The sequence below is a fragment of the Nocardia sp. NPDC006982 genome, assembly GCF_042869435.1.
Classification (GTDB): domain Bacteria; phylum Actinomycetota; class Actinomycetes; order Mycobacteriales; family Mycobacteriaceae; genus Nocardia.
On the sequence record NZ_JBIAFV010000007.1, the window covers coordinates 461,831 to 506,904 of the forward strand.

The window sequence follows — 45,074 nt, forward strand, 5'->3', positions numbered from 1 at the left end:
CGGCAGGTGCGGCAGCATCGCCGAAACCCGGTTGTCGAGTATGTATTTCGCGTCCGTCGGACGCATCGATACCGGCACCAGAATGCGCAGCTTATCGCCGGTGGGTTCCTCGCCGCGGCGCAAGAGCAGACTGCGGTACGCCGCGGTGACCGCGGCGAGCACGACGTCGTTGACGGTTACACCGAATGCCGAGCCGACCTCGCGTACGTCGGACAGCGACATGCGCACAGCGACATAGCGGCGCTGGAGCCCGATGGGGCCGTTGAGCGAGGAACCGGCGGCCGGACTGATGGTCGCCAGCACGACCGGTGCGAGGCTGCGCAGCGTGCCGACCACGAAGCGCGGCGCCACCAACGGCATACGCAAGCCCTTGACCGCCAACCCGAACCATTCTGCCGCAGTGCGGGTTTCGTGATTCTGCGGTGGCTTGCGGGTCGGCCGGTCCTTTGGGCTCCGATCGCAGAAGCTCTCGAGTAGCGAGATGCCCGAGACGCCGTCGACAAGGCTGTGGTGTGCCCGCACGATCAGCGCCCAGCGGTCATCGGCGACATGTTCGACCACGGTGCACTGCCACAGCGGGTGGTCCCGGTCGAGCCGCTCTGCGAGTTCGGTCGCGATGAGTTCGAACAGCGTTTGTTCATCACCCGGTTCGGGTAGTGCGGCCCACCGGATATGACGAGCCACCTCGAAATTCGGATCGTCCTCCCATACCGGTGCAACGAGATCCAGTGGTGCGCGCCGGACCCGCTGCCGTAGGCGGGTGTTGTGCGCGAGCCGCTCAGCCAGCGCCTCGATGAATTCGGCTCGCTTCGGCGCCGCACCGGAAATGATCGCGACCGCACCGATTCCGAGACTGATATGCCGGTCGGAATCCTCGAGTTCGATGAATCCCGAATCCAGCGGGCGTAATTCGGTCATGATGGGCACCTATCTCGATCGTCACGAATCCTGTCCGACCGGTCGGCTCATCCCGCGCCACTCCCGGTCCAGCGCCGCGTAGCGGCGCGCCCGCAGTAGCCCGGCGATCCCGTAGCCCAGGAGCATTGCGCAACTCCAGACGGTGACCAGAATCGTCAGGCCGATGCCGATACCGCTGCTGGCGGCATTGATCGCACGAACTGGTGGTGTGGTGAGATTGCCACCGCGGTCGAGCCACACCTGCACCGCATCGCCCGGTGCGGACTTGCCAGGAACCTCGGTCGTCGTCGTCCCGGAGTTGCCGTTGTAATCCCAACGCACGGTCGCTTCGAACCGTTCGGTAGTCGCCCCATAGGCGTCCACCGTCACAATCCGCTCCGGTTTCGTCGTGATCGTCGCGGGCACAGCGACTTTCGTCGCATTCTCGAGCCGAATCCGGCTCGCGGCCGCGGTGTAACCCGCGGTACCCGCCGCGCCCGCGACCGGCACCGCAACCAGCATGACAATGATCGCGAACAGCCACACCACTGGCTCGACCCGATCCGATACCCGCATCAGCGAACTCGTGCGCCACGGTCGGCGCCGCCACCAACGGGTCGACAAGGACGGGTACTCCGACATAGCGATCACCTCGCACCCTGTGTCGTGGTGTCCGGCTCGGTTAACGAGCCCGGGTGCGATAACTCGTGCGGCAGTGCGGCGAAGCGCGCCGCGCTCAGCTCCTGCTCGCGTAGCTGCGCGCTGCTCAGCACATAAGCGTCGGGCCCTGGAAAGGTCAGCGTGCGATGCCCGGTATCGGACCAATGCACCAGGTACGGTGGCGAGCCGTCGGGCGAATGCACCTCCTCGATGAGGCCGCGCCGAGTCGGGCCGTGGTCGCCACCGCCACCGCGCTCGACAATCAGCCAGTCTCCTGGTTGTGCGTGCATGAGCGGACCTCCGAGTAGTTCAGGCCGTCGTACGCAGGATGCGGACGAGGAAGTAGCCGGTGACGGCGGCCATTGCCGCGGCCATAAACAGGCCACCGGCGATGCCGATCAACACCACGAGCGATGTGGACTGTCCGGGCTGCCACAGTGGGCTGGTGAACGCCATGAAGACGAACAGCCCGGCCAGCCAGGCCAGGGCCGTCGCCGCGATCCAGCGGTCCGCATCGATGAGGAAGTGGCGCAACACAAACCACTGCGCGCCGAGTGACAAGAGCAAGCCGATCCCGCCTACCACCGCCGCGGGCACCAGCACCCGTGGCGACCACGCGTCGAGTCCGTCACCGGCCAGCAACGGGACCACACCTATCGACCAGGCGACCAATGCCCCGAGTGCCGTGGCGCGAATCCAGTCGCCCGGCGGCATTGCGGGTACAGCCGACCGCAACACCCTGGCCTGGAACCAGCCGAGGACACTGCCCTCAACGAGTCCGGCGATCAGCAGCGCGATGGCGGCGGCGAGTGGTGCGGCCACGCGCACCAGAGCACCGGTCACCGCTGGCGCCGCGAAGCCCAGCAATTCTCCCGCCGTGACGTTGGCGAACCAGTGTCGCCACAGTTCCCGCGGTTCGGTGGGCAGGTCCGGGACGCCAGCCATCGGCTCGCGTGTACCGGACAACTCGATCGCCACGATCGGATCGGTCGTCGGCACCTCCGTACGGGGAAATGCCGCCTGATAGATCGCTGCCGCTTCCTCGCGTTCCAGCGAATCACGTTGTGTCACATGCCCCGTTCCTCGGTACCACCGTCCATCGAGCCATATCGAAAACGGCAGGGGTGTGCGGAAGTTGCGCCACCACGTCTTCGACTCGGCGCGACCGACCCGGACGATCACCTTGTGGTCCATGCGGGCATAGGACACGGGTAAGGCGATAGAACGACCCGAACGTCGCGCCTGATATCGCAGCTCGCACAGGTTGTGTCGCAGTCCGTGAACAAGCGGGGAATGCAGTGCCGACAACATCACGGATGCGCCGAATCCTGGTGCCCGATATCGAGTCGCGCTGGTCGTCATGGGTCAATCGTCACGCCAGCGCGTGGTGCGGCGGCAGGACCGAATGGCACCAACTGCGCAGCCGTTGGCCCCTCAGAATTGCGCCGCCGGTCCCGGAACCCGGACCGCACGATCCAGGTTCTACTAGCAACGACCATCCTTGGCCCCCGGTAGTGCGGGCTGCTCCAGCACACACCACTACCCGGCGACCGGCCGGGTGGTTGCTTACACGCCGGAGATATCGCGGCGATCGAAGATAGGCAACGCGACCAGCAGGCATGCGATTCCTGCGAGCGCAAGCCACGAATACGCCAGCGGCAGACCGGCGCCGAGCGGGCCGCCCTCGATCGCCTGATGGAACGGTGACCACGGTCCGTACGGTTGCACCGCCGCGACCAGCTTGCTCGTCATGTACAGCACATAGGCGGCGACCGCGAGCACCGCCGCGGCGACCGATGCCACGATCCGCCGACCGGTTGCCGCGCCGACCGCGGCGGCGATCAACCCGAACTCGATGCCGAGCAGCGCCATCGATAGCGCCCCGGTGGCGGCGGCGCCGATCGACACTCCGAGACCGAAGATCGCCGAGGCCACCGCGATCGACCCGAATAGCACGATGGCGAGCGTTCCCACCGACGCGATTACCACGGCCGCCTGTTCGAGTGCCAGCCGTATCGGTGAAACCCCGTTCACCAGAAGTACTTCCAGCGTCCCGCGTTCTTCTTCACCGGCGATGCCACGCGCACCGCGGCCGATGGCGAACACCAGGAACAGGATCGGCAACAGCATGCTGAACAGTTCGCCGTTCAGAAATCCGGCGCCGGTGAAGAATTGGTCGAGGTTGAACAGTTTGCGCATTGGTTCCGGGTAGTTCTTCAAGAACTCTTGCACACCGGACATATTCGAAAACGATGGCCAGATAGCCGATTCCAGTACCACCAGCGCGACGATGCCGATGCTCCAGCCGAGCAGTGCGCGCCGCTGGTCGCGCAGGCACTTCGTGAACACCGTACCCAGCATGGTGACTTAATCCTGTCCGTAGTAGGCGAGGAAGACCTCTTCGAGATCCGGTTCGCGACTGATGATGTCGGTGACCTCATACGGTGCAACCGCCTGTAGCAATCGCGCGGTCGGCCCTTCGAGTTCGACGTGGACCGCCTTGGTGTTGGCGTGCACCGCCCGTATCCCATCGATGTGGCGCAATGCGTCCAGATCCGGCGGCGTGCCCGCGAATATGAGATCCAGCCGACGCAGCGGCCGGGCGGTGAGTTCGGCGATCGAGCGCACCTCCACCAGCCGCCCTTGCCGCAGGATGCCGACGGTATCGGCCACTTCCTGGACCTCCGAGAGCATATGCGAGGACAGGAAGACCGTGCGTCCTTCGTCTCTGACCTCGCGCAGCAGCGTATGGAATTCGTGCTGGACCAGCGGATCCAGGCCCGCGGTCGGTTCGTCGAGGACGAGCAGTTCGGGTTCGGCCATGAACGCTTGCACGATCCCGACCTTCTGCCGGTTGCCGTGTGACATCGCACCGATCCGTGTCGAGGTATCCAACCCGAGGCGCTCGGCGAGCCGGACACGCACCTCGAGGTCGACCCCGCCACGCAGGTTCGCGAGATAGCTCAGATACTGCTCGCCCGTGAGATCCGGGTAGGCGACGAATTCGCCAGGGAGATAGCCGATCCGGCGTTGTGCCGCGGCTCGGTTCCGTACTGTGTCCGCACCGCAGATTGCGACGGTACCGCGCGTCGGCCGCAGCAGACCCGCCAATATTCGGATGGTGGTGGTCTTCCCCGCGCCATTGGGGCCCAGGTAACCGAAGACGACTCCGGCCGGCACCTCGAGGCTCAGGTCAACCAGCGCCGATTTTTTGCCATAGCGCTTGGTCAACCCTGCCGTTCGGATGGTCGGTGGCATTGGTACCTTTTCGCTCGGGCCCGCCTACAGCGGCCGCACCACGTCATCGAGTGGGCGTCGCGGGGTGAGTGGTACCTGCGCGGCACTTGTCGAGGCCCAGCCGATTCGAACGATCAATTGTGGGAAACCACTGTCGGACAGGACGTCGGTGCGCACCAGGTCGCGAGTGCCCGGCAGTTCCAGCGGTTCGGTGAGCGGGCAGGTGGCCAACCCGAATGTGGTGGCGGCCAACAGGACCGCGCTGGTGGCCTCGCCCGCGCGCAACCGGGACAGTGGATCGTCGGCGGTGGTGTGCACCAACAGCAGCACGCCGCGGTCGTCGAGATCATGGATCACCGCCTCGGTCAGCTCGGGACTGCGGAACTCGCGGGTCAGTGGATCTGTTGCGGTGACGGCGCTGCGGGCGGGTACGCCCTCGGGCGTGACATGGCGCCCGCTCCACAGCGCGAGTTCGGTCTGGTACCTCGCGTCGTCGCGATGCAGGCGAGCGGCCTCGTGAAAGGCCTGCACCAGCCGCGTCCGGGTGCCACCGCCGGCGATCTCATGGACCAGCGCGCCCTCCGCGGCCCCCGCCTCGATGATGTGCCTGGTATGTGTGGGCGGGACCTCCCATGAGGTGAAGCGTCGCCGATCGGTACGGCGACGGGTTATGCCCCTGGCCACCGTGATGACGTCGGCGGCGGGGATCGTCGTGGTGAATTCGATGGATGCGAGGTGTTGCGGCTCGGCCGGATTCGGGAACCGATGCACCACGGCGTGCCAACCGAACGACCGCGCCGCCACCGCGAAGTGATGCAGTGCCGCCCCGCAGCTGAGCAGCAGATCGCGCCGATCCGGATCGGTCAGTGCCAGCTGCCGGCTGTCGTCGGCGTAGAGGTGCACCGTGCGGTCGCCGACGCGCCACTGCCACGGCTGGGTGTTGTGTATCGACGGTGCGCGCACGGCCAGCGCGAGCGCGGATCGCACTGTCTCGGGATCAGGATGCGTTTGGGCCATTGCCTTGTCCTTGTCCAGTGTCTATGACTTCTTGGCGGACAGATAGGTGGTCACGATGACCATCAATGCGATGACTAGGGCGACAATGACGGTCGCGGTGGGCCAGTCCATGACGGCTCCTTCGATCGGACAGCTTGTGATCCCACTCTCTGTCGCGTACCTGGTCGCCGAATAGGGGAATTAGGTCCAGCGACCAGGTCTTTCGGCCTCTCCCAGCCAACCCCGGGTCGTAGTGCCTATCGGCCCACGAGAGTGGGACGAGTGGCCCTGCCCCCGCCACGATGGAGCAAATACCGTCGGTCGACAAAGTCATCCACGCACGAGCTGGCAAGAAGGGGACGAGATGACATCGGTGAGATCGGATAGAGTCACACACGACGTCGTTGTCGCCGCTGTGATCGAGCACCTTCGACACGACTTTCCCGCTGTCGCTGCCGACGTTCTGCACGCCGCGGCTGCCCGTGCGCGACACGATCTCTGCGATGCCCCGGCCAGTTGGTTGCCCGAGCTCGCCGAGCGGTTGGCGTGGTGGCGGCTCGAATCGGCTTCGGGTGGGTTCCGCCGATGGAGTCCGCTCCATCCCGCCGCAACAACTCCCTGACTAGCGCGCGCCGGTGTCGATCCCGGCAGCCACGGCGGCGATACCAACTCGGATGCTGATCCGGTGCGCAATGCGTTCGACGGGCGTCATCGCTGTCGCGGCTGATTCCGCAATCGCGCCGGGCACGCGCAGCGGCCCGTCCCGGTGGAGGAGGAGTGAATTCGTGCAAAAATGCCCCGCCCGCGTGCGACTCGGCCGGAAACCAGCTGAAGGCGGCGGTCGGTTCGGGGAACCGGGCGATGATGGTGCCAGCCCGCCGCGATCACAGACAGCCGCTCGCCGGGACTTCCGGCCCTTGATCAAGGGGACCGATCACCCCAATCTGAAGAGGTGAGAGCAAGCGGACAGCCTGCACCGGTGATCGATGTACGCAGGCACGACGCGGTGATCTTCGATATGGACGGGGTAGTCACCGACAGCGCGTCGATGCATGCCGCCGCGTGGACCGAACTGTTCGACGCGTTTCTCGCCGAACTCCCCGCCGGGCCGGGCCAGGACCGATCACCGTTCACCGACGCGGATTACCAGCGTTACGTGGACGGTAAACCGCGCTACAGCGGTGTGGCGGATTTCCTTGCGTCGCGCGGAATTTCGCTGCCATGGGGCGATCCATCCGATCCGGAGAGCGCCGCCACCATCTGCGGTCTGGGCGATCGTAAGGATCATCTGTTCCAGGATCGGCTGGCCCGCGACGGAGTCCCGGTTTTCGAGTCCACGGTCGCGCTGGTGCGTGAGTTGCGTGACGCGGGCATCGGTACGGCGATCTTCTCGGCCAGCCGTCACTGTGCCGAAGTGCTCGAGGCGGCCGGTGTCGGCGATCTGTTCGCGGTGCGCGTCGACGGGATCGTCGCCGAGGAGTTGCGGCTGACGGGCAAACCCGATCCGGCGATGCTGGTCGAGGCTGCGCGTCGGCTGGGTGCGGATCCGCGCCGGACCGTCGTTGTCGAGGATGCCGAAGCGGGAGTCACCGCCGGTCGGCGGGGCGGGTTCGCCTTGGTGATCGGCGTCGACCGGACCGGGCACGCCGACCAGTTGCGCTCGCATGGCGCCGATGTGGTCGTCACCGATCTGGCCGAGGTCCGTGTGCGTGCCGGATTTCGGCGCATGTCGGAGGTGGCGGGTGCGCTGGAGTCCTGGCCCCGGATCTCCGCCCTGCTCGATACCGAGAACGTGGCCGTACTGATGGATTTCGACGGCACGGTCGCCGAGATCGTTCCGGACCCGGATAACGCCGCCCTGGTCGACGGAGCCGCGTCGGCGATCACCGCACTCGCCGACGAATGCCCCGTTGCGATCGTCAGCGGCCGCGATCTGACCGATCTGCGAAAGCGGGTGGGGTTGGCGGGAATCTGGTATGCGGGGAGCCACGGCTTCGAACTGGTCGCTCCCGACGGCAGCTATCACGTACACGATGCAGCACCGTCTGCTGAAAAGGCGATCGCTGCCGCGGCAGCGGAACTCGGCCGCCGGGTCGGCGATATTCCCGGAGTTCGGGTGGAGCACAAGCGATTCGCCATTGCGATGCACTATCGCAACGCCGCGCCCGAGGTCGTTGCCCGGGCGGTCGGTGCGGTGCACGCGGTCGCGCAGCAGGGCGGGCTGCGAGTGACGAACGGCCGCAAGGTCACCGAGTTGCGCCCGGATGTGGACTGGGACAAGGGCCGGGCATTGGACTGGATCCTGGGTCATCTGCCGGGCCCGGAACTGCCGATCTACCTCGGCGACGATCTGACCGACGAGGATGGCTTCGATGCCGTCGCGGCGCATGGCATCGGAATCGTGGTGCGGCACACCGAGGACGGGGACCGGCGCACGGCGGCCCGATTCGCGGTGGACGGCCCCGGTCGAGTCCGCGACCTCCTCGATCGGATGGCGGGGACCCTGGGCCGCGAATCCGATTCGGAGGCGGCCGATGCCTGGACACTCGTCTTCGACGGGTACGATCGGCACACCGAGAAACTGCGCGAAGCGCTGTGCACGGTGGGCAACGGTTACTTCGCCACGCGCGGTGCCGCACCCGAATCGCGGGCCGGTGAGCACCACTATCCGGGCACCTACGCGGCCGGAATCTACGACCGCCGCAGCGACAAGCTCGCGGGGCGAACGGTGAACAACGAGAGCCTGGTGAACCTGCCGAACTGGCTGCCGGTGTGGTTCCGGATCGATGACGGCGAATGGTTCGACATCGACACCGCCGAATTGTTGTCCTACCGACAGGAACTCGATCTGCGTCAGGCGGTGCTGACCCGCCGGTTCCGATTCCGCGACACCGCGGGCCGGATCACGCAGGTCACCCAGCGCCGGATCGCCGCCATGCATCGGCCGCACGTATGCGCTCTGGAGACGACGATCGTCGCTGAGAACTGGTCGGGACGGCTGCAGATCCGCTCGGCGCTCGACGGTGCCGTACGGAACTCGTTGGTGGGACGCTATCGGGCCCTGTCCGGTGACCATCTCACTCCGGTGCGGGCTAGGAAACTATCCGCGGATTCGGTGCTGCTGGTCGTGGCGACCAGCCGATCACGGATTCCAGTGGCGATGGCGGCCCGCAGCAGAATTCTGCGAGACGGGGAGGCGATCACCGGCACAGGACAACTCGTCGACCGGGATGGCATGATCGGACACGACTTCGACGTGCAGATGACCGCCGGGGCTGCGGCGACCTTGGAGAAGGTCGTCACCGTCTTCACCGGGCGCGACCACGCGAGCTCCACTCCGGAGGAGGAGGCTGTCCGCTGGCTGAGTTGCCAGCCCGGGTTCGCGGATCTGCAGTACGGGCACGCAGCGGCGTGGGACCACCTGTGGGACAGGGTGCGTCTCGATCTCCAAGACCGCGAGAACGCGGTGCGCATATTGCGTGTGCACCTGCTGCATCTGCTGCAGACACTCTCACCCAACACCGCCGACCTCGACGTGGGTGTCCCGGCGCGAGGCCTGCACGGGGAGGCGTATCGCGGACATGTTTTCTGGGATGAGCTGTTCGTATTCCCGGTGTTGAATCTGCGCTTTCCTGCCCTGACCCGATCGCTGTTGCGCTACCGCTACCGGCGATTGGCAGAAGCGCGCCGCGCCGCAGCTGAAAACGGTTGGGCAGGTGCGATGTTCCCGTGGCAGTCCGGCAGCGACGGCCGCGAGGAAAGCCAGCAGACCCATCTCAACCCCCGGTCCGGGCGTTGGAACCCCGACCCTAGCCAACGGGCCAGGCACATCGGCATCGCGATCGCCTACAACGTCTGGCACTACTATCAGGCGACCGGCGACCGCGAATTCCTCACCGAATACGGCACCGAGATGCTGGTGGAGATCGCCCGGTTCTGGGCGAGCATCGCGACCTACGACGCCGGCCGCGACCGTTACCGCATTCGTGGCGTGATCGGCCCGGACGAATTCCATTCCGGCTATCCGGCAGCTCCGCATGACGGCATCGATGACAATGCCTACACCAATGTCATGGCGGTATGGGTAATTCTGCGGGCGCTGGACGCGCTGGAGTTGCTCGTGCCGCGCGATCGCGCCGAACTGATGGAGACCCTCGGCGTCGCACCGTCGGAGCCGGCGCACTGGGCCGAGGTCAGCCGCCGGATGTATGTGCCGTTCCACGACGGTGTCATCAGCCAATTCGAAGGCTACGACCAACTGGGCGAACTGGATTGGGACCGCTACCGGGAGCGCTACGGTGACATCCGGCGGCTGGACCGGATCCTCGAGGCCGAGGGCGACGACGTCAACCGGTACCAGGCCGTGAAGCAGGCCGATGTGCTGATGCTGTTCTATCTGCTGTCCTCGGACGAGCTCCGGGAACTGCTGCTTCGACTGGGATACGACCTGCCCGGGGAGATGATCCCGCGCACTATCGACTATTACCTGGCCCGCACCGCACACGGGTCGACCTTGAGCAGTGTCGTACACACCTGGGTGCTGGCCCGTGCCAACCGTGACCGCGCCATGGAGTTCTTCGTCAGTGTCCTGGAATCCGATATCGGTGACATCCAGGGCGGAACGACCGCCGAAGGTATCCACCTGGGTGCGATGGCGGGCAGCATCGATCTGGTGCAGCGGTGTCTGACCGGGCTGGAAATCCGCAGCGGTCGTTTGATATTCACGCCGCATTGGCCGGAATCCCTTGGTTCGCTGGAGTTCCCGATCAGCTACCGCGGTCACCGGCTGACCATCCGGATCAGCGGCGACAGCGTGCAAGTGCGGTCCGAGCCAGGTGCGCTGGCGCCGATCGAAGTCGAATGCCGAGGCCATATCGAGCAGCTCGCGCCCGGAGGGACCTTTCGGGTGGAGCGCAGATCGGCGCGGCCCGTCATCTCCAACAGCGACAGTCGATAGTGCTGGAAACAGAGGGTCGAAGGTGACTCAGTTTCTCCCCATCAGCGGAACTCATCGCTGTAGGAGGCGTTTCAACGGTTCAGCGAGGTCTATGGGCATGGGGAACACGACGGTTGAGCGGCCGTCGGGGCCGAGTTCGCCGAGGGCTTGGAGGTAGCGGAGTTGAAGGGCACCGGGCGTGCCCGAGAGGATCTGGGCGCCCTCGCGGGTGTTTTCGGCGGCCTGGACTTCGCCGCGGGAGTGGATGACGCGGGCACGGCGTTCGCGTTCGGCCTCGGCCTGACGGGCGATGGCGCGCTGCATGGCCTCCAGGATCTCGACCTCCTTGATTTCGACGAGGCCGACCTTCACCCCCTCGGCTCGGTCTGCGTCGATGATCTTCTGCAGGTTGGTGTTGAGCTGATCGCGTTCGGACAGCAGAGTGTCGAGGTCCTCGCGGCCGAGGACCGAACGCAGTGTGGTCTGGGCGATCTGGGATGTGGCGACGGCGTGGTTCCCCACCTCCACGACGCTGCGCACCGGGTCGATCGCCCGGAAGTAGGCGACGGCATTCACCCGGACCGGCACGTTGTCGCGGGTGATCGCTTCCTGCGGCGGGATGGTGAGGGCGACGGTGCGCAGATCCACGCGCACCATGCGGTCGATGAACGGGATCAGTCCTACCAGACCCGGACCGCGCAGCGGGCACAGGCGGCCGAGCCGAAACATTACGGCGCGTTCGTATTCCCGCGGTATCCGGATCGTCGACGCCGTGATGGCGAGCGCGATGGCGGTACCAGCGACGATGACGGCGGTGGTCACCAGGAACTCCTCTCGATCGCCCGCGAATACGCCGGACACCGCGGAAAGACCAACGGCGCCACCGCCACCTACGTCAAGTCCTACCTGCAGGAGGTAGCCGCCGCACTGTCGGTCATGACCGACGAACCACATCCACTCGTGCGCGCCCACCAGCCGAGCACACACGCGCCGTCCGCACGCTGACCACCTCGCACAAGGGAACCAGTTCCATGCCCGCGCCACCACCGACAGATTGGTCGATGGCGCGGACTCTCGCTGTGGACACCTTTGGTCCACGCCGAACGAACGGCCGAAACACACGAAGGAATGCGCCATGGGTGACCACGAGCGGATCAAGCTCGGTTCGCTCCTGTTGCGGATCATCTCGACCACAACGAATCCGGATTCCTCGGGCAAGGGCGAAATTCCTTCCTGTGCCCACCCGCGGTCGACCTACTCGATAGCTGCGACGAAACCGTCAGCGTTTCCTGGCCGAATACCCGCCGACGGTTCTTCCACTCGGTTAGGAGCATGGTGCAAATTGCGGCGGCAATCAGTACGGCGGTAGAGAACGGGCTATTTGTCCGGCGCCGATGGGGCGGCTGTGCCGACCCGGTCGTGCCAGGCCGCTTTCGCGCCGCTGTCGCCGATTCGATAGACCTGTACTACCGAGCCGCCCGCCACCACCACAGCAAGCACAGCCAGCACACCAGCAACGACCTTGTTCGCGACTACCGCCTCGGTTCGTCGGGTCCGCGACCTCATCCAGCCGGTGGCTCGCTCGCTGTGCACTGCCCACCAGACGAGCGACAGCGCAAATACCGCCAGTGACCACAGCAGCATCTCATCGCCCAAATGAGCATGGATGCGCACCAGCGGATCGCGGCTGGTGTGGTGCTCCAGCCACTCCCCCGAATGGCTGGTCAGCGGCACCGACACCAATGTGACGAAGGCCGTCAGCGGGGTGAGGATGCCGAGCCGCCGCCGCGCGGAGGGCCACAGCACACACGAAACGACCAGCAGTGCGGTCACCGGCACCATCACCACGACGATGTGAACGAGCAGAACGTGGGCGGGTAGCCCGTTGATCGTTGTCGGCCCCACGGCGACTCAACTCCTCGGTAGTGGCACTCAGTCGAGCGGAGTGTATGGACCGATTCTTGGAGCATTCTTGGAACAGACACCGCGACATCTCAATTCGTCGCGGCCGGAAGATGCAGGGTGAAGGCTGCACCGCGGCCGGGTGCGCCGTCGACGGAGATGCGCCCATGATGTGCCTCGACGACCTCACGGACCAGCGCCAGACCGATCCCGTGTGGGCGGGCGCCCGCGCTGTGCCCGTCGCCATGGGCGAACCGCAAGAACAGTCGATCGACATCCTGCGGATCGAGGCCGACACCGGTGTCCGATACCGTGACGTCGATCCGGTCGGCAGCTCGAGCGACACGCAATGTGATTGTGCCACCAGGATTTTCATGGCTGAGCGCATTGTCGACCAAGGCGAGGATCGCGCGCCGCAACGCCGGGCGAGTGCCCTCGACGATCAGCTCGCCCGTCGGCGGCCCGCTGGTGACCTCGACGGCGATATCGCGGTCCGCGGCGTAGTCGCCGACACTGTCGCGCACCTCGTGACACAGCCGCAGCAGATCGATGTGCTCAGCGCGACCTGGTTCGTGCTGCGTGGAAGCCGCCAGCAGCAGATCGTCGACGATATCTGCGAGGGCACGGGTATCGGAGACCAGATCGCGCAGCTGGGCGGTCAACGTCTCGTCGAACCTGTCGCGCTCGGCACGCCGAGCGAGTAGTTGCGCACGGGTGTGCAGCACGGTCAACGGCGCCCGTAGTTCGTGGGAGGCGTCCGCGACGAAACGGCGTTGCAGCCCCAATGCGGCAGCCAGCGGGCGGATTGCACGCCGCGAGAGCAGCACGGCGACTCCTGCCGCAGCGGCCAGACCGGCCGCCTCGGCGGCCAGCAACGCCATCAGCAACCGCAGCCGACCCTCCTGCCAGGGCGTCAGATCTACCAGCACCGCGATTCTGCGACCGGAACTGTCGGCCACCAGCGCCCGGTAGTCCACACCGTCAGAACGCAGATTCCGATATCCAGCGGAAGCCGCCACAGCGGGCGCGGTCGGCGTGGGCGCGTGATCACTCACCATGACCGCACCCTTGCGGTCGCGGATGGCGATGGCCATGCCGGGCGGTGGATCGTCGACGTCATCGACATGCGCGACCACCTGCGCCAGCTGAGTGTCGATCTGATCTTGCTGAATGTTCACCTCGACGATGTACAGCACCACACCGACCAGCGCCAACACCACGCCGAGCGCCAGCGCGGTCTGCACAGCGGCCCTGCGAGTGGTACGGCGCAGCACCGTCGACTCGGTGGGTATCGCGGCGGGTCGGCCCCGGCGGCGGATCCTCACCGGGTGCCGAGCCGATAGCCGACCCCGCGCACGGTGTCGATCACGCCGCGACCGAGTTTGCGGCGCAGGTAATGCACGTAGGTGTCCACCGTCCCGACGGTATCGGCGCGGTCGAAAACGAACTCGAGCAGTTGGGACCGGGTGAACACCTGCCGCGGTGACCGGGCCAGGACCGCGAGTAGCGCGCACTCACGCGCGGACAGGACCACTTCGTCGCGCCCACCCACCACCGAGCGCGCCGAAAGATCCAACGTCCGAGCACCGATCGGCAACGACACCGTCGCCGCCCGGTGGCGACGGTGCAGTGCGCGCACTCGTGCCAGCAACTCCGGGATTTCGAACGGCTTGACCAAGTAGTCCTCGGCCCCGGCGTCGAGACCCTCGACCCGGTCGGCAAGGGCTCCGCGGGCGGTCAGCACCAATGCGGGCGTGACGACGGCGCGGTCCCGCAGCGCCCGCAGTAGGTCCAAACCCTCCACGACGGGCAGCCCTCGGTCGATGATCATCACCTCGAATTGTTGGGTAAGCCCCCAGTGCAGTCCGCTCTGACCGTCCACGGCGGTCTGCACCCGATAGCCCTCCTCGACGAGCAGCGACGCCACCATCTCGGCCAGTCGGCGGTCGTCTTCGACCAGCAGCACCCGCGGGGCGGCGGTCTCCGAAGTCGACATACCGACCAGCTTGCCAGCGAATGTCGCCGGTCGTTTGCCTCGCAGTGATTGCCCACTGAATTCCCAGAGGCTGGCACCGCGACATCCTCGATAAGCCCGATCAGTGCCTGCGCGCCGAACGCTGTAGGTGTGCGGCTGTATCGGCCAATCCCAATAGCGAGCGTTGGTTGCCGCACCGGAGATACAGTGCCCGTCGGCTGCCCAGCACGACACAGCGTGCCCAACGGCAGCGGCCATGTCGTGGCCTCACAGGGTGCGGACTCGGAACCAGGTTGATCGGCGTGGGCTGCACCGAGCGCTGAACACATCACAGCGATGACGGCTCCGATCAGCGCGATAACCCTGGTTCTGGCACGGGATTTCGCTGTGGCGCTGATCATTGTCGATGCCCGCTGTCGTCGACAAGAGCGTCGACACCCGCAGGTCGGCGCCCATACCCAGTACGCGGCGAGAATCACAACTGTCCACCAGAGGCCCACCGCGGTATCCCTTACCGGTGCCGAGATGCCGCGTTCCAGGCTCACCCCGAACGCATCCTCGGTACGGTCGAGCGACTCCGTGACGCCGAGGCTGTCCGACCCGAGTTCGTGTTCCAACTCGCTGTCGCGCATCGCGTGCGGCGAGGTCCACAGTGCCGCTCGGCTACGAGATCCCGGAAGCCCGCGGCCGTAGGCATTGGTCGACGTCAGTGATAGAGGGCGTCGATGCTGTCGGCGAGGTTCTCGACGACTATCTTGCGGCGCAGTTTCATACTCGGTGTGAGATCGCCTGCCTCGACCGACAGTTCGTGGTCGATGATGTCGAATTTCTTGATCTGTTCCCAGCGATTGAGTTGGGCGTTCAGGTGGTCGACGTAGGCGGCGATCACGTCGTGGGTCTTCTCGTGCCGCGCGATTTCGGCGAGCGGTTTGTCTGCCAGACCGTGTTTGCCGGCCCATTCGGTGACGCTCTGGGCGTCGAGGCCGACCAGTGCGACGCAATAGGGTCGTGTCTCTCCGTAGACGATGAATTCCGATGCGTACGGACATATTCCCTTGAACGTGGCGGCAATCGCGGAGGGCGCGACGTACTTGCCCTGCGAGGTCTTGAACAAGTCCTTCTTGCGGTCGGTGATGTGCAGGAATCCCTCTGCGTCGATTTCGCCGATGTCGCCGGTGCGGAACCAGCCGTCCGCGTCCAGAGCCTCGGCGGTGGCATCGGGGCGGTCGTGATAGCCACTCATCACGCCCGGACTTCTGAGCAGGATTTCGCCGTCCTCGGCGATCTCGACCTCAGTGCCGGGGAACGGCTTGCCGACGGTTCCGAACCGGTATGCACCGGGGCGGTTGATGAACGAGGCGGCGGCGGTCTCGGTCAGGCCGTAGCCTTCGAGCACGATGATGCCGATCGCGTCGAACCACTGCGCGACATCGCGGTCTAAAGGGGCCGCTGCCGAAACGAAGTACCGCAGCCGCCCACCGAAGCGTTCACGGATTTTGGAAAGCACCAGCCTGTCGGCGATTTCGTGCTGCAAGGAAACCAGCAACGACGGTTGCTTGCCGGCCTGCCTGGCACGCGAAACCTTCAGGCCGACCCCGACCGCCCAGTCGAAAAGCTTCTTCTTGATCCCACCTTCTTCGGCCACCATGCCCTCGATACGGGCATGCGCCTTTTCGAAGATGCGCGGGGCGGCCGCCACGATGGTGGGGTGCAGTATTGCCATGTTGTCCACGATCTTGTCCACCCGGCCGTCGATCGCCGTGGGAAAGCCGATCAGCGGTGACAGTGCCAGCATCACCTTGCCGAACGCGTGGGACAGCGGCAGCCACAGAAAGTTCAGGTCGTCTGGGCTGAGAACGTTCAGGGCTTCGATCGCTGCGGCGCTGTAGGTCCATGCGGAATGCGGCAGCCGAACCCCCTTCGGGGTGCCGGTCGTGCCGGAGGTGTACATGATGCTGCCTAGATGCTCGGGCCGGATGCCGCGGATGCGCTCGGCGATCGTGTCGGGGGATTCGGCGAGCAGTCCGCGTCCGCGCTCTTCGAGGTCGTCGAGAGCGATCACCCAGTTCCCGTCGCCCTGGCCGTCGAAGATCACCACCTGCTGCACGTCAGGCAAATCGGCGCGATGCTCGATCAACTTGTCGACCTGGTCCTGATTCTCGGCAACCACGATGCGGCTGCCCGAGTTGGCGATGATGAACGCGACGCCGGGGGCGTTGGTGGTGGGGTACACGGTGGTAGTGGCCGCACCGGCGCACATTACGGCGAAGTCGGCGAGCACCCATTCGTACCGCGTTGACGACACGAGCGCGACCCGGTCTTCGGCCTGGATTCCCAGTGCTATCAGCCCGGCTGCGAGGATGTCGACGCGGTCACCGAACTGCTTCCAGGACACGCTGGTCCAGCCCTCGCCGTCAGGGATTCGGAACGCCTCCGCGTCTGGAGTCGCGGCAATGCGGTCGACCAGCATCTGGGCAACCGAGGATGCCCGGTGCTCGATCTTGCTGAGATCGGGAGGTTCCTCGGATTCCCGGAGGAACGTCATCATTTGATCCTACGAACCCACGGTCGATCGCTGAGGTTTTCGGACGAGAAAGATGGCCGCGAAGACAGCCCCGGCCCGGTCCCTGGAATCAGTCCGGCGAAAGGTTGCGGCTGTCTGTTCATGAAGTGGTCGGTTGATGAAGCTTCCTGCGTCGATGTCCACGCTCAGGCTGGACTCGTCGCGGGGTCGCCGGCCTGGTTGCGCGCCAGCGTGAACAGCGCCTCGCCTCCTGCTCGAAGTTCAGGCTGAGGACCGCGCCGAGCCGTAGAGGGTGGCTCGCAGATCGTCGATGTGGTCGGTGGGGTACGTCGTCTACGTGGCGGTGGATCCGGTCGACGGGGCGTTCGATCTCGGTGGGCGACCGCGATCATCGCCGCCGGCGACGGGCCGAGGCGCACGGCCGAACAGCGCATTCCTGTAGCCGGTGATTCCTCGCCAGGCACCCGAGGATGGGGACGAAGGGCCTCGCCATAAGAGTCTTCGTGATCGGTTGCCTTCGGCCGGGACCGAGGAGGCTTAGTAGTACGGATACCGCCGAGCATGCCGCCCTTCCGGCTCGCGAGATCGAACGCAGGCTGCTCGGCATAGAGGTCTGAGAAGAGGCATGACGTACTACGGCGAAGACGGCAGCAGGTGATGGGCGCCCGCGAATCCCACATGTCGCAGTCGGATCTGTTCTCGTGGAACATGGAGCGAGATCCGGCCCTGCGTTCGACCATCGTCTCGGTTCTGATCCTCGATACCGATCCGGACTGGGATCGTTTGGTGGAGACCATCGATCGCGGCACCCGCCTGGTGCCGAGGTTGCGGCATCGGCTGGTCACCGCGCTGTTCGGTCTCGCCCCGCCCAGGTGGGCGCTCGATCAGGGCTTCGACCTGTCCTGGCACTTGCGACGGGCCGCGCTGCCGGAACCGGCGACCATGTCCGCGGTACTCGAATTCGCGCGCACCGAGGCGATGACCGCCTTCGATCCGGCTCGTCCACTGTGGCGCTCGACGTTGCTCAGCGGCTTATCAGATGGAGGGTGTGCACTGGTGATGACAGTGCACCACAGCCTCACCGATGGTATCGGCGGCATTCAGATCGCCACCGCGCTGCTCGATCTCGATCGTGCGGGCACCGATCGTGGCCATCCGCCCGAGCCGCCGTACGACCATAACGGCGCGCTGCGCGATATCGTGGCCTGGAACTGGTCGGTCGGCTCGGATCTCCTTCGCGGCAGTATCCGGGCAACGCCGCACACCGCGTGGCGAGCTGCCACTCATCCCGCGCGGGCGGTACGTGACGGCGCCGCTCTCGCGACCTCGCTGGTCCGCCTGGCCAAGCCTGTTACCGCGACGCTGTCGCCGGTGATGATCGAACGCAGTCTCGGTCGCCGACTTGCGGTGTTGGATGCACCCGTCGAGCAAATGCGTGGTGCCGCGCGGGCTGTGGGCTGCACGATGAACGATGCATTCCTGACCGCGGTGGTCATAGGACTACGCAAATATCACGAGCGGCACGGGGCGAAGGTCGACCATTTGCGGCTGACCATGCCGATCAGTCTTCGGACGGCTGATGATCCGCTCGGCGGCAACCGGATCACGCTCGCTCGTTTCGCGTTGCCGGTCGATCTCGCCGAGACCGAAGACTTGATGCGCGCCGTGGACGCCACGGTCGACGGTTGGCGCCGCGAGCCGGCCGTACCGCTGTCCGGTGCTGTCGCTGCGGCGTTCAATCGGTTGCCGGTCGGCGTGGTCACCGAGATGCTCAAGCATGTCGACTTTGTCGCCTCCAACGTCCCGGGTTCCCGGGTGCCCCTCTTTATGGCCGGGGCGTGCATCGATCGTATGTACGCGTTCGGCCCCACCATCGGCACGGCCGTCAACGTGACATTGACCTCGCACACCGGAACCTGCTACGTCGCGATCAACGCGGACACCGCCGCGATCCCCGACCTCGCGACCCTGACCGAATGCCTCGCCGAAGGCTTCGCTGCCGTGCTCCGCCTCGGCGGCGAGCGTGCACCACAAACCGCCGCCAATGCCATCGTCGAAGCATCTCGATCGACATCGGTCTGATCGGTTCCCGAGGGATCAGACCACGAGGCGTATCGAGCCAGCCGGACGGAATCTCCTGGGTACCGACGAAAGACCCTGGCAGATGCGCGAACGGGTCGGCGTGCTGGTCATCTATCTCGATATCATCCTGTACTCGGCCGGCGGTGTGAACAGATCCCCGGATTCCGTGAGCGGGTGCGGCTCGCCGGTGAGCAGGACGAGCGCGCGGGCGACTTCCTCGATGCTGGCGGCGGTGTAGATGTCGTTGGCGCTGCTGAATCGATCGGAGTGCCCGCCATAGGCTTTCGCGACCGCTTTGCCGAAGTTGCGTTCGACGATACGCAGGGTGGTGTGGCGGAACCAGTGCGCGGTGATTCCTTGCACCAGCACGGCCGGGACGTGTTCTCCGATCGCCGGAACATGCGGTCGTATCGATTTGCGTTGATCGGACTGGTGTTTCGGTTGCGGAGTAGCTGCTCGCCGGGCCGTGCGCCGCGCTCGGCGCCGTGGCGGAGCAGTTCGTGCATCAAGGTCGGTGACACCGGTTGCCACCGGCTGGTGCCCCGCTTTTCGCGCAGTCGGATCAGGCATTGGGTGGGGTCGAGGTCTTCGGGGCGCAGCGAGAGCGCCCCCTTGACCCGGCAGGCGGTTTCGATGTGCAGGCGGATGATGAGGCTGTCGAGGTCGGGGGCGTTGCCGGTCGTGTCGGCGGCCTCGATGATCCAGCGCAGCAATTGATCCGGCAAGGCCCTGCGTGATGAGGGCACCGCCGCGGACTTGTTCAACCGGGTGGTGGGGTCGTCGTCGCGTCGGATGTAGCCGTCATCGACGGCGCGTCGATACAGGAACCGCAGCACGGTGATCGCGTGATCGACTACTCCGCGCCCGCCCCTGTCGTTGCTGCGGACCTGCCGGGTCGTCCGGAAATGCTCGATCATCGTTTTCAGTTCGGTGACCGTCGGCTCATCCAGCCGTCGTTCGGACCAACCGTAAGCGAGGATCTTGTCCCAATAGGACCGGTATGTCCGAAGGGAACTGCTGCCCGGCGGCATCGAGGCCAGCACCACGGGGATGTACTCGCCGAAAGTCGGCACGCGTCGCGCAATGCTCGGTGCCCCCAGCAGATCCTCGGGAGTCAGGTTCAGCTGCGCCAACAGCACTCGCGCCGCTTCGAGGGTGCCTGTACGGGTATCGATGACATGGTCTGTCATGACAGGCGCACCCCCAGGACGGCGTCGATGCGGGGCAGAATGGCTTCGTCGACTGCCAGGAGCGGAAAGACCGCCAGGACCCCCGGTGTGTGCCCGGCGGTCAGCAGCACCCAGTCCCCGCGCTCGATGCGGGCGGCATAGCGGGTTTGCGCCGGGATGTGCAGGTACCCCTTGGCCAAGATGACCGAGGTGTCGCTGCGCGAAACCGGCGCTTCGGGTTCCAGGCGGGTGACCAGGATCAAACCACCTCGGACCTCCCACTTCAGCCGGTCGCCGCCAGCCCAACCCAGCGTCGGCATGACCCCCAGACCGTAGACAGCCGAGACGGAGTCGATGCGGCGAACCGTATAGCACGCCTCGGAGTTTCGGTGCGGACGCAGGCGCGGCAAGGGCAAACCCGGCTCTCCTGGTCGGGCTGAGCCCGACTCGCTGGGCGCCGGTCCGGTGCGAGACGACTCGCGGCTGCCGAGCTCAGGCATTGCTTCACTCACAGCGACCACCCCGCTGACACGTGAAATCGCAGGTCGGAGACCGGGGCGTGGAGATGGGTGTCAGGGTGGTGAACTAACCCGGAAATGGGGGCGAATTCGCGCCAAGAGTGGGACCGAATGGGTCAAGAACGTCACGGCCGCAGGCGGTTTCGAGCTCGAGGCCAAAGGGACCGTCGTGCTGCTCATTGATCCGGTGGTTGTGCACGATGCGTCGGCGTCGTGGGCGCCACTCGGCGTTCGGCAGGCGCTGAAGGTGCTGTCGGCGACGGATTACCTGCGGGCGCGTCCGGCGTAGCCGTCTGCTAACCATGCGGTTCGCCCGCGCACAGCTATCCGAACACGCAAAAGGCAGTGCCTGCGACATATTCGCTAGCAGGCGTCGGGATCTCTTGTGCAACAACGCCTCCGGATGCCCCTCGGGCATGTCGGGGCAGATCAGGAGGCAGACCTACAGTGAAATGCACGACCAAAGGGCGAGTTCTGTTGGGCGGAACGCGAGGGACGATAGGCAAATCCTGAGCATTAAGATCATGCGGCTTCGCGATGTGGACGTTCGAGTGTGTTCCGCGCGCGTTCCAGTACCTGTCGCGGCTCGAAGTGGTCAGCCTGCCATGAGTCGGTGCCGATGCCCACCTTCCCGCGCCAGGCCCGCACGATCTTGGCGTGCACCGGCCATCGCACGAATCGGCGCATGTCATCTTCCGATTCCCACACCGTGATGGATCCGCCGCGCCACGCGGTGGGCCTGCCCCACAGCCACAGGCCCACCGCGCCCTGCATGACCGGCCAGGTGTTCCCCAGCTCGAGTCCGATCTCGTAGATGCTGCGGACTTCCTCCTCGGACCGGGCCAGGAAGTCGGTCACGCTGACGAACACACGCCCGGAAATGTCCTGGCGCGGACCGGGCTTCCACGGCATGAGCACGATGCCGTCCGCGAACGGCTGTTCGGGAATCTCAATAGTACGCATGTGCATATAGTAAGCATGCGCGTATGAATATGGGAAGTCGGCGGTTCGAACTCGGCTGATCCGCGCGGAAGGGTCGAATCAAGGCGGCTGCCGATCCGTATGCGGGACGCCGGTTCGGGCGGCCCGGGGCTGATGATCGCACTGGCGGGTCCGATTCGGTGACCGGTTCCAACCGGGCCGGGTCTGAGCCGGAACCCGAGCGAAAGCCGTTGCAGCGCAACGGCTTTCGTGTCGAACTGTGTGTTCGGAGAGAGTTCGCTTGCTACGTGCACGCCCTGACGCCGCCGGGCATGGATCCGTGCCCATGAACCCGTGTTCATCGTCACCGCCGATGTCACTCGGGTGGCGGCCGCGCACCTGATCGTGGTGTGCGCGGAGATCGTGCTGTCCCTCGCCGAACCGGCCGCGAAGCGCCGTGGGCTTTACCGCGTGCGGGCGCTTCCCGGTGTTTTCGTGGTGGCAGGTCAGAGATCCATGAGATCGGCTGCGAGACTGGACAATTCGTTCTTGTAGGTTGCCGCGAGTCCGACCAGTGAGTGGGCTTGGGCCTCCTGTGCTTTGATCATGGTTTCGAGAACCGTTACCCTTCGTCGAAGTTTCGCGATGATCCTCGCCTGATCGCTGATGATCGCTGCATGATCACTGATTCTCGCCGCTGCACCCTCACCGGCGGATGCCGGTTTCTCGGTGGCCAGGACGACTGAACTCGAATACGTCACCAGGTCCTCTGCTCCGACCGCCACCAATCCCACTTTCTCTTCGGACTCGACGCCTGTCTCGTCGTCGGTCGCTATCGCATCTTCGGTTACGTCACTCTCGGTGGGACTGCCCGCGTCCTCAGCTTCTTGCTCGATCTCACTAGCGGTGTCGCCTTCGGCTACCTCTTCACGTTCCGCAACCCCGACCTCTGCCTCGGGTTCGGTCTCGGCCACCGGTTCAGCCTCAGCCACCGGTTCGGCCTCCGGCTCTGGTGTCTCCGCAACCGCGGGCTTTTCCTCGGTCACCGGTTCGGTCTCGGCCGCGGGTTCGGCTTCTGGTTCTGGTGTCTCCGCAACCGCGGGCTTTTCCTCGGCTATCGCGTGTACTTCGGTGGCGAATTCCACTTCGGGGGGCTGTGCCACGCTCTCTTCTTCAGCTACGTCGATGTCACCCACCTCGGCCACCGTGTGGTCCTCGGTTGGTGCGTCGGTTTCGGCAGCGACCGCCTCGGCGGAGGCATCGGTCTCGACATCCTCCTCATCGTCAGCTGCTGCGTATTCTTCGTCCGCTTCCACACCCACTGCGGCAGATTCGGCTTCGGCTTCGGCCTCGGTCACGGGTTCAGCCTCAGCCGCTGGTTCGGCCTCCGGCTCTGCTGCCTCCGCAACCGCGACCTCTGCTTCGGGTTCGGTCTCGGCCACCGGTTCGGCCTCCGGCTCTGGTGCCTCCGCAACCGCGGGTTCTTCCTCGGCCACGGGTTCGGCCTCTGGCTCTGGCGTCTCCGCAACCGCGGGCTCTTCCTCGGCTATCGCGTGTATTTCGGTGGCGAATTCCACTTCGGGGGACTGGGCAACGCCTACTTCCTCAGCTACCTCGATGCCACCACCCACCTCGGCCACCGTCGCGTCCTCGGCTGGTGCGTCGGTTTCGGCAGCGACCGCCTCGGCGGAGGCACCGGTCTCGACATCCTCCTCATCGCCAGCTGGTGCGTATTCCTCGTCCGCTTCCACGCCCACTGCGGCAGATTCCGCTTCGGCCTCGGCCGCCGCTGGTGGCTCACCCTCGGTTACTACCTGCCCCTGTTCAACCACTTCGAAGATCCCGGCCGCCTCAGCATCGGGTGACTCCGCCGCGGCTGCCTCGCCCGCCAGCTCTGTTGCGTCGGACGCTTCCGCCTCTGGGGCGGGGGCCGCATGTTCTTCGTCGGCTGCATCGCCCGCAACTGCTTCAGCCTCGGGCGCCTCCTCGCCGTGTGCGGGTGCCTCGCTTTCAGCGACGACCTCCGCCGCAGCGACCTGCTCTTCTTCGGCCTCCGCCTCCTCCGCAACGGTCGGTTCAGTCTCGGCGACTACCGCATCGCTGTCTTCTGCGGCGACGTCCACCTCGGCCGGTGTTTCGGTCGTGACGTCCGCACCGCCTTCAGCTATCTCGCCGGAGGTGCCGACCACCTCCTCGTCGGCCACCTTCACATCACCTTCGTCGGTGTCGGCGTCCTCCGTGGTCTCGACTTCGGCTTCGGCCTCAACTGCCGGTTCGACTTCCGGCACTTCACCTTCGGCCTCAGTCGCAGCCACGGTAGCGGTCTCCGCCACCGACTCCGCACCTTCACCATCAGGTTGAGCCTCGCCAGCTGTACTCTCGGCAGCGACATCGTCTTCGGCGTCCACGCCAGCCGTTTCCTCAGCCGCATCCGCGACCTCGACTCCGTCGGCCTCGACTAACCCCGCGGCTTGCGGCACTTCATTTTCGTCTGCTGTTTCGGCTTCGGTCTCGGCGGCTGCCTCACCCTCGGCTTCGGCGATCGGCGCCGCAGTTTCGGCCTCAGTATCAGGTTGAGCCTCGGCGGTGGCTTCGTCTTCGGCGGCGGTCGCTTCCGTTTCCTCGACCGAGTCGGCAACTTCGGCTTCGGCCTCGACTGTCGAGTCGGGTTGCGGCACTTCATCTTCGGCTGTCGCCGAGTCTTCGGTCGGTGTCTCATCCTCGAGTGCCACAGTTTTGGTGACCGCTTCACCCTCAGCAATCGGATCGCTCTCGGCGGCGGAGGATTCACTGGCGTCGGGTGCGTCAGCTACGGGTTCCGCCTCAGCGTCGGCGACACCCTCGGCCACCACCAGTTCAGTCTCAGCAAATGCGGATTCAGCTCGCGTCGCTTCGGTACCCTCGGTCACAGCTGTGGGCTCCCACTCGGCCGCCACATCGTGCTCAGCCACCGATACCGTAATCTCCTGGGCTGCTTCAGCTTCAGCAGCCGCCGCTTCACTCTCAGCCGCCGGTTCGCCCTCGGCGAGCGCGGTTTCGCCCGCTGCGTCCGGCACTTCGACCTCGGCCGCAATGGCCGTCTCCGGCTCGGTCACCGCCACCTCGCCGTCGGTAGCTGTCGTCTCCTCCTCGGCGTCGTCGGTGGTCCGCGCCCGGTCGTCGGTCGTTGTCATAATTGTCTGCCCTTTCGAACACTGCGATACTTCCCCGGCTTGAGCCCCGGGGGCCTACAGCGTCGCACGGGATCGAGGTTGCTGCCGCCGAATCCGACGGTGCTGGTACGCAATTCAGCAGAAGTACACAGTCGACACCAATCTGTGACCCGAAATGCCGGTGACGTCGTGCTCGCTTGTTCCGAGCGGCCGCACCTCGTCACGCGACTACACGCGCACGACTCATGTAAACCTATGATGCTGAAATGTTGCTGCGCCAGTGCAAAACCCGGTCGGCGCGAACTAGCCGCACCCGATAATGGTCAACCCTGCACGCCGCAAGGTCGCGCTCGTGACCGAATGGTCCGAGCGGCGGCGCTGCTGCTCGCCGACCGCGCCGACGATACGAATTGTCGATGTCGACCGCTCTCTCCATGAATGCGGTCCACAGACCGACACGAAACCCTGACTTCGCATTTCGCGGAACCTACGCTCCGCCATTAGTGGTTCCGAATTAGTGGTTCGGACTCCGGAAATGCATTGGGGGAACTCATGTTCACAGGACGCACACTGTGGCCGTCTGATCAGCCGATCGCCGCGCCCGCGTTGACGGTATACAACAACAAGTTGGTGTTGGTGTGGGCGACGCAGAGCGGCACCATGTATGCAGCGTCGGGGATGGAAGCCGACGGGGTTGTCAATGCGAAACCATTGCCGTCGGACTTCAGCCTGCAACGCCCAGCGTTGGCTTCGCATGCCGAGACCGGGCTGCTCTACCTCGGCTATACGCGCACCGACGGCCGGATGTGGCTCGCGTGGTCGAACAATGGCGTCGACTACCAGGATCGACGGGAGTGGCTGGAGCCACCGATCGGTGGGCCCGCGATGCAGTCCGACAACGTCTCGCTGTGGTTGAGCTATACCGCACAGCGCAACCGGTACTCAGTGCGGTCAAATCGCAGAATCCACCGTTCAGTTATTACGGGATGACCCCGGAACCCGCCGAGCAAAGCGTGGATACTCCGGAACTGGTGATCCATCCCGCCAAGGGGGTGCTCCTGGCATGGACGGGTATGGACAGCGCGAACAATCTGAACGCGCGCTACATCGGCGTCAACGTCCCGCCCGGTAGGGCCACCTTCAGCGATCGGCTCATCGGCGGCCCGAACCTGTTCACCCTCGGCGGCCGCTACGTGGCGGGCTACACCGGCAAGAACACCAATATCTACATGCTCTTCGATATCGACAACCTGAACGAGGGGCAAGCGCAGCGGTGGAAATTCGCCGATACCAGCCCGTGGCCACCCACGGTCGCGACCATCAACGGGGTCACCTACGTCGCTTGGTTCGGCACCGACGGCCAGAACAAGCTCAACTTCGTCGACCTGGGCTCCATGCCGACTATCTACCGAGGCGGCAGCGGATAGCCGCCCGTCCGTTCGGCGCCTCAGCCGTTGCCGTAGATGCGATCCGGGACGACGAGAACGACTGCGCGGCGCTCGGCAGCCATGACCCGGTCATATTCGTCCCAGTCGTCGTGGGTGCCACCTGCCGCAGTGAAAACCTCCCGCAGCAACTGCCGCAGCCGCTCGGCGTCGATGTCCGGCATCGGGTCGTCGGGACCCGCGATCCACACCGATCCCTCAACGGCCGCCCACGCCCACCCGACACGGACGACAACCGTCATCCGCGCCTGAACACGGAGGTTGTCCAATTTGCGCGTACCACCGCGGATCACCATGCCCACCACAGGCTCACCGGTCTGCGGGTGCGCCAATACTCCTGCGTTGACGAGCGAGGACTGAACAGTGCCATCGGCCCGCGAGGTCGAGACGACGCAAAGGCCATGATCGCCGGCGATCAGTCGAGCAAAGTCCGCGATATCGGTCACGGCCGAAGTCTACGGAGCGCGGGCGGAAATGCAGGCGTGCCGAAGCAAATCCGTGCAACCTCGAACACACGGCCTGGCACAGCCGATCCGGTGGGACGACTTCGCCGCGTCGCGCGGTGATCATCGCCGGACGTGGCGAAGTCGGAATTACGCGAGGACACTGAAGGCGTAGCGCCGAAGTCGACTCCAGGAGCAATGTGATGGCACCCGACAGGCCTTTTGGGTTCGATCCGGAAGAATTCGAGCGCGCGTTGCGGGAGGCGGGGATCGAATTCCGTGACCTGCTCGGAAAGGCCGGCGAATACATCGATCGCACCAGCGGGAGTACCCTGGCGTCGCTGCTGGGCCAGTTTGTTCAGCCGGAGCGCACGCGGCCACCGAAGCCGGAGGGCGAGACCACCGGCGAGACCGGCAGTGGAGTGTGGGTCATCTACAGCGTCGATGACGCCGGCGAGGCCAGGGTCGAGCAGGTTTTTCCGAGCGAGCTCGAGGCTTTGCGTGCGCATCGCGACAATACCGACGAACGCCGTCGCGTGCGGTTCCTGCCCTACGGCGTCCCCGCAACCGCGCTGGGCACCCAGGTGCGGAACTCAGATTGACGGCAGCGCAATAGGCGAGCAGGCCCACGTACTTCGCCAGCGGATGTAGCTGTAGTCGGGACCATAAGTCGGCGGGCGCGCACGGACGTTGCCCCAGTGGGGAACTCAGGCCTCAGCGCATGGCTTGATGAGGACCTCGAGAGCGGCTTACCGGAGGAGGCCGCTCATGTTCATGGAACTCTGCGGACCGGTCTGCCAGGACTCGATCGCGGGCCAAACCTGGTCAACCTTGTGGGCGGGGGCGCGCGGACGCCGCTGGGAGGGTCGCGCGTCCCGCCACGACGTGTTGCGTTTCGAACTCTCCCGGAAATTTCCGGGCCGTCCGGCGAGTTCTCCGAACGGCACGAAACCCGGTGTTCATGGAAGCCCCGCACGCACCGCGCGGAGGGCTATCTCGTTGGCAGGCAAAAGGAATCATCACAGTTCACCCAGCCGTGGCTAGTCGACACGACGAATGGACGGTTTGATTCCGGCAAATGCACTGCAATAGCGCGTACACGCCGATGTGTAGCGTAGCGGCACAAAAGAAGTCCCGGCCCCGAGAGCCGACTCGGACGAAGCGGTGGTCTACCGAGACCGAATCAGGAGGCGGGCTTGGGCTGGGTCAGGTCCCTGACGCCGGTGATCGAATTGATGATGTTGAGGATGGCAGTGGTGCCGTGGTCGATGGCGGAGCTGCCGGAGTCGAACAAGGCGGAACCGGAGGACGAGCCGGCCGAACCCGAGGATGAGCCGCCGTCGGCCGAACCCGAGGAGCCGGTGCCGGCGGAGCCGGTGGCGGCCGAGGGGGCGGAGGGAGCGGCGGAGGCCATCGCGACCGGGCCGAAGAACAGGGCGGCGGCGGAGACGGTGGTGGCGGCGACCAGGACCTTGCGAGAGAACATCTACGGAGCTTCCTTTCACAGATGGATAACGACGCCATCACGGCGCGCACCACAAATGTTATGAAGAAGAAATCCGCAAATCCACTACTCTCATTGTGTGAATAATCACCGTTAATAATCGGCTAACGGTAAATAATACCGATGTAACACATTTGATCTTCATTTCGGATGCGAATTCCATGATCAAATTCGGTTGATTTCTTCGAAAGCGCCGCGTAATAGCGTGGGGCGGACCCGATCTCGCAGCGGACCTTCGATCCCGGCACTACGCGACCTAGAACCGGCGACGCGCTCGGCGGGCCGCCACCATGAGGGCGATCCGGCGTTACCGGGCGAGGTGTCGCGCCGCGCGCCGACACGAAACACGCGGAAACCGATGTCGTCTCTCCCCTGCTGTGCTATAGGACTGCGGGCGTCGCTGCACTGCTCTGGTGTGTCGGCACGGTGGTCAGCGCTGGTTCTGCCCCGAGCTGCCGGACAGGGTGAGACCCGCACGATGTACTCGTGATCCAGCTGCGCCAGCGTCTCCGGCTCGGTGCCGCGGTTGTACGAGATCTTCACCGCGACCAGCCGTTGCATCGACCGTTGCCGCGCCAGGAATACCCTTGCGAAGGCGCCGCTGCCCAATTCGACGAGCAGGTCGAAATCGTCCACGCTCGCACCGGCGCTGATCCCGTTGAGCGCTTCCAGAGACCGCGGCGGGGCGATCAGCGTGCTGCGGTAGTTGATATCGGACCCGGTCGGCGCGGTGGTACCCACTTCGGTGGGCTGCGTACCGCGATCCGGGTCGCGTCCGGATCGGCGCCGCACATGGAATTCCTCGTAGGCGAGATCGGGTGGCGTCGGCCCGGTGCACAGTTCGGCGTATTCGGCGCAGTACTGGGCGAGCCGCTTCGGATGGTCGTAGCGCAGCCATCGGTACTCCAGATCGACCTTGATCAGCTCGATCAGACACATCCGCCGCAATCCGGGCGCATCCGGCAGATACTCCGCGAGGTCCGGTGGCGCACCGGTCTGATCCCAGGTGTCGGCGAACCGCCTGACAACCGATGCCAGCAAGGTGCGAGTTCGGTGGACAGCATCCGACTCATTCGTCGTCGGTGAGGGTGGGCACTTCGGCGTGGTGGATCCGCCGAGACGAGCGTCTGATCGCGTAGACCGGCGCGATCCGGATTCTCCACCGCTTGGCACTACACCGGATATGCCTTCTTCGGCCGCTGGACCAAGCATGAGTAATTGCTCGATCGCGGTGTCAGTGGGGGTGTCAGGTGTGTGTCAGGTCGGTGTCAGCCAGCCCGGCGACAGTGTTCACATCGAGCAAGACGACCGGCACCGACACGGTTTCAGTCGGCGCCACCACCGATTTCGAGGAGTACACGACATGTCGATCACCATCTCCCTGACCGACCAGGACAAGAGCACCCTGCGCACCGCCGCCTACGGCGCGGTGTCGCTGATGGCCGCCTCCGGTGCGCCGCACAAGGGCATCACGCAGGCCTCGGTCGTCCTGACCTCGGCAACCGGGCTGGTCGGGCACGTACTCGCCGCCAAGTCCAAAGACATCCACCTGCAAGGTAAGTCCGTTGCCGAACTCGCCGATCAGGTGCTGCCCGCCCTGACAGCGGCCGCGAGGCTGCTCGGCGAGCAGGACCCGCGCGAGGCCGACAACTTCCGCGGCACGGTCCTGATCGCCGTCGAAGCCGCCGCCGGGCCCCGCAAGGGCGAGCCCAGCCTTGCCGCGGCCGCGATGGCCCGCAAGATCACCGCAGCCCTCGACGCAGCCTGACGGATAGCGGAAAAGCCGAAATCCCCTGCAGCTGCAAGGGATTTCGGCTTTCAGGCGGGCCGTTCCTCACTGGTCCATGATGCTCTTGGCGCCCACCATGCCCACCATGCTGAGGATCGGGAGCCCGATCACCAAATGTTCGACCGCCGTGGAGATACCCACCCAGAGGTGGCTCGACAGTGCGAGTGGAATGATCACCGCCGCGGCGGTGAGGATTCCCAGGATCCAGTTGAAGAACAATTCCGGTGACGGAGTGCCCAGGCGCAGCAGGTACCAGAGCACCCCGGCCAGCAGGGTGCATATGAAGGCCACGGCCGCGAACCAGTACGCGTCCTGGGACATCGGGTTCCACACCCCGAAATTGCCGCTCTCGGTCACCCGGGTGGCGATGATCTCGATAATCCAGGCGCACAGCCAAGCCGCGAGCGCGGTCACCACCGCCGCCGCGAACACACCACCAACGAACATACCGATGTTGACGTCCGGCCCCTGCTGTGGTCGAGACTGCCGGTCCGGATAATCGGACTGCTGATACGTGCCGTATCCGTGGTCTGGGCTGTATCCGTGGTCTTGGCTATACGCGGGATCACGGTAGTTCCCCGGCTGATAACCCGCTTCGTAATGTGTGGTGTGCTGGTCGCGCGGATCCCTGGGGTTCAACCGCCGATCACCTCCGTCGAGAGCATTCATGTGCGTCGAGTGTAGGGCTGCCGTGAACAGGCTGCTGCCCGCTTGTCCATTCCGGCGCTCCGTATGCGCAATATGACCCAATCGGAACACAAACGGGTGCTTGATGGTTCGTCATGTCGCGGATGTCCTGATCTTGGGCTGATGGCCGTCCGGTCTCGACAACTCGATGGTCTGCGGATCGAGGGTGCGCATCCGGCACGCTCGTTAATGCGGATGGGTCCCGCAAACATGGCCATGGGTCTCAGCGCTCGTCTTCTCCTACGCCACCTACACGGCGGATCGGCGCGCTGGTTGCGGCCGCCATCACACTTCTTGCTTCAATGGCTTCGTTCGGTGCTGTTCTCGTGGCACGTAGCGGATCTGCTGCGGCCCAGGGGCCGGGCTTCTGGATCGGAGCCACCTATAACAACGGGCACGTTTACTCGGACCGCAGCAACATCAGCCTCGCAGACGTCGCCGATAAGGTTCAGCGAGCCTGTGGCCCCTCCTGCCCGGAGCCTCGCGCGGTAGGAAATGCGTGCATCGCACTCGCGATCAACCCGAGAGGCGCTTGGGGATCGGACTGGGGCAACACCATCGCCGAGGCCGAAAGCAAGGCGATTCGATTCGCGGAAACGGCCGTCGGAATTCCCGGTCCCTTTCACATGTGGTCGGACTGCGCCTGAGTCGCACAACGCTGAAAGCCCTTGTCCGCGTGGACAAGGGCTTTCAGCTCACGTGCGCTCGCGCGGGTCGAGCACTACCTGTGTGCCCGGAGTGGTTGCGACCTGTAGGGTGCGCAGTCGCAGCAGTGTCGGGTGTTCCTCGAGTAGTCGCGCGGTATTGGCCAGTGACCGTAGTGCGGCCGCTTCCGCCCGCGCTCGTTCGAGCTCGGCCCGGCCGCGTTCCTTGGCGAGCACGGTTTCCAGTGCGGCCTTGCGTAGTTCGCCGGGCAGCATCAGGTCGCGGGCGTTGAGTGCGTCGATGCGCATGCCGAGTCCTGTTACAGCCGTGGTGATTTCGGCGATGTCCCCGACGAGCAGCGTGCGGTCGGTGACGAGTTCGTCGAGGGAATGGCTTGCCACGGCCCGGCGGGCGGCATCCTGCACCGCCGCGTACAGCACGCTTTCCGGGTACTGCGCACCGGTGGTGAACGCCTCCGGATCGGTGACCTGCCAGTTCAGTGCGTAGCTGACCCGCAGTGAGAGTCCGTCGCGGGTGAGCAGTTCCTGGCCGCTGACATTCAGCAGCCGGGGCCGCATGTCGACGACGATCAGCGTGCAGCGCTTGGCGTCGTAGCGGTGGCGCCCTGGCTCGAGTACTCGCTCGAGTGTGCCGTCGCGGTACAGCAGCGTTCGCTGCCATTCCATGACCGTCGTGTACATGTTTCACTCCTCCCGTACCGTGTGTCGTTGGCTGCCTGGTTGTTTCGGATGTCACCCGGTTCCGGTCACGGGTCCGCAGCGGGGGCGTCCCGCGGCTGTAGCCGCGGAGCCCGCAGAGCCGTTTGCCGTATCCGCCCGGAACCGGGTGGCATCGCAGTGGGAATCGAACCCATCCAGGCTTGGAGCCCTTCGCCAGGTGCGAGACCGAGCCCGACACGGGGAACGCGGGTGCGGAGATTCCGCTGCGCCCCTTGACTCGACCTGGAACAACCATAGGGTTCGCGGTACGGGTGCGCGAATGATTTATCGCCGCTTCGGTTTCACGCCGGTTTGGGGGCGGCGTTGGCCCGGGTCGCGGCGACTTGCTTTGCCTCGGCGGCCTTTTCGGCATCGAGGCGGCGGTAGACAAAGTGCTGTTGTGCAAGCGTCCAGGCATTGTTCGTGACGAAGTACAGCAGGATCGCCACCGGCAGCAATGCGCCGCCGAGAATCGGGGCCGCCGGGAAGACCCACAGGCTTAGACCGTGTCTTACGTGGTTGCACCTAGAACGTCGGTGTCGCAGGCCAGATCGGCCAGCTCGGGCAACGCCGTGCAGGCGTGCCGCACATTGGAGTGCGCTCAGTCCGCGGGGGTGGAGTCTTCGGTGTCGGCCTTGGTGATTGAGCGGACGACTGGGCGCAGAATCTCGACTACCCGGTCCGGGTCGGCCTCGGTGAGGTGATCGAGCTTGACCAGATGGCGGCACAGGACGATGCCGAGTAGCGCGGCGCTGACCACTTCTGCACGTAGATCGGCTTCCTCACCAGGGATGGCTTCGCTGATCTGATCCTTATAGATACGCGAGGAGGTGCGGATCTCCTCGGCGGCCTCGGGGTGGGTGAGCATCGACCGCAGCATGGCCAGCGAGGTAACCGGTTCCTCGATCAGTGAGTCGCGCAGTCTGTCGAGCAACTGCTCGGCGATATCCGCGGCGCTGCCCCCGGCGAGCAGTGCCGATCCGGACCCGATAGCGCTCAGGAACAGCTGCTGTTTGCTGCCGAAATAATGGATGACGAGTCCAGGATCCACGCCCGCCGCGGTGGCGACTGCGCGGATGGTGGTGCGGTCGTAGCCGGATTCTGCGAACAACGTGCGGGCGTGGGCGAGGATCCGCGCCTCGGTATTGCGTCGCTGCTCGGCCCGCGAAGTGGGCGCCGGAGGGTTGCTCACCCGCGTCATTCTACGGACGTTGACCAAAGCTGGTTTTCGTTCTACGCTCGTTGAACAACTGATTCAACGAGCGTTCAACGAAAGAGTATTGCGATGAGCCAACCAGCAGTGGAAAGCCCGCTACAGGTCTTGGAGCAGCGAAACAAGGCGATCCTCGCCAACGACATGCACGCGTTCGTGGACCTGTTCGCGGAGGACGGCGTGATCGAGATGCCGTTCACTGCAGGCGAATTGCCTGCCCAGTTGGCAGGCAAGGAGGCAATTCGGGCATATGCGATCGACGCCGGCCGCGGTGGGTTCCGTCTCGACGAACTGCGTGTACATCAGACCCACCAAACCGCCGATCCGGAGGTCGTGATCGTCGAACTGACCTCCGTCGGACGCGTCACGTCGACCGGCCAGCCGTTCAAAGTGCCCTGTATTCAGGTCTTCCGGATCCGCGACGGGAAAATCGTGTTGTTCCGTGACTATGTCGGCCATGCCTTCCTACCGGACCTGAGCTGAGCTCAATCCAAGCGGACTTCGCGTAGCGCTATGGGCACGTTCCTGCCGCCTCGATCCCATCCTGGTCGAACTCTTCGGGCCTGTGATCGTGTCTCACGTTGTGTAACGAGATGGGTTGCACTGGTTGATGTTTGAGCGTGGCTGATGTGTTGTCGGTCCGGCTGGTGCCGGACGAGTTGTGGGAGATCGTGGAGCCGTTGTTGCCGGAGTTCACCGCTCGCCGCCAAGGTGGCGGTACCGCTCCGGTCGAACAGCGGGCGGTCTTCACGGCAGTGGTGTACGTGCTGACCAGCGGCTGTGCGTGGCGGATGCTGCCGGATCAGTTCGGGGTGAGTGTGCCTACGGCCCATCGCCGGTTCACCATCTGGACTCGGGCGGGGGGTGTGGCGGCGGTTGCATCGGGCAATGTTGGACGAGCTGGGCAGCCAAGGCTTGATCGACTGGTCACGGGCGGTGATCGACGCGGCGTCGGTGCGAGCCAAAAAGGGGGCGACATGACCGGGCCGAGCCCAGTCGATCGCGGCAAGGCCGGCTCGAATCTGCACGTGGTGTCCGACCGTGCGGGAATCCTTCTGGCCGTAGGTATTTCGGCCGCCCACACCAATGACGCGGAGGCCCTCGCCCGTTGGTACGGGCAATCCCGCCGGTGCGGTCGCGGCGTGGACCGCGGCGGCGTAGACCGGCGAAACTGCACGCGGACAAGGCATACGACATCATCGAACTGCGTGAATGGATACATCAGCGCGGAATCGCCGTTCGCATCGCCCGCAAGGGCATCGAGTCCGCGGACCACCTCGGTCGCCATCGCTGGGAGATCGAGCGCACGATGTCCTGGCTGACCGGCTACCACCGGCTCGACATCCGCTACGAGCGCAAAGGCATCCACTCCTGCGCCTTCCTCACCCTGGCCGCAGCACTCACCTGCTTCAAAAAGCTGACGAAGGCGAAACAGCGACGTAAGGCATGGTCTAAGCGCTGACCGAACCAGGTGCTCGTGGGCGCGGACGTCCGACGGTGTCCGGATTGCTCTGACGCAGGAAGGAACCCCGGCGGCGACGTTGCGCCGAGGGTGGCGGACCCGAGTGGGCCAGCGCCATCGGGATACGTCGAGTGCTCTGCGGGGCGAGCAGTGTCAAGGTCAGCGACGCGGCGATGACACCGAAGACGGCCAGTGCCGCCGGTTCATTCGGCGGCGCCGCGGCCAGGGCGAGCGCGGGCACGACGAGTGCGAAGACCGCAAACGCCATGATGTGTTCCCGCGAGAACATGCCAAGAGCTTACCGACTACATCGCACAGCCGCCGTCCGCTGTGAACGGGTAGACGAACTGGTCGACATAGCCGGTCGGGTAGTCGGGTTTCGCCGCCATACCGAGATCGTCGGTGCCGAAGCGTCGTGCCGGATCGTAGGAGTAGGTGCGGAACAGGTGATCCCAGATCAGGGTGAACAGGCCGAAATTGACGTCGCCGATACCGGCGAACTTCAGATGGTGGAAGCGATGGCCCTCGTTCATCGCCAGTAGGTATTTGGCGGGTCCGATCCGGTAGTCGGCATTGGAGTGTTGCAGCAGCAGCTGGATGGCGACCGAGAGAGCAAGGGCGGCCGCGACATTCGATGGCAGGCCGATCAGGATGAGCGGGGCGACACCGGCGGCCATCTCCACGGTCTGGTGCAGCGGATGTTTCATCAGACCATTGAGGCCGTAAAAGCGTTCGACGCTGTGATGTACCGCGTGGAAGCGCCACAGAAGTCCGATTTTGTGACTGGCCAGATGTACCGTGGTGATACCGAGATCAGCGACCAGGATGGCAAGCAGAACCTGGCACAGGAACGGCCATGAGGTCGGCCAGCTGTCCGGAGCGGGCACGATGGTCGCCAGCAGCGGAATCGCCGCGACGCTGAGCAGGACGAGCATTTCGTTGACGAAAGCATGGATGCGATCGCGCAGGGTGTCATCGAGATCGTGATTCCAGTCGGCCTGGTACGGAATCAGCCGCTCCACCAGAAACGAGGCGACGATCGCGACCGCCAGTACGAGCAGTAACGAAAATTTCGGCGCGCCAGCAGAACTCAGCGCAATACCGACGCCGTTGAGCCCGATCAGCATGAAGGGCACATAGCCGTAGCGCGCGAGACGCTGTGTGGGCGTGTAGGTAATGGTTGTCATAGGGGCAAGCCTGGTCGGCCGTGCCCGGAATGACTTGAACGATTCGGCTGGACCTAGGGGGCGTCGCCGAGATCCCAGTCGACGCGTCGGTTCAGGGCCGACGGCGGCAGTCCGAAGGTGCGGCGGCAGGTGCGGGTCAGGTGGGAGCTATCGGCGAAACCGGCGGCGTGGGCGGCGGCGGTGAGATCGTCTCCGGAGCGGACGCGGGTTATCGCCACATGTAGTCGGAGCCAGAGAATGTAGGGCCGCAATGGAATTCCGACCTGTTCGGTGAACAGATGGGTGAGTCGGGTCGCGGAAATGCCGACCCGGCGTGCGACATCCGCGCCGCGGATCGGTCCGTCGCCGACGATGGAGGGCAGCAGTCGCAGCACTTCGGTCACTGCCTCGTGGCGCTCGTCCTCGATGCTGTGCGAATTGTCGCGTTCGAGATCATCGACAACCTCGGCGACCAGTCCGGCGAGTGTTTCCCGCTCCGGATCGATGGGTAGGGAATGTTCACAATCGGCCCACCCGTAGGTGTGCGCTCTGCGGTCGGCGGCCGCGCCCGCGACGGACTCCGGATCGAGATAGATCGCGGTGCCGCGCTCGGCCCCGGTGGCGATGCGATGCGGTGCGTCGGCGGGCACGATGACATGTGTGCCGCGATGCCGAATGCCGCTCGCGTCCACCACGACCACCGGCGTACATGCGGTCACCACTTGGACGGCGTGATGGGCGTGCAATGCGGTGGGGCCGATGCTGCCGCCGAAGGCGAGCACGCCGGCACGCAGCAATGCGGTACCCTCCCAACGCAATTCACCGGGCGACCCGGAGACATAGTGCACGGATCGGGGCGAGGTGGATGCCCCGTCGGTAACCAGAGCCTTCATCATCGGATGCTCCCGGGTGACTGCGAATCCCGAATCGGATCCCTGACGGAGACTATCCCGGCCGCACGGCCGCTGTCAGGGTAACGGCGACGCGATCGAGGAACTCGGTGATCAAGGGCCCGGCGATCGGGTGCCCAGCGCGAGACCGTCATCGGTGCGGCGGGCGTTGTTTGTCAGAGTGACCGAACTCAGGGGGCGAAGGCAGCGGATTCGAGGCGGCGGGCCAGTCGGGCCGCGGACAGGGTCATGGCGTCGGCGGGGCGATGCGGGTCGAGGCCGGTGAGTTCGTGGACGCGGGACAGGCGGTAGGTGACCGTATTCCGGTGCACGCTGAGCTGACGCGCCGTCGCCAACTGGTTGAAACCGCTGTCGACGAACACCTCTAGGGTTTCCGCCAGCATGGGCTGGGTATCGAGGGGCGCGAGTACCGACGCCAGCCCGGGCCGTGCCGCATCGCTGACCGCAACCGTGTATTCGAACTGCAAATCCATTCTGCGGCAGAGTATCTCGCGACGTGTCAGGCACCGCCCCAGTTCGGCCAACACCCGCGCCTCGGCAAAGATCGTCGGGATCTGGGCCCTGCTCGCCGCAGTACCGACACCTACCCAGTAGGGCGGTGTTCGATCGGGCTGATGTGCCGGTAGTCGCGCAGTGAGACCGGTAATCGCGGCCGTACCGTCATCGCCGGGTTGCAGCGGGATCAGTGCGGTCCACCCGCCCGCGTCCAGCCGCAGGAAGACGCCCGGAATCGCCTCGACCCGGTGCCGCAGCGCCGAAGCGTGCCCGCCGCGGGTGCCGCAGAGGCGGAATACCGCGACGAGGAAGTCGTCTGCGACCGGAATGACCGGATCATTGGCCCACTCCACCGGATCGCGTCCGGTGAGCAGGGCGTCGGCGATACCTCGGCGACGCTCCAACAGTTCCCAGCGCGGATCGTGCGAGCGCTGGGTGGCCGCGCCCGCGATGCGCGTCATGACCAGCGTGATGTACTTCAGCAGCATTAGCGAGGCGTCGAGCAGCAGCTCCTGCTCGGCGGAGGTGGCCGCTTCGCGCAGCCGGTCCCAGATGAAGGCCGAGCCGAGCCGATATCGGTTCAGCACCTCGGTCAGTGGCGTGCCGTCGCGGAGCCGGTCCATGGCCAGTTCGACGAGCTCCCTGGTGTCCTCCTCGGAGGGTTCGGTGCCGCAGCGCAGATATTCGAAGAACAGGTCGACATTGAGTTTCGTGCCGCGCGCGAAATCGGTCTCGACCAGTGACTGGGGGATCCGCGGGTACGGCGGCAGGCTCCCGTAGAACCCGTCGACCAGCGACGCGGCTCTTCGGTGCAGATCGTCGACGACCCGGGTCCGCGTTGGCGTCATTGAACTTCTCCATCCCGCACTACGAGTACAAGCTCTCGATCGTGTCGTTGTAGCGGGTGGCGATCGGGGTGCGCTTGAGTTTGCCGGTCGCCGTCAGAACATCGCTTCCGGGCTCCCATACCTCCGGTAGCACGATGTACTTCTTGATCTGCTCCACCTGGGAGAGTTTGCCATTGGCGGCGGCCACACCTTGCTCGATTACAGCCAAGACTTCCGGATTCTTCGCGAATTCGGCGACGGTGGTTGCGGTGAGCCGGTTGCGCCGGCCGAAAGCCTGCACCAGGTCGGGGTCGAGGCAGATCAGCGCGGTGTTGTACGGCCGCTGCTCACCGATCACCACGACGGTGCCCGCGAGCGGGCAGTTCTCGGTGATCGTGTTCTCGATATTGGCCGGGGACATATTCTTCCCGGCCGCATTGATGATGATTTCCTTCTTGCGGTCGACGATCGAGAGGTAGCCGTCAGCGTCGATCGACCCGATATCGCCGGTGTGCAGCCAGCCGTCGGCATCGATGGCCGCCGCGGTTTTCTCCGGATCGTTGCGGTAACCGCGCATGACCATTCTTCCGCGGATCAGTACTTCGCCGTCGTGGGCGAGTTTCACCTCAGCCCCGGGGAGTGGCGTGCCGACGGTACCGATCTTGACGCGCTCCGGACCGCTGAGCGTCGCGCCCGCAGTGCATTCGGTCATGCCGTACCCCTCGCACAACGGCAGACCGAGACCGAGGAAGAATTCGTGCACCTCGGGCGGGATGGCCACCGAACCGGTGACCGCGGCGCGCACCTGACCCAGGCCGAGCCGGGTGCGAATCGATGCGAGCACCAGACGATCAGCCAAGGCATACCGGAGTTTCTCTAGTTGGCCGAGTGCACGGCCGTCGGAGGCGGCCCGGGCGCGGGCGCGGCCGGTGCGCACCGCCCAGCGGATCAGGGCGCGCTTGATCGGATCCGGTTCGGCCGCGAAGCGCTCCTCCAGCGCGCCCTTCACCTTCACCCATATCCGGGGAACACCGAGGAAGACGGTCGGATGCACCTCGGCCAGCGCCTCGGCGACCTTCTTCAGATCCGCGACGGTGGTGATCTCACCGCCCTCCAACATGGTGAGATAGTGCGCGAACCAGCGGTTGGCGGCATGCGCGTCCGGCAGGTACGAAATCACTCGATCGTGTCCGCTGCCACCGCCGAATATCTCGATGACGCGGGCATTTTCGATGAAGTTGGTGTGGGTGAGCTCGACGCCCTTCGGCGGTCCGGTGGTGCCGGAGGTGTAGACGATGGTCAGCAGATCCTCGGATTTCACACTGCGCCAGGCGGTTTCGAAGTCGAAGTCTTTCGCCTCGGCCGATTCCACTATCGATAGCGCGATCGTGCCCGCCGGTGCTTCATCGACGCATATCACGTGCTCGACGTGATTGCCATGGGCCACCGCCTTTTCCACGGCCTCGAGGATCTGTGGGGCAAACTGGCGCTCGCAGATGACGATCTTGTTGCTCGCATTGCCGAACTGGTAGGCGAGCAGATCGACGGGGTTGGTGTTGTAGACCGAGAACGGGGTGCCGCCTGCGTGCAGCACGGCCGTATCGCAGAGGTGGAATTCGGGTCGGTTGGTCATCATCAACGCCACCGTGTCACCGGGTCGCAGACCGAGGGCGGCCAGGCCGGTCGCGATCCCGCGCACCCGGTCGGCGTACTCACGCCAGGTGATCGTCACCGCTCCGCCCATGGTGCGCAGCGCGACCACGTCCGGATACTTCGCGGCATTCGCTTGAAAGGCCGCACAGAGCGTGTCCGGACGGGCCGGGCCCGCCGAGACTGTCGATGAAACCAAGACCCAACCTTCTGCTCAATGGTGTCGAGGTCACCGCGCCGCAGGCGACCTCGTCGTCACCTATCAGCACAACGCATCGACGAAGCGTGGCGCTAGCGGCAAACGAGCAGACTGTCAGGCCTCACCTTGTGCACATGACCAAGGATCGCGGGTCGACAGGTCGATAGCGCTCCGGGCCGACGTGCTGGATCACGTCACCGATTACAAATCGACACGTCACCGTTTCGAATAGTGTCGTTCGGGCGCAGTCCGCGCGAACGTGCAGATCGGCAACCGCCGTGCCCGCGACCGTGGTGTCGGAGATGGCCAAGTCCATCTCGTGGGTGGTTTGTCCGGCACCAGCGGGTTGAGCACCGCCTGGGAAGCTGGAGCCTGCGGCGTTGAGGCCGCCGATGGTCATCGAATGCCGTGCCGCCGTCGAGCGGTGACGAATTCATTTCCCAACCTCGCGATCTGCACCGATGAACAAACCGGCGTGTGGTCCAGCTCAACCGAGCGTCGGGATGGGCGGTAGCCGCAGAATACCGAAGCTCCCGCGCGAACTTTGTGCGGCTGCACCGGGGTGGCTGCGGACACGCCGGATCGGTCCGTTTCTCGCCCGGATTCGGGTCCGTCATTGATGTCGAAGTCGTATCGTGAGACTCGGCGAGCAGGACCTGCCGTGACCCATGGACGGGTCCGGTCGTCAGAGGACAATCGCCTCGCCACCCGCGGATAGACCTGCGCCGCGAAAGCGAGGAGCAAGCCGTGTTGGACGAGCGAGCAGCCTTGACTGCCACCACCGACGGAATTCTGGAATACATCTGCGCCGCGGAAGTCGAATACGTCGATATTCGATTCTGCGACGTTCCCGGTGTGCAGCAACACTTTTCGATACCGGCCGTCACATTCGGCGCGGATCTGGTCGACAACGGGATCGCCTTCGACGGCTCATCGGTGCGCGGTTTCCAGTCGATCCACGAATCGGATATGTTGCTGCTCCCGGATCTGCGCACCGCACAATTGGACCCCTTCCGGGCCGCGAAGACCCTGAATTTGAACTGCTTCGTGCACGATCCGCATACGCACGAGGCCTACAGCCGCGATCCGCGCAATGTCGCGCGCAAGGCCGAGGAGTATCTGAAGAGCACCGGCATCGCCGATACCGCCTACTTCGGACCGGAGGCGGAGTTCTACATCTTCGATGCCGTGCGCTACGACACCAAGATGAACGGCGCCTTCTACGAGGTGGATTCGTCCTCGGCCGACTGGAACACCGGCGTCAAATATAATCCCGACGGCACGATCAACCGCGGGTACAAGGTGCGCGCGAAGGGCGGCTACTTCCCGGTGGCCCCGTACGACGCCGATGTCGATGTGCGCGATCGGATGTGCACGAATCTGCAGAACGCCGGGTTCGAATTGGAGAAGGGCCACCACGAGGTCGGTACGGCGGGCCAGGCCGAGATCAACTACAAATTCAATACGCTGCTGGCCGCCGCCGATGATCTGCAGCTGTACAAGTACATCATCAAGAACACCGCGTGGGCCGAGGGCAAGACCGTCACTTTCATGCCAAAACCACTGTTCGGCGATAACGGCTCAGGCATGCACGTGCACCAATCCCTGTGGCTGAAGGGCACACCGCTGTTCTACGACGAAGCCGGCTACGCGGGGCTGTCCGATCTGGCCCGGCACTATATCGGCGGACTGCTACTGCACGCGTCCTCATTGCTGGCATTCACCAATCCGACCGTGAACTCCTACAAGCGCCTGGTGCCCGGCTTCGAGGCCCCGGTGAATCTGGTCTACAGTCAGCGCAATCGCTCAGCGGCCGTGCGCATTCCGGTCACCGGCACGAATCCGAAGGCCAAGCGTCTGGAATTCCGCTGCCCCGACTCCTCCGGCAATCCGTACCTGGCCTTCGCCGCCATGATGATGGCCGGTCTGGACGGCATTCGCCGCAAGATCGAACCGCCCGTCCCGATCGACAAGGACCTCTACGAGCTCACCCCGGAGGAATCCGCCGAGGTCACCCAAACTCCACCCAGCCTCGACAGCGTTATCGACCGACTGGAAGCCGATAACGACTACCTGACCGAAGGCAATGTCTTCACCGACGACCTGCTCGAAACCTGGATCCGCCTCAAGCGCGATACCGAGATCTCTGAAATCAACGTCCGCCCGCACCCCTACGAATTCGAGCTCTACTTCGACGTCTAGGTCAGTCGGTGTGCAGCTCGCCGTTGATGGTGAGGAAGGCGGTGGGGGTGAGGCCGAACATGGCGCGGAAGGTATCGCTGAAATGTGAAGGGGACGCGAAGCCCGCGTCGACGGCGGCGCGGGTGAGGTCGTGGCCCGCGGCATAGGCCCGGCCGACGCGCAGCATCCGCGCCCATTGCACGTAACGGCGGAAACTGGTGCCGGTCTGTTCGGCGAAGGTACGCAGGAAGTAGGAGGTCGATAGCCCTGCGGCACTTGCCTTTTCGGCGGCGCGCTGCTGCTGGGTCGGGTCGGCGCGGATGGCCGTGGCGACGGCGGCGATGCGGGGATCGCGGATGGTGGGGACCGGGATGCTGGCCAGCTCGAGCAGACGGTCGATGTCCGGTGCCGGGTCGGCGCACAGCTCGATCAGTTCGGCCTCGTTGCGATGGTCGGCGCTGTATCCGTTGACGGTGCGGCGCATACCGCCGAGGCAGCGGGCCATATTTTCCGAGGTCGGGTCGAAGAAGCAGAAGAGCTTGGGCACGTCGGTGTCCAGGATGTGGTGCGTGACGCGGGCCCGGAACAAGAAGCTGCGGGCGGTGATGTCCGCAGCGTCCGCGACCCGGACCCGAAACGGGGCGTCGAGTCCGACCCCGAGGCCGGCGATCGCGGTGGAGTGCGCGCCCAGGGCCATCCCGGGCCCGATGTAGATCGCGTGTCCGGGTCGCAGCCAGAGCCGGGCAGAGGTGACCGCCGTTTCGGGAGCGCACGTTTCTGGAAGTGCCGACCGCGCCATATCCGCGACGATACAGAAAGTCGCAGGACAGACGGGAGATCAGGGATGAAGCTGGATGGGCAGCCGGAATCGACCTTCGAATTGCGGGAGGTGACGGTCGACGGCGCACGGCTGCGTTATGTCGATGTCGGGCAGGGGGATCCGCTGGTGCTGCTGCACGGCTGGCCGGAAAGCCATGCCGCATGGCGGCACCAGATCGGGCCGCTCGCGTTATCGCGGCGGGTCATCGCACCGGACTGGCTCGGGTGGGGTGCTTCCGACCGGGACATGGCGCTGAGTTGTGACTACGACAGCGAGGTCGAGCGGATCGGGCGCATGTTGGATGCGCTCGGCCTGGAGCGCGTCGATCTGGCGTGTCACGACTACGGCGGGTTCCTCGGATTGGGGTTTCTGCAGCGTCATCCGGAACGGGTGCGCCGCTTCGCGATTCTGAATTCACGGGCGCAGGGCATTTTCACGCCACCGTACTACCTGCTGTTCGGCTTGCTGACCGTGCTGGCACGGACCGAGCTGCTGCGGCCGCTCGTCACCGCACGGGCCATTCAATGGGTGCATCGCGTCGGTCTCGCACCGTACGTGCGCAACGGATCCTTCGACAGCGAACAGCTGCGCCGATACCTCGCCGTGCTGGACACGGCGCCGGGTCGCCGCTGGAACGCTCACTTCTGGTCCGGCTATCGCGTCCGGATCCGTCCGGAATTGGCTGCCGGACTGGGTTCCGTCAGCTGCCCGACGACCGTCATCTGGGGCGACCGCGACCCGGCCATCCCGTTCCGCACCGCCCAAGAACTGGCAGCAGGAATTCCCTACGCCACGCTGGTCCGCATCGACGGCGGCAACCACTTCATCATGGAGGAACGCCCGGACGAGGTGACCGAGGCATTGCGCGCCTGGCTCCTGCGCCCGGCCAGTTACTAGCCGAGCGACGAAAAGCGTTGTCTCTCTGCATCATTCGCGCAAATGAGATAGTCCCGCCAGTGCTGCTGCTGGAAGCATGCGTTCGATCCCGAAACCGCCGCGAAGGAACTCACTCGGGATGTTGCGGGGCTGTGTAGGTTTCGCCCGCCGCGGCGATGGTCGGGTGGAAGATCGGCGCAATCCGAGACCGAGACGTGCGGTCGTGGAATCTGGAACCCGATCCTCGCGCGCGATGCGGGTGGGCTGTACTGAACTATTTTTGTGCCACGGCGAGCTGCTACGTTGCTGGCTGCCCCAGCGGCCGACGCGATGAACCGCGCTGCCTACCTCCCATTCGGCACAGGTCCGCAGAACTGCGTCGGGCAGCGGTTCGCGATGCTCGAGATGGTCACGGTCGTCACCGCGATCGCACGGCGCTGCCGACAGGTGCCGACCCATAAGAACGCCGAAAAGGACTCCGCCACATTGATTCCCGACAAACTGCGAATGCGAGTACACCCCTGGCTTGAGATTTAACCCTTCTTCTTGTCTCCCATCTTCGCCACCTTGTCTGTTTTGCGAATTTCTGACCCGAGGAGGTGGCGTGGGGCTGGTGTGTTCCTCCCTCCTGGTGGGCGGCCGGGGCCGGGGTGAGTGGTTTTCGGCAGACGCGTCGGAGTACCCAGGCGATCACGGACGTGTCGAAATGCGCGCCGGACTCGGTAGGGCGTCAAAGGTTTCCCCGGGCGTAGGCGTCGTTCCCAAGGGCGACGTAGATCAACAGTCAAATCGCGGGCCAAGTGGAGTTGGGTATAGGCGGCGATCAGCAGCCAGGTCCATCGGACGGCTTGCTCGGGATGCCGCAGCCGCGCGGCGGTCCAGCCGAGCTGGGACTTCATCAGTTTGAAGGTGTGTTCCATGTCGAAGCGACGCAGGTAGGCCCGCCAGCACACGTCCAGATCTGGGGCGTGGAGCCCAGAGTGCCACAGCCACATGGTGCGGTGCGGGTTGCGGCCGTCGGGCAGCCGTTCGACTCGGACCTCGATGACGGTGCCCTCGATGATCGGCAGCCG

Annotated in this window: 39 protein-coding genes and 2 pseudogenes (1 of these 41 cut by a window edge); 11 read left to right on the forward strand and 30 right to left on the reverse strand. The window is 65.1% G+C overall.

Annotated elements, in window-relative coordinates; translation table 11 throughout:
- The 7 genes from ACFYOW_RS29055 to ACFYOW_RS29085 form a co-directional block, all read right to left on the reverse strand.
- Window positions 1–918, reverse strand: partial view of a wax ester/triacylglycerol synthase family O-acyltransferase gene (locus ACFYOW_RS29055; protein WP_387293142.1) — the 5' portion only. It extends 486 nt beyond the left edge of the window; only the first 918 of its 1,404 coding nucleotides appear in the window; it begins with the start codon at window positions 916–918; the stop codon falls past the left edge of the window.
- 21 nt (window positions 919–939) lie between these two features.
- Window positions 940–1,539, reverse strand: a complete 600-nt coding sequence (locus tag ACFYOW_RS29060) for a hypothetical protein (RefSeq protein ID WP_387293144.1) — start codon at window positions 1,537–1,539, stop codon at window positions 940–942.
- A 5-nt stretch (window positions 1,540–1,544) separates the two neighbouring features.
- Window positions 1,545–1,847 carry a DUF1918 domain-containing protein gene (locus ACFYOW_RS29065; RefSeq protein ID WP_387293146.1) on the reverse strand — a complete coding sequence of 101 codons (303 nt, stop codon included), beginning with the start codon at window positions 1,845–1,847 and terminating at the stop codon, window positions 1,545–1,547.
- 19 nt (window positions 1,848–1,866) lie between these two features.
- On the reverse strand, window positions 1,867–2,751 hold the full coding sequence (locus tag ACFYOW_RS29070; RefSeq protein ID WP_387293148.1) for a hypothetical protein: 885 nt from the start codon (window positions 2,749–2,751) through the stop codon (window positions 1,867–1,869).
- A 372-nt stretch (window positions 2,752–3,123) separates the two neighbouring features.
- Entirely contained in the window at window positions 3,124–3,906 is a 783-nt protein-coding gene (locus ACFYOW_RS29075; RefSeq protein WP_387293150.1) for an ABC transporter permease subunit, read from the reverse strand.
- Between the two features lie 18 nt (window positions 3,907–3,924).
- Window positions 3,925–4,815 (reverse strand): ABC transporter ATP-binding protein, encoded by an 891-nt coding sequence (locus ACFYOW_RS29080; RefSeq protein ID WP_387293152.1) that lies wholly within the window; start codon window positions 4,813–4,815, stop codon window positions 3,925–3,927.
- Window positions 4,816–4,839: 24 nt separating this feature from the next.
- Window positions 4,840–5,811, reverse strand: a complete 972-nt coding sequence (locus ACFYOW_RS29085; RefSeq protein ID WP_387293154.1) for an Acg family FMN-binding oxidoreductase — start codon at window positions 5,809–5,811, stop codon at window positions 4,840–4,842.
- A 997-nt stretch (window positions 5,812–6,808) separates the two neighbouring features.
- Here ACFYOW_RS29085 and otsB point away from each other — a divergent pair.
- On the forward strand, window positions 6,809–10,747 hold the full coding sequence (gene otsB / locus ACFYOW_RS29090) for a trehalose-phosphatase (protein WP_387293259.1): 3,939 nt from the start codon (window positions 6,809–6,811) through the stop codon (window positions 10,745–10,747).
- A gap of 51 nt (window positions 10,748–10,798) precedes the next feature.
- Here otsB and ACFYOW_RS29095 read toward each other — a convergent pair whose 3' ends face one another.
- The 5 genes from ACFYOW_RS29095 to ACFYOW_RS29115 all read right to left on the reverse strand — a co-directional run bounded on the left by ACFYOW_RS29095 (window position 10,799) and on the right by ACFYOW_RS29115 (window position 17,148).
- Complete coding sequence (locus ACFYOW_RS29095; RefSeq protein WP_387293156.1) at window positions 10,799–11,548, reverse strand: SPFH domain-containing protein; 750 nt, start codon at window positions 11,546–11,548, stop codon at window positions 10,799–10,801.
- Between the two features lie 555 nt (window positions 11,549–12,103).
- The gene (locus ACFYOW_RS29100; protein WP_387293158.1) at window positions 12,104–12,631 is read right to left on the reverse strand and encodes a hypothetical protein; all 528 of its coding nucleotides are present in this window, start codon (window positions 12,629–12,631) and stop codon (window positions 12,104–12,106) included.
- A gap of 89 nt (window positions 12,632–12,720) precedes the next feature.
- The gene (locus tag ACFYOW_RS29105) at window positions 12,721–13,953 is read right to left on the reverse strand and encodes a sensor histidine kinase (protein ID WP_387293160.1); all 1,233 of its coding nucleotides are present in this window, start codon (window positions 13,951–13,953) and stop codon (window positions 12,721–12,723) included.
- Window positions 13,950–14,624, reverse strand: a complete 675-nt coding sequence (locus tag ACFYOW_RS29110; RefSeq protein ID WP_387293162.1) for a response regulator transcription factor — start codon at window positions 14,622–14,624, stop codon at window positions 13,950–13,952. The genes ACFYOW_RS29105 and ACFYOW_RS29110 overlap by 4 nt, the downstream gene beginning before the upstream one ends.
- A 685-nt stretch (window positions 14,625–15,309) precedes the next feature.
- On the reverse strand, window positions 15,310–17,148 hold the full coding sequence (locus tag ACFYOW_RS29115) for an AMP-dependent synthetase/ligase (RefSeq protein ID WP_387293261.1): 1,839 nt from the start codon (window positions 17,146–17,148) through the stop codon (window positions 15,310–15,312).
- 657 nt (window positions 17,149–17,805) lie between these two features.
- Between ACFYOW_RS29115 and ACFYOW_RS29120 the strand changes: the two genes are divergently transcribed.
- Window positions 17,806–19,209 carry a wax ester/triacylglycerol synthase domain-containing protein gene (locus tag ACFYOW_RS29120; protein WP_387293164.1) on the forward strand — a complete coding sequence of 468 codons (1,404 nt, stop codon included), beginning with the start codon at window positions 17,806–17,808 and terminating at the stop codon, window positions 19,207–19,209.
- A gap of 122 nt (window positions 19,210–19,331) precedes the next feature.
- Here ACFYOW_RS29120 and ACFYOW_RS29125 read toward each other — a convergent pair whose 3' ends face one another.
- The 4 genes from ACFYOW_RS29125 to ACFYOW_RS29140 form a co-directional block, all read right to left on the reverse strand.
- On the reverse strand, window positions 19,332–20,399 hold the full coding sequence (locus tag ACFYOW_RS29125) for a tyrosine-type recombinase/integrase (protein WP_387293166.1): 1,068 nt from the start codon (window positions 20,397–20,399) through the stop codon (window positions 19,332–19,334).
- Window positions 20,396–20,794, reverse strand: a complete 399-nt coding sequence (locus ACFYOW_RS29130; protein ID WP_387293168.1) for a hypothetical protein — start codon at window positions 20,792–20,794, stop codon at window positions 20,396–20,398. Before ACFYOW_RS29130 ends, ACFYOW_RS29125 begins: the two co-directional genes overlap by 4 nt.
- 624 nt (window positions 20,795–21,418) lie before the next feature.
- Window positions 21,419–21,859, reverse strand: coding sequence for a hypothetical protein (locus tag ACFYOW_RS29135; protein ID WP_387293170.1), 441 nt, complete (start codon window positions 21,857–21,859; stop codon window positions 21,419–21,421).
- A gap of 464 nt (window positions 21,860–22,323) precedes the next feature.
- Window positions 22,324–24,990 (reverse strand): hypothetical protein, encoded by a 2,667-nt coding sequence (locus tag ACFYOW_RS29140; RefSeq protein WP_387293171.1) that lies wholly within the window; start codon window positions 24,988–24,990, stop codon window positions 22,324–22,326.
- A 531-nt stretch (window positions 24,991–25,521) separates the two neighbouring features.
- On the opposite strand from ACFYOW_RS29140, the gene ACFYOW_RS29145 reads away from it, so the two are divergent.
- Window positions 25,522–25,959, forward strand: a complete 438-nt coding sequence (locus tag ACFYOW_RS29145; RefSeq protein WP_387293172.1) for a hypothetical protein — start codon at window positions 25,522–25,524, stop codon at window positions 25,957–25,959.
- Window positions 25,956–26,396 carry a hypothetical protein gene (locus ACFYOW_RS29150; protein ID WP_387293174.1) on the forward strand — a complete coding sequence of 147 codons (441 nt, stop codon included), beginning with the start codon at window positions 25,956–25,958 and terminating at the stop codon, window positions 26,394–26,396. The genes ACFYOW_RS29145 and ACFYOW_RS29150 overlap by 4 nt, the downstream gene beginning before the upstream one ends.
- A 20-nt stretch (window positions 26,397–26,416) precedes the next feature.
- Here ACFYOW_RS29150 and ACFYOW_RS29155 read toward each other — a convergent pair whose 3' ends face one another.
- The gene (locus ACFYOW_RS29155; RefSeq protein ID WP_387293176.1) at window positions 26,417–26,860 is read right to left on the reverse strand and encodes a pyridoxamine 5'-phosphate oxidase; all 444 of its coding nucleotides are present in this window, start codon (window positions 26,858–26,860) and stop codon (window positions 26,417–26,419) included.
- 200 nt (window positions 26,861–27,060) lie between these two features.
- Here ACFYOW_RS29155 and ACFYOW_RS29160 point away from each other — a divergent pair, with 200 nt between their 5' ends.
- Complete coding sequence (locus ACFYOW_RS29160) at window positions 27,061–27,459, forward strand: hypothetical protein (RefSeq protein ID WP_387293178.1); 399 nt, start codon at window positions 27,061–27,063, stop codon at window positions 27,457–27,459.
- 581 nt (window positions 27,460–28,040) lie between these two features.
- On the opposite strand, the gene ACFYOW_RS29165 is transcribed toward ACFYOW_RS29160, so the two are convergent.
- A complete protein-coding gene (locus tag ACFYOW_RS29165; RefSeq protein WP_387293180.1) occupies window positions 28,041–28,343 on the reverse strand; it encodes a hypothetical protein in 303 nt (100 codons plus the stop codon).
- Window positions 28,344–28,526: 183 nt separating this feature from the next.
- Complete coding sequence (locus ACFYOW_RS29170) at window positions 28,527–29,402, reverse strand: hypothetical protein (protein WP_387293182.1); 876 nt, start codon at window positions 29,400–29,402, stop codon at window positions 28,527–28,529.
- A 322-nt stretch (window positions 29,403–29,724) separates the two neighbouring features.
- Here ACFYOW_RS29170 and ACFYOW_RS29175 point away from each other — a divergent pair, with 322 nt between their 5' ends.
- Entirely contained in the window at window positions 29,725–30,129 is a 405-nt protein-coding gene (locus tag ACFYOW_RS29175; RefSeq protein WP_387293184.1) for a hypothetical protein, read from the forward strand.
- A 66-nt stretch (window positions 30,130–30,195) separates the two neighbouring features.
- On the opposite strand, the gene ACFYOW_RS29180 is transcribed toward ACFYOW_RS29175, so the two are convergent.
- The 4 genes from ACFYOW_RS29180 to ACFYOW_RS29195 form a co-directional block, all read right to left on the reverse strand.
- Window positions 30,196–30,819, reverse strand: coding sequence for a hypothetical protein (locus tag ACFYOW_RS29180; protein WP_387293186.1), 624 nt, complete (start codon window positions 30,817–30,819; stop codon window positions 30,196–30,198).
- Window positions 30,820–31,532: 713 nt separating this feature from the next.
- A complete protein-coding gene (locus ACFYOW_RS29185) occupies window positions 31,533–32,183 on the reverse strand; it encodes a slipin family protein (protein ID WP_387293188.1) in 651 nt (216 codons plus the stop codon).
- Window positions 32,184–32,503: 320 nt separating this feature from the next.
- Complete coding sequence (locus ACFYOW_RS29190; protein ID WP_387293190.1) at window positions 32,504–32,650, reverse strand: hypothetical protein; 147 nt, start codon at window positions 32,648–32,650, stop codon at window positions 32,504–32,506.
- Window positions 32,651–32,802: 152 nt separating this feature from the next.
- Complete coding sequence (locus tag ACFYOW_RS29195) at window positions 32,803–33,393, reverse strand: TetR/AcrR family transcriptional regulator (RefSeq protein WP_387293192.1); 591 nt, start codon at window positions 33,391–33,393, stop codon at window positions 32,803–32,805.
- A gap of 93 nt (window positions 33,394–33,486) precedes the next feature.
- Between ACFYOW_RS29195 and ACFYOW_RS29200 the strand changes: the two genes are divergently transcribed.
- Both ACFYOW_RS29200 and ACFYOW_RS29205 read left to right on the forward strand, forming a co-directional pair.
- Window positions 33,487–33,897, forward strand: coding sequence for a nuclear transport factor 2 family protein (locus ACFYOW_RS29200; RefSeq protein ID WP_387293194.1), 411 nt, complete (start codon window positions 33,487–33,489; stop codon window positions 33,895–33,897).
- A gap of 137 nt (window positions 33,898–34,034) precedes the next feature.
- Window positions 34,035–34,876: pseudogene (locus ACFYOW_RS29205) on the forward strand (IS5 family transposase).
- On the opposite strand, the gene ACFYOW_RS29210 reads toward ACFYOW_RS29205, so the two are convergent.
- The 5 genes from ACFYOW_RS29210 to ACFYOW_RS29230 form a co-directional block, all read right to left on the reverse strand.
- The gene (locus ACFYOW_RS29210) at window positions 34,866–35,165 is read right to left on the reverse strand and encodes a DUF6412 domain-containing protein (protein ID WP_387293196.1); all 300 of its coding nucleotides are present in this window, start codon (window positions 35,163–35,165) and stop codon (window positions 34,866–34,868) included. The pseudogene ACFYOW_RS29205 and the gene ACFYOW_RS29210 sit on opposite strands and share 11 nt — an antisense overlap.
- 16 nt (window positions 35,166–35,181) lie before the next feature.
- Window positions 35,182–36,063 (reverse strand): sterol desaturase family protein, encoded by an 882-nt coding sequence (locus ACFYOW_RS29215; protein WP_387293198.1) that lies wholly within the window; start codon window positions 36,061–36,063, stop codon window positions 35,182–35,184.
- A 53-nt stretch (window positions 36,064–36,116) separates the two neighbouring features.
- On the reverse strand, window positions 36,117–36,938 hold the full coding sequence (locus ACFYOW_RS29220; protein WP_387293200.1) for a helix-turn-helix domain-containing protein: 822 nt from the start codon (window positions 36,936–36,938) through the stop codon (window positions 36,117–36,119).
- Between the two features lie 185 nt (window positions 36,939–37,123).
- The gene (locus ACFYOW_RS29225) at window positions 37,124–38,296 is read right to left on the reverse strand and encodes a PucR family transcriptional regulator (protein WP_387293202.1); all 1,173 of its coding nucleotides are present in this window, start codon (window positions 38,294–38,296) and stop codon (window positions 37,124–37,126) included.
- A 19-nt stretch (window positions 38,297–38,315) separates the two neighbouring features.
- Window positions 38,316–40,124, reverse strand: a complete 1,809-nt coding sequence (locus ACFYOW_RS29230) for an AMP-dependent synthetase/ligase (protein ID WP_387293204.1) — start codon at window positions 40,122–40,124, stop codon at window positions 38,316–38,318.
- 768 nt (window positions 40,125–40,892) lie between these two features.
- On the opposite strand from ACFYOW_RS29230, the gene glnA reads away from it, so the two are divergent.
- A complete protein-coding gene (gene glnA, locus ACFYOW_RS29235; RefSeq protein WP_387293263.1) occupies window positions 40,893–42,326 on the forward strand; it encodes a type I glutamate--ammonia ligase in 1,434 nt (477 codons plus the stop codon).
- A 1-nt stretch (window position 42,327) separates the two neighbouring features.
- Here the strand turns inward: glnA and ACFYOW_RS29240 are convergent, their stop codons facing one another.
- A complete protein-coding gene (locus ACFYOW_RS29240; protein WP_387293206.1) occupies window positions 42,328–43,104 on the reverse strand; it encodes a helix-turn-helix domain-containing protein in 777 nt (258 codons plus the stop codon).
- Window positions 43,105–43,149: 45 nt separating this feature from the next.
- Here ACFYOW_RS29240 and ACFYOW_RS29245 point away from each other — a divergent pair, with 45 nt between their 5' ends.
- Window positions 43,150–44,022, forward strand: a complete 873-nt coding sequence (locus ACFYOW_RS29245) for an alpha/beta fold hydrolase (RefSeq protein WP_387293208.1) — start codon at window positions 43,150–43,152, stop codon at window positions 44,020–44,022.
- A gap of 309 nt (window positions 44,023–44,331) precedes the next feature.
- Window positions 44,332–44,538, forward strand: a complete 207-nt coding sequence (locus ACFYOW_RS29250; RefSeq protein WP_387293265.1) for a cytochrome P450 — start codon at window positions 44,332–44,334, stop codon at window positions 44,536–44,538.
- Here the strand turns inward: ACFYOW_RS29250 and ACFYOW_RS29255 are convergent.
- Window positions 44,535–45,074 (reverse strand): annotated as a pseudogene (locus ACFYOW_RS29255) (hypothetical protein); the annotation flags it as partial. The gene ACFYOW_RS29250 and the pseudogene ACFYOW_RS29255 sit on opposite strands and share 4 nt — an antisense overlap.

Coding starts and splice junctions, on each gene's coding strand:
- ACFYOW_RS29140 (WP_387293171.1), bottom strand. CDS start 24,990: ATGACAACGACCGACGACCGGGCGCGGACCACCGACGACGCCGAGGAG.
- ACFYOW_RS29120 (WP_387293164.1), top strand. CDS start 17,806: ATGTCGCAGTCGGATCTGTTCTCGTGGAACATGGAGCGAGATCCGGCC.
- ACFYOW_RS29115 (WP_387293261.1), bottom strand. CDS start 17,148: ATGACGTTCCTCCGGGAATCCGAGGAACCTCCCGATCTCAGCAAGATC.
- ACFYOW_RS29200 (WP_387293194.1), top strand. CDS start 33,487: ATGAGCCAACCAGCAGTGGAAAGCCCGCTACAGGTCTTGGAGCAGCGA.
- ACFYOW_RS29240 (WP_387293206.1), bottom strand. CDS start 43,104: ATGGCGCGGTCGGCACTTCCAGAAACGTGCGCTCCCGAAACGGCGGTC.
- ACFYOW_RS29180 (WP_387293186.1), bottom strand. CDS start 30,819: ATGAATGCTCTCGACGGAGGTGATCGGCGGTTGAACCCCAGGGATCCG.
- ACFYOW_RS29065 (WP_387293146.1), bottom strand. CDS start 1,847: ATGCACGCACAACCAGGAGACTGGCTGATTGTCGAGCGCGGTGGCGGT.
- ACFYOW_RS29125 (WP_387293166.1), bottom strand. CDS start 20,399: ATGACAGACCATGTCATCGATACCCGTACAGGCACCCTCGAAGCGGCG.
- ACFYOW_RS29210 (WP_387293196.1), bottom strand. CDS start 35,165: ATGTTCTCGCGGGAACACATCATGGCGTTTGCGGTCTTCGCACTCGTC.
- ACFYOW_RS29080 (WP_387293152.1), bottom strand. CDS start 4,815: ATGCCACCGACCATCCGAACGGCAGGGTTGACCAAGCGCTATGGCAAA.
- otsB (WP_387293259.1), top strand. CDS start 6,809: ATGGACGGGGTAGTCACCGACAGCGCGTCGATGCATGCCGCCGCGTGG.
- ACFYOW_RS29060 (WP_387293144.1), bottom strand. CDS start 1,539: ATGTCGGAGTACCCGTCCTTGTCGACCCGTTGGTGGCGGCGCCGACCG.
- ACFYOW_RS29150 (WP_387293174.1), top strand. CDS start 25,956: ATGACCCCGGAACCCGCCGAGCAAAGCGTGGATACTCCGGAACTGGTG.
- ACFYOW_RS29225 (WP_387293202.1), bottom strand. CDS start 38,296: ATGACGCCAACGCGGACCCGGGTCGTCGACGATCTGCACCGAAGAGCC.
- ACFYOW_RS29110 (WP_387293162.1), bottom strand. CDS start 14,624: ATGTCGACTTCGGAGACCGCCGCCCCGCGGGTGCTGCTGGTCGAAGAC.
- ACFYOW_RS29250 (WP_387293265.1), top strand. CDS start 44,332: ATGAACCGCGCTGCCTACCTCCCATTCGGCACAGGTCCGCAGAACTGC.
- ACFYOW_RS29245 (WP_387293208.1), top strand. CDS start 43,150: ATGAAGCTGGATGGGCAGCCGGAATCGACCTTCGAATTGCGGGAGGTG.
- ACFYOW_RS29165 (WP_387293180.1), bottom strand. CDS start 28,343: ATGTTCTCTCGCAAGGTCCTGGTCGCCGCCACCACCGTCTCCGCCGCC.
- ACFYOW_RS29220 (WP_387293200.1), bottom strand. CDS start 36,938: ATGATGAAGGCTCTGGTTACCGACGGGGCATCCACCTCGCCCCGATCC.
- ACFYOW_RS29215 (WP_387293198.1), bottom strand. CDS start 36,063: ATGACAACCATTACCTACACGCCCACACAGCGTCTCGCGCGCTACGGC.
- ACFYOW_RS29175 (WP_387293184.1), top strand. CDS start 29,725: ATGTCGATCACCATCTCCCTGACCGACCAGGACAAGAGCACCCTGCGC.
- ACFYOW_RS29135 (WP_387293170.1), bottom strand. CDS start 21,859: ATGCGTACTATTGAGATTCCCGAACAGCCGTTCGCGGACGGCATCGTG.
- ACFYOW_RS29145 (WP_387293172.1), top strand. CDS start 25,522: ATGTTCACAGGACGCACACTGTGGCCGTCTGATCAGCCGATCGCCGCG.
- ACFYOW_RS29070 (WP_387293148.1), bottom strand. CDS start 2,751: ATGGACCACAAGGTGATCGTCCGGGTCGGTCGCGCCGAGTCGAAGACG.
- ACFYOW_RS29160 (WP_387293178.1), top strand. CDS start 27,061: ATGGCACCCGACAGGCCTTTTGGGTTCGATCCGGAAGAATTCGAGCGC.
- ACFYOW_RS29185 (WP_387293188.1), bottom strand. CDS start 32,183: ATGTACACGACGGTCATGGAATGGCAGCGAACGCTGCTGTACCGCGAC.
- ACFYOW_RS29085 (WP_387293154.1), bottom strand. CDS start 5,811: ATGGCCCAAACGCATCCTGATCCCGAGACAGTGCGATCCGCGCTCGCG.